At 65.0% G+C, this 56,545-nt stretch carries 52 protein-coding genes and 1 pseudogene (1 of these 53 cut by a window edge); 35 read left to right on the top strand and 18 right to left on the bottom strand.

What is annotated here, in order from left to right; genetic code table 11:
- On the bottom strand, positions 1 to 4,323 hold the 5' portion of the coding sequence (locus J7E83_RS17590) for an FtsK/SpoIIIE domain-containing protein (RefSeq protein WP_214964830.1). Its footprint begins 18 nt before the window's first position; the window shows 4,323 of its 4,341 coding nt (coding positions 1-4,323); it begins with the start codon at positions 4,321 to 4,323; its stop codon lies beyond the left edge, outside the window.
- Positions 4,324 to 5,150: 827 nt separating this feature from the next.
- Complete coding sequence (locus J7E83_RS17585) at positions 5,151 to 5,447, bottom strand: WXG100 family type VII secretion target (protein WP_214964828.1); 297 nt, start codon at positions 5,445 to 5,447, stop codon at positions 5,151 to 5,153.
- Between the two features lie 172 nt (positions 5,448 to 5,619).
- Here J7E83_RS17585 and J7E83_RS17580 point away from each other — a divergent pair, with 172 nt between their 5' ends.
- From J7E83_RS17580 to J7E83_RS17550, 7 genes are all read left to right on the top strand, one after another.
- The gene (locus J7E83_RS17580) at positions 5,620 to 7,437 is read left to right on the top strand and encodes an RDD family protein (RefSeq protein WP_214964826.1); all 1,818 of its coding nucleotides are present in this window, start codon (positions 5,620 to 5,622) and stop codon (positions 7,435 to 7,437) included.
- Positions 7,438 to 7,662: 225 nt separating this feature from the next.
- On the top strand, positions 7,663 to 9,072 hold the full coding sequence (locus tag J7E83_RS17575) for a hypothetical protein (RefSeq protein ID WP_214964824.1): 1,410 nt from the start codon (positions 7,663 to 7,665) through the stop codon (positions 9,070 to 9,072).
- Positions 9,073 to 9,184: 112 nt separating this feature from the next.
- Positions 9,185 to 9,556 (top strand): WXG100 family type VII secretion target, encoded by a 372-nt coding sequence (locus J7E83_RS17570; RefSeq protein WP_214964822.1) that lies wholly within the window; start codon positions 9,185 to 9,187, stop codon positions 9,554 to 9,556.
- On the top strand, positions 9,553 to 9,843 hold the full coding sequence (locus J7E83_RS17565; protein WP_214964820.1) for a WXG100 family type VII secretion target: 291 nt from the start codon (positions 9,553 to 9,555) through the stop codon (positions 9,841 to 9,843). The genes J7E83_RS17570 and J7E83_RS17565 overlap by 4 nt, the downstream gene beginning before the upstream one ends.
- A 4-nt stretch (positions 9,844 to 9,847) precedes the next feature.
- Positions 9,848 to 11,713, top strand: coding sequence for a TNT domain-containing protein (locus tag J7E83_RS17560; protein WP_214964818.1), 1,866 nt, complete (start codon positions 9,848 to 9,850; stop codon positions 11,711 to 11,713).
- A complete protein-coding gene (locus J7E83_RS17555) occupies positions 11,710 to 11,970 on the top strand; it encodes a hypothetical protein (RefSeq protein ID WP_214964812.1) in 261 nt (86 codons plus the stop codon). The genes J7E83_RS17560 and J7E83_RS17555 overlap by 4 nt, the downstream gene beginning before the upstream one ends.
- 182 nt (positions 11,971 to 12,152) lie before the next feature.
- Positions 12,153 to 12,386, top strand: a complete 234-nt coding sequence (locus J7E83_RS17550) for a hypothetical protein (protein ID WP_214964811.1) — start codon at positions 12,153 to 12,155, stop codon at positions 12,384 to 12,386.
- Positions 12,387 to 12,798: 412 nt separating this feature from the next.
- On the opposite strand, the gene J7E83_RS17545 is transcribed toward J7E83_RS17550, so the two are convergent.
- Entirely contained in the window at positions 12,799 to 13,143 is a 345-nt protein-coding gene (locus J7E83_RS17545) for a hypothetical protein (protein WP_214964809.1), read from the bottom strand.
- Positions 13,144 to 13,350: 207 nt separating this feature from the next.
- Between J7E83_RS17545 and J7E83_RS17540 the strand changes: the two genes are divergently transcribed.
- Positions 13,351 to 14,430 (top strand): nitronate monooxygenase family protein, encoded by a 1,080-nt coding sequence (locus tag J7E83_RS17540; protein ID WP_214964807.1) that lies wholly within the window; start codon positions 13,351 to 13,353, stop codon positions 14,428 to 14,430.
- A 150-nt stretch (positions 14,431 to 14,580) separates the two neighbouring features.
- Positions 14,581 to 15,222 (top strand): DUF4232 domain-containing protein, encoded by a 642-nt coding sequence (locus J7E83_RS17535; RefSeq protein ID WP_214964806.1) that lies wholly within the window; start codon positions 14,581 to 14,583, stop codon positions 15,220 to 15,222.
- A 71-nt stretch (positions 15,223 to 15,293) separates the two neighbouring features.
- Here J7E83_RS17535 and J7E83_RS17530 read toward each other — a convergent pair whose 3' ends face one another.
- On the bottom strand, positions 15,294 to 15,761 hold the full coding sequence (locus tag J7E83_RS17530) for a DUF4383 domain-containing protein (protein WP_214964804.1): 468 nt from the start codon (positions 15,759 to 15,761) through the stop codon (positions 15,294 to 15,296).
- A gap of 188 nt (positions 15,762 to 15,949) precedes the next feature.
- Between J7E83_RS17530 and J7E83_RS17525 the strand changes: the two genes are divergently transcribed.
- The 3 genes from J7E83_RS17525 to J7E83_RS17515 are packed head-to-tail and all read left to right on the top strand — an operon-like array spanning position 15,950 to position 23,482.
- Positions 15,950 to 17,515: an FAD-dependent oxidoreductase gene (locus J7E83_RS17525; RefSeq protein WP_214964803.1), complete on the top strand. Its 1,566-nt coding sequence runs from the start codon at positions 15,950 to 15,952 to the stop codon at positions 17,513 to 17,515.
- A 46-nt stretch (positions 17,516 to 17,561) separates the two neighbouring features.
- A complete protein-coding gene (locus J7E83_RS17520; RefSeq protein WP_251044048.1) occupies positions 17,562 to 22,625 on the top strand; it encodes a DNA glycosylase AlkZ-like family protein in 5,064 nt (1,687 codons plus the stop codon).
- 26 nt (positions 22,626 to 22,651) lie between these two features.
- Entirely contained in the window at positions 22,652 to 23,482 is an 831-nt protein-coding gene (locus J7E83_RS17515) for a DNA-formamidopyrimidine glycosylase family protein (RefSeq protein ID WP_214964801.1), read from the top strand.
- A 35-nt stretch (positions 23,483 to 23,517) separates the two neighbouring features.
- Here the strand turns inward: J7E83_RS17515 and J7E83_RS17510 are convergent, their stop codons facing one another.
- Positions 23,518 to 24,180, bottom strand: a complete 663-nt coding sequence (locus tag J7E83_RS17510; RefSeq protein ID WP_214964799.1) for a YitT family protein — start codon at positions 24,178 to 24,180, stop codon at positions 23,518 to 23,520.
- Positions 24,181 to 24,240: 60 nt separating this feature from the next.
- On the opposite strand from J7E83_RS17510, the gene J7E83_RS17505 reads away from it, so the two are divergent.
- A complete protein-coding gene (locus tag J7E83_RS17505; protein WP_214964797.1) occupies positions 24,241 to 25,797 on the top strand; it encodes a PLP-dependent aminotransferase family protein in 1,557 nt (518 codons plus the stop codon).
- Between the two features lie 107 nt (positions 25,798 to 25,904).
- Here J7E83_RS17505 and J7E83_RS17500 read toward each other — a convergent pair whose 3' ends face one another.
- Positions 25,905 to 26,411 (bottom strand): DUF4188 domain-containing protein, encoded by a 507-nt coding sequence (locus tag J7E83_RS17500; protein ID WP_214964795.1) that lies wholly within the window; start codon positions 26,409 to 26,411, stop codon positions 25,905 to 25,907.
- A gap of 77 nt (positions 26,412 to 26,488) precedes the next feature.
- Between J7E83_RS17500 and J7E83_RS17495 the strand changes: the two genes are divergently transcribed.
- Positions 26,489 to 27,064 (top strand): TetR-like C-terminal domain-containing protein, encoded by a 576-nt coding sequence (locus J7E83_RS17495; RefSeq protein ID WP_251044046.1) that lies wholly within the window; start codon positions 26,489 to 26,491, stop codon positions 27,062 to 27,064.
- A gap of 81 nt (positions 27,065 to 27,145) precedes the next feature.
- On the opposite strand, the gene J7E83_RS17490 is transcribed toward J7E83_RS17495, so the two are convergent.
- Positions 27,146 to 27,844 (bottom strand): SRPBCC domain-containing protein, encoded by a 699-nt coding sequence (locus J7E83_RS17490; protein ID WP_214964786.1) that lies wholly within the window; start codon positions 27,842 to 27,844, stop codon positions 27,146 to 27,148.
- A complete protein-coding gene (locus J7E83_RS17485) occupies positions 27,837 to 28,478 on the bottom strand; it encodes a helix-turn-helix domain-containing protein (RefSeq protein WP_214964785.1) in 642 nt (213 codons plus the stop codon). Before J7E83_RS17485 ends, J7E83_RS17490 begins: the two co-directional genes overlap by 8 nt.
- 213 nt (positions 28,479 to 28,691) lie before the next feature.
- Between J7E83_RS17485 and J7E83_RS17480 the strand changes: the two genes are divergently transcribed.
- A complete protein-coding gene (locus J7E83_RS17480; RefSeq protein ID WP_214964952.1) occupies positions 28,692 to 29,645 on the top strand; it encodes an RluA family pseudouridine synthase in 954 nt (317 codons plus the stop codon).
- Here J7E83_RS17480 and J7E83_RS17475 read toward each other — a convergent pair.
- Positions 29,617 to 30,147, bottom strand: a complete 531-nt coding sequence (locus J7E83_RS17475; RefSeq protein ID WP_214964783.1) for an O-acetyl-ADP-ribose deacetylase — start codon at positions 30,145 to 30,147, stop codon at positions 29,617 to 29,619. The genes J7E83_RS17480 and J7E83_RS17475 overlap by 29 nt on opposite strands.
- 126 nt (positions 30,148 to 30,273) lie before the next feature.
- Here J7E83_RS17475 and J7E83_RS17470 point away from each other — a divergent pair, with 126 nt between their 5' ends.
- A complete protein-coding gene (locus tag J7E83_RS17470; protein WP_214964781.1) occupies positions 30,274 to 30,930 on the top strand; it encodes a hypothetical protein in 657 nt (218 codons plus the stop codon).
- Positions 30,931 to 31,037: 107 nt separating this feature from the next.
- Positions 31,038 to 31,655: a DedA family protein gene (locus tag J7E83_RS17465; RefSeq protein ID WP_214964780.1), complete on the top strand. Its 618-nt coding sequence runs from the start codon at positions 31,038 to 31,040 to the stop codon at positions 31,653 to 31,655.
- 33 nt (positions 31,656 to 31,688) lie between these two features.
- Here J7E83_RS17465 and J7E83_RS17460 read toward each other — a convergent pair whose 3' ends face one another.
- Positions 31,689 to 31,994, bottom strand: a complete 306-nt coding sequence (locus J7E83_RS17460; protein WP_214964778.1) for a hypothetical protein — start codon at positions 31,992 to 31,994, stop codon at positions 31,689 to 31,691.
- A gap of 25 nt (positions 31,995 to 32,019) precedes the next feature.
- A complete protein-coding gene (locus J7E83_RS17455) occupies positions 32,020 to 33,171 on the bottom strand; it encodes a HoxN/HupN/NixA family nickel/cobalt transporter (RefSeq protein ID WP_251044044.1) in 1,152 nt (383 codons plus the stop codon).
- A 148-nt stretch (positions 33,172 to 33,319) separates the two neighbouring features.
- Between J7E83_RS17455 and J7E83_RS17450 the strand changes: the two genes are divergently transcribed.
- Genes J7E83_RS17450 through J7E83_RS17400 form a run of 12 tightly spaced genes read left to right on the top strand, consistent with a single transcriptional unit; the run spans position 33,320 to position 42,466 of the window.
- Positions 33,320 to 33,649 (top strand): hydrogenase maturation nickel metallochaperone HypA, encoded by a 330-nt coding sequence (locus tag J7E83_RS17450; RefSeq protein WP_214964776.1) that lies wholly within the window; start codon positions 33,320 to 33,322, stop codon positions 33,647 to 33,649.
- 3 nt (positions 33,650 to 33,652) lie between these two features.
- Positions 33,653 to 34,543 carry a hydrogenase nickel incorporation protein HypB gene (gene hypB / locus J7E83_RS17445; RefSeq protein WP_214964774.1) on the top strand — a complete coding sequence of 297 codons (891 nt, stop codon included), beginning with the start codon at positions 33,653 to 33,655 and terminating at the stop codon, positions 34,541 to 34,543.
- A 30-nt stretch (positions 34,544 to 34,573) separates the two neighbouring features.
- Positions 34,574 to 35,632 carry a hydrogenase expression protein HypE gene (locus J7E83_RS17440; RefSeq protein ID WP_214964773.1) on the top strand — a complete coding sequence of 353 codons (1,059 nt, stop codon included), beginning with the start codon at positions 34,574 to 34,576 and terminating at the stop codon, positions 35,630 to 35,632.
- A gap of 27 nt (positions 35,633 to 35,659) precedes the next feature.
- On the top strand, positions 35,660 to 37,453 hold the full coding sequence (locus tag J7E83_RS17435) for a nickel-dependent hydrogenase large subunit (protein ID WP_214964771.1): 1,794 nt from the start codon (positions 35,660 to 35,662) through the stop codon (positions 37,451 to 37,453).
- A gap of 6 nt (positions 37,454 to 37,459) precedes the next feature.
- A complete protein-coding gene (locus tag J7E83_RS17430; RefSeq protein WP_214964769.1) occupies positions 37,460 to 38,407 on the top strand; it encodes a NifU family protein in 948 nt (315 codons plus the stop codon).
- Position 38,408: 1 nt separating this feature from the next.
- Entirely contained in the window at positions 38,409 to 39,080 is a 672-nt protein-coding gene (locus tag J7E83_RS17425) for a DUF5947 family protein (protein WP_311379760.1), read from the top strand.
- On the top strand, positions 39,077 to 39,760 hold the full coding sequence (locus J7E83_RS17420) for a DUF6084 family protein (protein ID WP_311379759.1): 684 nt from the start codon (positions 39,077 to 39,079) through the stop codon (positions 39,758 to 39,760). The genes J7E83_RS17425 and J7E83_RS17420 overlap by 4 nt, the downstream gene beginning before the upstream one ends.
- Complete coding sequence (locus J7E83_RS17415) at positions 39,757 to 41,160, top strand: hypothetical protein (RefSeq protein ID WP_214964767.1); 1,404 nt, start codon at positions 39,757 to 39,759, stop codon at positions 41,158 to 41,160. Before J7E83_RS17420 ends, J7E83_RS17415 begins: the two co-directional genes overlap by 4 nt.
- Entirely contained in the window at positions 41,157 to 41,276 is a 120-nt protein-coding gene (locus tag J7E83_RS21630) for a DUF6893 family small protein (protein WP_396020570.1), read from the top strand. Before J7E83_RS17415 ends, J7E83_RS21630 begins: the two co-directional genes overlap by 4 nt.
- A gap of 7 nt (positions 41,277 to 41,283) precedes the next feature.
- Positions 41,284 to 41,784: a hydrogenase maturation protease gene (locus J7E83_RS17410; RefSeq protein ID WP_214964766.1), complete on the top strand. Its 501-nt coding sequence runs from the start codon at positions 41,284 to 41,286 to the stop codon at positions 41,782 to 41,784.
- Between the two features lie 11 nt (positions 41,785 to 41,795).
- The gene (locus tag J7E83_RS17405; protein ID WP_214964764.1) at positions 41,796 to 42,056 is read left to right on the top strand and encodes a HypC/HybG/HupF family hydrogenase formation chaperone; all 261 of its coding nucleotides are present in this window, start codon (positions 41,796 to 41,798) and stop codon (positions 42,054 to 42,056) included.
- A 41-nt stretch (positions 42,057 to 42,097) separates the two neighbouring features.
- Positions 42,098 to 42,466, top strand: coding sequence for a hypothetical protein (locus J7E83_RS17400; RefSeq protein WP_214964763.1), 369 nt, complete (start codon positions 42,098 to 42,100; stop codon positions 42,464 to 42,466).
- A 31-nt stretch (positions 42,467 to 42,497) separates the two neighbouring features.
- Here the strand turns inward: J7E83_RS17400 and J7E83_RS17395 are convergent, their stop codons facing one another.
- Positions 42,498 to 43,271, bottom strand: coding sequence for a DUF6390 family protein (locus tag J7E83_RS17395; protein WP_214964761.1), 774 nt, complete (start codon positions 43,269 to 43,271; stop codon positions 42,498 to 42,500).
- Positions 43,272 to 43,447: 176 nt separating this feature from the next.
- Between J7E83_RS17395 and J7E83_RS17390 the strand changes: the two genes are divergently transcribed.
- From J7E83_RS17390 to J7E83_RS17380, 3 genes are read left to right on the top strand one after another with little or no spacing between them, the layout of a single operon-like run.
- A complete protein-coding gene (locus J7E83_RS17390) occupies positions 43,448 to 44,602 on the top strand; it encodes an ABC transporter substrate-binding protein (RefSeq protein ID WP_214964759.1) in 1,155 nt (384 codons plus the stop codon).
- Positions 44,592 to 45,716 carry an iron ABC transporter permease gene (locus J7E83_RS17385; protein WP_251044042.1) on the top strand — a complete coding sequence of 375 codons (1,125 nt, stop codon included), beginning with the start codon at positions 44,592 to 44,594 and terminating at the stop codon, positions 45,714 to 45,716. The genes J7E83_RS17390 and J7E83_RS17385 overlap by 11 nt, the downstream gene beginning before the upstream one ends.
- Positions 45,709 to 46,452: an ABC transporter ATP-binding protein gene (locus tag J7E83_RS17380; RefSeq protein WP_214964758.1), complete on the top strand. Its 744-nt coding sequence runs from the start codon at positions 45,709 to 45,711 to the stop codon at positions 46,450 to 46,452. Before J7E83_RS17385 ends, J7E83_RS17380 begins: the two co-directional genes overlap by 8 nt.
- Before the next feature lie 39 nt (positions 46,453 to 46,491).
- Here J7E83_RS17380 and ppc read toward each other — a convergent pair whose 3' ends face one another.
- Both ppc and J7E83_RS17370 read right to left on the bottom strand, forming a co-directional pair.
- Positions 46,492 to 49,311 carry a phosphoenolpyruvate carboxylase gene (gene ppc, locus J7E83_RS17375; protein WP_214964757.1) on the bottom strand — a complete coding sequence of 940 codons (2,820 nt, stop codon included), beginning with the start codon at positions 49,309 to 49,311 and terminating at the stop codon, positions 46,492 to 46,494.
- A 143-nt stretch (positions 49,312 to 49,454) separates the two neighbouring features.
- Positions 49,455 to 50,135, bottom strand: a complete 681-nt coding sequence (locus J7E83_RS17370; protein WP_214964755.1) for an NADPH-dependent F420 reductase — start codon at positions 50,133 to 50,135, stop codon at positions 49,455 to 49,457.
- 218 nt (positions 50,136 to 50,353) lie between these two features.
- On the opposite strand from J7E83_RS17370, the gene J7E83_RS17365 reads away from it, so the two are divergent.
- Positions 50,354 to 51,199, top strand: a complete 846-nt coding sequence (locus tag J7E83_RS17365; RefSeq protein WP_214964753.1) for a DUF1684 domain-containing protein — start codon at positions 50,354 to 50,356, stop codon at positions 51,197 to 51,199.
- Between the two features lie 120 nt (positions 51,200 to 51,319).
- On the opposite strand, the gene J7E83_RS17360 is transcribed toward J7E83_RS17365, so the two are convergent.
- Both J7E83_RS17360 and J7E83_RS17355 read right to left on the bottom strand, forming a co-directional pair.
- On the bottom strand, positions 51,320 to 52,537 hold the full coding sequence (locus J7E83_RS17360) for an acyl-CoA dehydrogenase family protein (protein WP_214964751.1): 1,218 nt from the start codon (positions 52,535 to 52,537) through the stop codon (positions 51,320 to 51,322).
- Positions 52,534 to 53,346 (bottom strand): 3-hydroxyacyl-CoA dehydrogenase, encoded by an 813-nt coding sequence (locus tag J7E83_RS17355; protein ID WP_214964749.1) that lies wholly within the window; start codon positions 53,344 to 53,346, stop codon positions 52,534 to 52,536. The genes J7E83_RS17360 and J7E83_RS17355 overlap by 4 nt, the downstream gene beginning before the upstream one ends.
- Before the next feature lie 255 nt (positions 53,347 to 53,601).
- On the opposite strand from J7E83_RS17355, the pseudogene J7E83_RS17350 reads away from it, so the two are divergent.
- Positions 53,602 to 54,199: pseudogene (locus tag J7E83_RS17350) on the top strand (leucine zipper domain-containing protein); the annotation flags it as partial.
- Here the strand turns inward: J7E83_RS17350 and J7E83_RS17345 are convergent.
- Both J7E83_RS17345 and J7E83_RS17340 read right to left on the bottom strand, forming a co-directional pair.
- Positions 54,165 to 54,929, bottom strand: a complete 765-nt coding sequence (locus tag J7E83_RS17345) for an NUDIX domain-containing protein (protein WP_214964747.1) — start codon at positions 54,927 to 54,929, stop codon at positions 54,165 to 54,167. The pseudogene J7E83_RS17350 and the gene J7E83_RS17345 sit on opposite strands and share 35 nt — an antisense overlap.
- Positions 54,926 to 55,306 carry a DUF4406 domain-containing protein gene (locus tag J7E83_RS17340; protein WP_251044041.1) on the bottom strand — a complete coding sequence of 127 codons (381 nt, stop codon included), beginning with the start codon at positions 55,304 to 55,306 and terminating at the stop codon, positions 54,926 to 54,928. The genes J7E83_RS17345 and J7E83_RS17340 overlap by 4 nt, the downstream gene beginning before the upstream one ends.
- A gap of 59 nt (positions 55,307 to 55,365) precedes the next feature.
- Between J7E83_RS17340 and J7E83_RS17335 the strand changes: the two genes are divergently transcribed.
- On the top strand, positions 55,366 to 56,127 hold the full coding sequence (locus tag J7E83_RS17335; protein WP_214964746.1) for a DeoR/GlpR family DNA-binding transcription regulator: 762 nt from the start codon (positions 55,366 to 55,368) through the stop codon (positions 56,125 to 56,127).
- Positions 56,128 to 56,545 lie beyond the last annotated feature (418 nt).

The raw sequence follows: 56,545 nt of genomic DNA, 5'->3' as shown, positions 1-56,545 counted from the left end.
AATAGTTCGGATGGTGCCGTCGCCGAGGTTGACGAGTGCGCGTCCTGGTATGCCGCTTTGGGTGAGGTGGGTTCGGGTCAGTGATACGCCGATTTGTCCTCCTTGGAGGGTTGCCGTAGGGCTGAGGAGGGCTCCCCTGCGGTTGGTTTTCATGTCAATTTCCCAGCCGCTGAACACGCTGGTACCGAAGTCCTCGACGCTTCCGGCCGCGATGAGGGCACGTTGTGTCCCTCGGGCTGAGCGTAGATAAGTTTTGAGCCATTCGCGGGCACTTGGGTCTTGTATCAGCTCGGCGTCGTCAATGATCAACGCCAGGCATCCAGGGCCTGCGGTCGCGGTCGTAAGGCTTTCGACCTCGAGGTTGAGCGGATCGAATGCGGCACGTGTTCCCGGCTGATCTGTTTGTTGCCACAGGGGTGAGCTCTGCGGTGCAATGATGACAAGTTCTGTGCCGTTCCGGCGAAGAGACTCGGCTGCGGCGAGGGCCATGGTGCTTCTACCGCTTCTCGGTGCGCCGGCGATAAGGAAGCTGGGCGCGCCGGTTTGGAGATCCACGTGGATGGTGTCGAGATCGTCACCGCCGACACCGATCATGGCAGTCAGTGGAGAGCTCTGCCCGGCCCGGTTGTTCCATACTTCCTCGAAGGCGATCCGGGTCGGGAGGGTGCGCAGCGTCAGTGGCCGGTGACGGGCATTCCTGTTGGCCAGCAACGCTTGTGTTTCCAGGGCGATGGCTTGAAGCGCCTGGATCTGGGCTTGCCCTGCAGGGTCCGGTGTCAGTAGGGCGATCTGCGTTTCGGTTGCGGTTTCGGCCGCGAAGGCGCGCCCGGACGGTATGTTGTCCGGGAGTTTGCGTGGTTGGAGGCCGCCCATGGTGTAGTCGCTGCGGTCGGAGAACTTCAGCATGAGTTTCCAGTCGACCAGCGAGGACATCCGCGGGGTGAGGAGCTGCTTGTCGCCGGTAATGACGCAGTGAACTCCGGCAGAGGCTCCTTCACGCAGCATGGTCAGGACTTTCTCGGCCAGAGCGCTGGTTCCTCCCTCGCCCAGGCTGGTGAGGAATCCCTCCCATTGGTCAAAGAGCACGACGATGTGCGGCAGTTGTTCCGCGCTACCGGTGTGGGCCCGCTGTTCTGTGAGGTTGGCGAAGCCGGCAGCGGTAAAGTCCCGCTGCCGGGTCGAAATTTGTGCCAGAAGGTGATCCAGAAGCCGTTCGACACGTTCGGGCTGCGCCCGTGTGGCGACCGCCCCGCAATGTGGCAAATCAGTGAGTACCAGCAGGCTTCCGTTGCCGAAGTCCAGCCCATACACATGAACATCGTCCACCAGGGCCGATGTGGAGATTGATCCGGCGATCGTCCGCAGTGCCTGGGACCGGCCGCTGCGCGCCGATCCGGTGAGGTACAGGTGACCGAAATGTTGCAGGTCAAGTGCCAGCGGGAGTTGGCTTTGCTGGTTTGGCAGGTCTTCCAGGCCGAAGACGATCGGGGGGATCCATCCGGGCGGGGCATCATCGGGCCGGGATGGTGCGGTGACATCGGCCAACGTAAGGTTTTCCGGCAACGGTGGCAGCCAAGGTGTGCTCTGAGCTGCCATCTGCAGTTGCTGCGCGGCTTGGGCGATACCCTCGACCAGGACCATGAGGTCGGTGGTCTCCTCCTGTTCCTTTAGCTCTGTCGTTGCCGCGGGTCGCGGCTGACCCAGTTGCGACCATGGCATTGGTACCACCACGGGTTCGGGTGCAACGGGCGTGTTTTGGCCGGGGCGCCGTCCGCCGACTCTGGCTGCCTGTAACGGGCGCAATGCTTCAGCGCCGGATCGGAGGTATGCGCGCCCTGGTGTGGATTGGGATATCTTCGCAGCGTCCGGGGCGGCCAGAATGTCCAGGCTGTCCCCGACGTCGCTTACTCGCAGAGCAATCCGCAGATTCGTATTTGCACGGATGTCGGCCGTGATCGCGCCGCTGGGTCGTTGGGTCGCGAGCACAAGGTGGATCCCCAGGGACCGGCCCCGTTGGGCGATATTGACGATGCCGGTGATGAAGTCCGGCAGTTCCGTTTTCATGGCAGCGAATTCATCGACCACCAACACCAGCCGCGGCATTTTTGGCACGCCTGTGTCCCGGTCGGAAATGATCGTGTAGTCCTCGATGTCCTTCGCTCCAACAGCCGCGAGCATGTGCTCGCGGCGGCGAAGCTCGGCCCCCAACGATTCGATGGCCCGGCCCACCAAGTGTGTATCCAGGTCCGTGACGGAACCAACCGTGTGCGGCAGTGCTACGCAGTCTTTGAACGCGGCCCCGCCTTTATAGTCGATCAGCACGAAATTGAGCGAGTCAGGTGTGTTCACCAACGCCAGCGACGCCACCATGGTCTGCAGGAACTCGGATTTACCGGCCCCGGTCGTGCCACCAATCAAAACGTGTGGGCCGTCACGGCGCAGGTCAACGCTGAAAGGCCCTTCCGCGTCCACACCCAAAAGCGCTTCCGTGCTCCGCCCGGAACGAGACCAACCCTCCACGACAGCCTCGACAATATCCCGTTCGATCCCTGCCACCTCCAGGAACCTGGCTGAAGCGGGGATGGAACTCTCAGCATCATCGCCGGCATCACGAAGAGGAGCCAGCCGGCGTGCTGTCCAGTCCAGCCATGCGGCGCTGACACGGTCCGCGGCAACGGCGTCGCGGTCCGGCTCACGCTGCTGCCGCAATGCCCATCCTCCGTCCTGGTTTTTCCGGAAGACAGCGTTGCACTCCTGTGGCAGATGCTGTTCCTGGGTGTCCAGGCATACCGTGTACACCCCGACGGCAGGCCCGTCCTGCAGCAGCTGGGACAGTCCCGGCCGGCCCCGAAGATCCCACACGCCATCAATGAGGACCACCACGTCAGGGTCAGCGAATTCGATCCTGGAATCCGCGACGCGCACCCGCTTGCGTTCGGCAATCAACGCCGCCAACTCACCGAGGCGCTGGGAGATGCTCACAGGGTCCGAACCCACCAAGGCAAAAGAGCGCTCAGGAGTCGGTGACTGAACGTGCGGCAACCAACGAACCCAATCCCAGGCAGGCTGCGCATCCGATGCAGTCAACAGGTACAACCGCACATCCCGTGGGCTTTGGGTCACGGCCAATTGGGCCATGACCCACGCCCCTATTTGGCGGGCGCTCTCCTGATCAGCACTGATCCCCAGGATCCCATGCCGGGGCAAAGCTACTGTGACCGGCACATCCTTCGCCTCCCAGGTAACCTGCCGCTTGTGCTCAACCTGTTTGGGATCCTCCAGGACCACATCTGAAGGCATTGAGGCCACGCCCAGACGCACCGAGAGGTAATCCGGGTTGCTGCGCCTGCGCTCCCACAAACGTGTGCCGGGTGTCGCGGCAATCAATCCTGCCGTCGCGGGATCCGGACTGAGCAGACGGGCTTCCTGCTCAAAGGCGACCAGTGCTTTCCGGGCGTCGCCCTCAATCGTGCGTTTCTCCGTCCGGTACGCGTGCACCCGATCCCGGTAGCTTTCTTTTCCTGCCTTTTTGGACTGGAAGTAGCTGGTAAACATCAACACCGGTGACAACAACCCGAACAACAGGTACATCGGCCGGGCCATGACAATGGCAAGACCTGCTGAAACCGCCAACGGAGCCATCGCCATCAGGATCGGAAGCGAACGCTTACCGTCCTCCTGCGGCTCTGCCGGGAGGCGGAACTTCGTATTCCTGGACGGCGGGAATAACCGGGGAGGCCTGTTGAAGTCCAGTTTTCCGGGTTCATCGGAAACCTTCAACGAAGCAACCTCGACAGGGGCGAGGGCCAGGGCCAACAACACGGAGCCGACCCGAAGGAGTTCACCGTCCGCCCAGCGGACCTTCGCCCTGACCGGCTCGGAATTCAATGCCAACTCAACATCGCCATGAGCCCGCTCAACCCAGACACCGTCTGCCGCTATATCGAGAACGGCGGCCAAAGGCGGCAACCCCTCACCGTCAAGCACCACAGAACATTCAGCACCAGCGCCGATACTCAGCCGCCCGGTACCGGCCACGTGAACCGCCCCGGCCTCACCGCCAACCACGAGAATCCGCACAGTGCCAGTATCGGGCGATGAAGTCCCTGCCCGCACAGGCAAAGCGGCATCCGCACTGATCACCGCCCCGTCATGAACCCCGGCTTCAGCCCAGGCAACGGCACCGTCCCCGGTCCGGAAAGCAGCCCAATCCCCGGCGGCAGCGCTCAATACCCGGGAAGCATTGGCCTCAGGTTCGGCTTCCACGACCATATCGACTGCACGGGAACCTGAAACGTCAACGACGGTGAACTGCGTATACACAAGACCCCTAATAGAATAATGAACAAGCGAAGCGTCACCGCAAGCCTACCGAAATGACAATTGCGGGACTCCTTGCCCATACTGCGCTCCCCGGCCCAACGGCAAGTCATCGATGGTGTCGCGGGAGTCAATGAAGACAGCCTTCGCGGCCGGTGCCGTCGAAGGGGTTTCAGTGTTGTGGGTGTCATGTGTACCTTATGACTGTGCTGATGAAAGCACACTCTGCCAAGCGATTAAATCAAACTTTGCCCATCAGAACCTGGAACGTGGCTGCTACCGTCCTGCGAAGTACCAACTGCTGCAAACAACGGTCAGCCCCGACTAGGGCCGGACGAGTAATCCGCATCCGTGCTGTTCACGTCACGCGCCGCGACTGTCGACAGCTACTGCCTCGGTAACTGGACCCATCGCCCCGCGCTAGCGACTTCCTCGCCCCCTTGGCGACAAGCCGACTGTAGGCGGTATCCCGGAGCTGACGTGATGTACTTCGCTGGGGAACCCGCTGGCTTGCGCCAAGGCACCTCCGACTGCGTCCAACGCTGTTCAAGCATCATCTTGCCGAAAACCCTCTGACGCTTTTAGCGGGCCGCTGCATTGGCCCATTCCGCGGCAGGAGTCGATCCTGGCAGGACAGGAAGTCTTCCCTGCCGTGCGCTAAGCCGGAACCAACACCGTACGCTTCGGCGCATAGGCACTCCGCTGTCCCTATGCGTGGACCCGCCCCCGGTTACCGTCGTCCGGACGGAGCCCCCCGGCCCACGACGGCGGATCGGGGGGCTCCACGTGCCGGAGGCGCCGAGGCGTCCGGGCCCGTTTGTCAATGGATGCTACCTGCCGATCTGGCTGGCCAACTGCTCGTCGGTGCTGCGGAGTGTCTCGGCTGCGTGATGGAGGTAGTGGGAGAGCCCGTCGAGACCGCCGATGGTCTGCTGTGCACCCTGGGTGAACTGCTGGTACTCAGCCTCGTAGGCTTTGGAGGATTTATCAGTGACGTACCCGCTGGTGACAAGGGCCTGGATCTGCTTCTGAAGTTCGCCCAGTTTCGCTTCGAGGTCCGCTTTACCTGTTTCCAGACTTTTCGCAGCCGTATCGAGCTCATCAAAGGTGACATTGAGGTTCGCCATTAAGTGGTTCCTTGATTATGAGGGAAAAGCATGATTACACCATTGACTTTAGAAAACCCTTGCCGGCAATGCAACCCGACGCGGTGCCTCGCAACGGCGCTGGGCGTGCCCGGCCCTCCAGTGGTGAGTACGTCGCCTACACTCGAAGGGATTCCCACCCTCTTGTCCGCGAATGGAAAGTGCTGTTGTGCCTGAAGGCGTCGTTTCCGCGTCATTGCCCCGCCGTGCCGCCTGCTACCTCATTGACCTTGCCGTTTTCGTTATACCAGCGTGCCCGGCTGTTCTGCTCCTGATCCCCAAGGGCTTCATCCCGGTACCGGGACCGGGAATCCTCGGGCTCCTGACCATCGCAGTAATCGGTGCTGTGTACGGCCTGGTTCTTGCGGCGATGCTCTCCAAAACGGGTCAGTCGGCCGGTGGGCGGCTTCTGGGACTGCGGGTCCTTGCGGAGGACGCCAAGGCGCCGGCGCCCTTCGGCCAGACGGTTAAGCGTGGCATCGCTTCGCTGGGTGGTTTGTTGCTGGCTGGCGTCGGGCCGCTGATCTTCGTGGTGGAGTTCCGGAAAAGGGGCAACGATCAGGACACCTGGTTGCATAGGCTGGGCGAGTCAACGGTCATCGACATCAACGCGGGTGTCGATCCCCTCAATCCCGCGCCTTCGTATTACTCGCCAGTGATCGAGGACTGGGTCCGACCCGGGACAGCCGCGATGGTGAAGGTTTTCCCGCCCAAGCTTCCGGTCTGGTCGGATCATTCACGACCCGCGGTAACCGCCGCACCGCAGCCTTCCGTGCCACAGGTTGCAACCCCGTCAGCGCCCGCGCGTCCACGCCTGCCGCGGTGGGTGGTGCCGGCTGTTCAGGGCGTCGTCGCGGTGGTCGTCATCGGTGCACTCTCTATCACCTCTGCCTGGGGTGTCGGGTTCCTGCAACCTTTGGAGCGTCCGACCCGGCCCAACCAAATCAGCGCCGCTAATCTTGCCCTCCTTAAGCCTCCGCTCACAGCAGGGGCGGGCACGGGTTTCCCCGGATACGAGGTGGGGCCCGTTTGGCGGAAACCGCTCAGCGCCACAGCGCAGGCCACCGCGGCGCAGGCCGGCACGTTCATTTTCGATAACCGTGCCCTGACGATTCTGGACAATGCCACCGGAACAGTCCTTAGTGAGCAGGCAATCGACGGTGACGTGTTGTTTGCCCAGGAAACACAAATCAGCGGTGAGCCCGGCATGGTCTGGCGCATCGGCGACACGCTTCACGGCTGGGTGCCTAGCTTGGGCAAGGCAGCTGCAGTCACGGCGAAGATACCCGCTGATGCGGCGATATCCACTGCCGGGACTGATTTGTTGATCACCGCGCGTGACGGGAAACTCTCGACGCTGACCAAAACAGGGCTCACCGAGCTGACAGCCATCGAGGGAAAGATCGCTCTTGGGGTGGACGGGGACAAACTCCTCAGCGCCAAATACTCAGGGTCCCTGACCCTGAGCAGTCCTGACGCGAAAACGCGCCAAGACGTCCCGCTGAACGCTCCGGAGGAGAACCAGCAGGTCATGAAATGGGTGACCGCCGGGCATGGACTGGCCGTGATTTTGTGGTCAGCCTTCCCTGACAGCCATGACCCGCAGAACCCGGTGACAGTGGCCGTATACCGGGAATCCACGGGTGAATTGCTTTCCAGCATGGATATCAGCTACTCGCGGGTTGAGGAAGATCCCGCATGGGTGCGGGGAAACGGCTTCGTTTGGGCCGCTTTCGCGGGGTATGCATATAATCAATCGATTGGATTACCAGTATTGGACCTCAAGGCCCAAGGCATCAAACGTTCCGGCATTCTCGCCGACGGGGTCCTTGGTGCTAATGATGAGGGCCCTGTGTTTATCCAGTCCAACAAAGTGACGCCCTACAACGGGGTGACACCCTTGGCGATCAGCCCCAGCGGGGCGATCGTCAAAACCAAAGACAACGAAATATTAGTATTCGCTGCCAAGTGACAGGGCTGCGGCGCACAGGAAACTAGAGGGGACTAGATCATCGTGGGACAAGCCGCGCCAAAAAAAGTCACAGCACTGCGCATTGGTCTGGCAGCCTTGACCGTCAGCAGCCTCTTGGGCTTGCCGGTCGTCGCCTCGCAGGCAGCGACATCTGCCACTGTGGCGGGAACAACTACCCCGACCCCCAGCGCACCGGTGAATGGAAACCTCCCGGACCAAGCATCCGTGACGCCAAGCCCAGTTGCTTCCACAGCAACCGCGGCACCCTCGACGGCCCAGCCGTCACGTTCCCAGACCCAGACCCAGACGCCGCCGGCCGTCTCAGGTCCGATCACGGTCACGGTTGATCAGGTATCGGCCCAGCCGGGCGGCACGTTCACCGGCAGCGTGATGGGCCTTGATCCCCTGTTCCCGGCACAGGCAACATTGACCAGGACCTACCCGTCAAGGCCTGCGGTCACATCCACATGCGTCCTCACCCCGCAACCGGCGAACCAGGATCTTTCCTGCGCGCTGCCCGGCGACCAAGCCCAGGGTGCCTACGACGTCGTCGTAGCCCAGGCTGACGCCGGGGGCAAAACCCGAACGGGCACTTCAACCACTGTCTACGTCGTGCAGACCCCTGTTTACGACCCGCACGTCACAGGCCCGAACCTGCCGATCGCTCCGGGAACATCCGCCAGCATCAAGGGCACCGCATTCGTCCCCGGCGGCACTGTGACTCTCACCACGAGCAGCTTGCTGCTTCCCGGCGGAACAGCAACTGTGGACGCCGGCGGTAATTTCGATTTCGTCCTGACTCCGAGCCCTTTCACCCCCGAGGCCCAGTATGTGGTGAACGTCGTTGATGACACCACAGGTGTCAATGCCCAGCTTTCGGTTTACGTGCTGCGCGCCAACGCCTCGCTCGCATCCACCGTCAACACCGGCGTCGTGGGCGGGTACAACACCACGATCAGCGGTACCGGCTTCGCTGCCGGGTCCTATGCGCTCGACCTGACCCTTTACAACTCCGACGGAACCACCATCGTCACGCAGCTGGCGAAGAACGTTGCCGTCAAGGACGGTGCCTTGGCCAGCACATCAGTGACCATCCCGGCGAACACTCCTGCCGGGTTGTACCAGGTCGCAGCTACATCGGGCCAGGCCCGGCTGGCCGCGACGTGGATCGCCGTGTTCCCGGAGCCCACCGTGGTGACTCCTGATAAACCGGGGCTCCCTGTGGTCACCCCGGTGGTCCCCATCGTTCCGGTCGCTCCGTTGCCCAGCGACCCCACGGTGCAAGCACCGGCACCCGCTCCGGTCCCCCTGATCCACCAAATCATCGCAGCACCCACCACAGACCCCTTCACGCGGCTGCTCACGGACAAGGTCCCGGACCTGAATTCCTCAACCCCGAACGCCGCCAACAGTGGCCTTCTCAGCCAAGACCCCACCCCTGAGGTCTTCGGGCAAACACCTGGATCACAGACCACCCCAACCACTCCGGAAGGGCCCACTGCAGCCGCCACAACCCAGGTAAGTGCAACCTCGGACTTCCCATGGTGGGTTCTGATTCTCGTCGGCGTCCTCGCAGCCGGACTTGGCCTGGGCGGCGGTTACGGCATAGCCGCAACCGGTCGCAAACGACGCTAAAACCCAGTCATCAGGCGGTCGGACACGGTCGTGCCGTGACCAGACCGAATATGACTATCATCTAGCTAAATTAAGAGTCGATTGATTTTCGAGAACATAGGTGGTGATCTGCATGGCGGATGTGCGTGTCGATGGCGCGGCCCTGGAGGGCTTTTCCGGGTCGTTGTCCGCCCACGCGGGAGAACTGGAGCGCCGTGTTCTGGCATTGCAGGCCCGCGCAGGCCAGGTATTGGGCAGTTCATGGCAGGGAACCACAGCCGATGAACTCAACAGCACCTTCAGCAGATGGGTCCACGGATCCAGAGGGGTTTGGGAAGCACTGACCGCCCTGTCAACGTTCGCTGGCGTGAGTGCCTCGACCTTCACCATCACCGACGAAAGCCTGGCGAAAATCGCCGCCGCAGCGACGGGGGCCGCAGGTGTGGCAGCAACACCACCGGCAGCGTCCTCAGTCCCCTCGCGTGAACGCGCCGGTGCCCAATGAGCTCCACATTCGAGGCCGACGAATCCCAGATTGCCGTGCTCCTGGAAGAGCTCGCGGCCGTGACAACATACGCCCGGGAACTGCTGGACCAGGTCACGTCCGGCTCGGCCACCGTCACCGCGGGGTGGGACGGGGCCGCGGCCCGGAGCTTCGAAGCCCAGATGGCCCGGTGGCAGAACGAATCAAACGCAATGGTCACTGAGGTAGACAACTTCATCAGCCAGGTCTCCCACGCCAAGGGACAGTACGACCAGGCTGGAAATGCCCTGAAGCAAGGCTGGATCTGAGAATATGCGCATTGTTGTCAATACCTCGGCCTACGAACAGGCATCAGCCGAATTGTCTTCCGCGCAAGTGTTCGTGCGCCAGGCGCTTGACGGTTTGAGCAGTGGCCTGGCCGGTGCGCACCAAATGGCCGGAAACGATGACGCCGGCGCGAAGTTCGCCAACGATTACGACGAAGCGGCCCAGAACCTTGTCAGCGGAATCACCGATGCCGTGACCGGTGCCGGGGTGCTGGCCAAACTCCTGGCGGACACGGCGAATGTCTGGTCAGATGCTGAGCATTATGCGTCGGGCGGGATCGCACCGCTGGGGCTTGCCGCGTGTACTGCCGATACTTCGGACTTGTCCGGGACGTGCTCGCTGGTATCCCCGACCGCGCTGGGCGGACGGAGTGATTTCGTTCCCGAGGGCTGGGAATGGGTCCAGTCGGTGGTCGGGGCCGTCTGGCCCAACGGGGACGCGGGCAAGCTCAGGTCCGCCCGGACCGCATGGCAGCGTGCCGGGGATGACCTGTCCAGCGCTGCAGGGAAAGTTGACGCCGCCAGCACCGCACTGGGCGGGCTGGTAACCCCCGAGCTCAGCCTGGTGCAGGCCAAACTGGAGCAATACCGGGGCTACCTGAACGACCTGTCGACCAGCTCGCACGCGCTGGGACAGGGTTGCACCGAGTACGCAGACGGTATCGAAGAGGCCCATGCTGCGATCATTCGGGAACTCCAGGAACTCCTGATCACCACAGTGGCAGTGGAAGTCGGGGCAGCAGTTCTCGCGGCGTTCACTTTCGGCGCGTCCGAAGTCGTGGGCAACGCCGCGCTCATGGCGAGGATAGGTCTCACCGGCACCCGGGTCGCGGCGATGATTGCCCGGCTCGTGGAAGTCGCAGCCACCGTCGGTGCCAGAATGGCCGGAATCACCGGGACCATTACCCGGACCGTCGGGATGCTACGCGAGATCAAAGTCGTCAAAGCCCTCACCTACCTCGGCACTAAAGCCCCGGCCCCTATCAGGGCCATGACCGGGATCGCGTTCAACTCCGGAGTCAGCGTCGGCATGGACGCCGCCATGCACGGCGGCGTCCCAACGAACATTGCCCACGACATCCTCCTCGGCGGCATCTCAACAGTCGGTGTCGGGGCAGCAGTGAACAGTTTCAAAGCCGGAACGAGAGCGGGGCTCGCCCGCGACGTGGTAGCCGGGACCAGCAAGATGAGCAAGACGATCGCGGGCCAGCGAGTCGCGAATGCAGCAGCTAAGGTGGAAGAACTCGACTCAATCGGGATCGTCCACTACGGTCCAAGCGGTGCCACTATGTCAACGAGAGACCTTGTCCACCCGCGCGCTGACCTTGCAAACAATAACTATCCCGGACAGAGACCCAAGCCTGGTCTGACAGCCGACAGTCCGCTAGTTCAGCGACAGATACCGGAGGACTTCAGGATGTGGGACGGGAAAACCAGGCAAGAGTACACCCAAAAGTACGCTGACGGAACCTACCCGAATGGCGCTCCGCGCATCAGGAGCGATGCTTGGCCCGACGATCAGCAACACCCTGAAGGATTCCTCACGCCGGAATCCAGAGTACCTGTCGTCCTTCAACCGGGCCATCTCATCGACCGCTACGGTTTGCCAGATGGGAGGTTCAGCTCTCCAGTAGGAGAGAATTTCCCCGACCGCGGGCTGCCGGACTTCAGCCTGGAAAAATTCGATCCACAGGATGGATACCATCAATACGAAGTCCTTCACGACGTTCCTGCTTGGGGCGGCCCAGCCGGACCAGCCATCGACAAGCGCGGAGGCGCAGTGCAGTACTACACCAACCTCACCATCCGGGAGCTGTTGGCAAAAGGGTTCATTAGAGAGGTAACACCATGATTCCCAAGACTGTTTCCGAACTTCAGTATCAGATCGCGCAAACACGGATAAGCCCCGCGAGCTACTCAATAGGCGAATTCGGGGATGATCGATCGTGTATCGTTCAGGCCCCCGATGGCGACTGGGAAACGTTCAACGGTGAACGAGGGAAAAAACTTGACCTTCGCCGATGGGATGACGAAGGCGACGCCTGCGTCTTCTTCGTGGGCACGCTCTGGGCACAAACGATGCAACTCCTCCACAAAGACAACCTCTAGCGTGCCGTGGCTCACGGTTCACGTTGCGATGGAGGTCAATACAATCTTTTCAAAGCCGCTGCCCTGAATGCCACGGCATGCCCACCAATTGATGAGTGGACACCTCGTGACCTTCCTTTGCCTAGGCCGTGCAGTGTCTAAAACGATCTGCCGGAATTCGGACTCATAAGAGAGGTCACGCCATGATGCTGCCAATGAACGTCGGGCAATTGGAGTACGCGCTTCAGCAGGCTGGCATCGATCCGGAGGCTTACTGGATCGGCGAATTTAGAGATGAATACGCCTGCATCATGCAAGCCGAGGACGGGATGTGGGAAACCTTTGTTGGGCAACGCGGCCAAAAGACGATCTCCGCCGGTGGGACAACGAAGGGGACGCTTGCGTGTTCTTCATCGGCATGCTCTGGGCAGACATAGCGGCCTACACACAGGCATCAGCCGAATTGACTTCCGCGCAAGTCTTCGTACGCCAGGCGCTTGACGGTCAGGTCTTGCGCTTATGCGCCTGGCACCAGCCCGGCCGGGATATCGCGAAATCTAGCGACTTGACCCCTAGCGCATAATCCTGGCAGACAGCGCCAGGACCGCGGTCAAAGACCCCAGGATGATGGCTAGACGTGAGACATACTCAGTAACGGTCATCTCGGTGCACCTTCCATCTCGCCGATGCACCATAGCTAGCCATCCATGCTCAGCGTTGGCCATAGACGAGGGAGGTATTGGCTCAAGAACGGAGAACATCCCCTGAGGTTCAGAATTCGACTCCCGGGGGCTGTGCCATGAACGTTCTTCAAGCCCTCAGCTCAGTCAGAACATGGTCAGAACTGGGTCAAAGCTTGTCAGTCTTGTCATCACCTTTATGGCCGGTACCCCGGAGGTTTTCCTGGACCTTGCCGAAGAGATCCTTGATGGTGGATTCGGTATTGGTGAGCATATCCGGCTGGAGGTACACGTGCTGGCTGCCCGGAAGGCTGTAGCTGGACTGTAGGCCCCCACTGCCATCCACTCCCTGCAGCGCAATGGTCACCCCGCCCTCCTTGCGGGCAATGGCCGCGATTTTCCCGAACACCATGGTGAATTCGTCGGGCTCGAAACTCACGGTCTGTCCAACGTGGGTCCTATTGAGTTCGCTGGCCGGCGTCGCTTTCTCGTTGCCAGTCCCCGTGTAGTTCATGGTGTTCTCCCTGACGTAATTGGCGACTTATGCGAGCAGTCTAGCGCCGCCCGTGGCCCGGTACATAGCCCGTGGATGCCTGGACAAAGCCTTTGCGCCATGATCACTACTACTGCCCCGGCCCGGAAACGGACTGACTTTAGGCGCAGGCCCCCAACCCTGCCAGACTGGATTCGAATGCAGCCGCGACGGTAAAGGAGCCCCCAAATGGCGCAAGATCAGCGAACATCAGCCCGCCCCAACCGGGTCACTGAACTCTTCGGCATTGATCTTCCGGTTATTCTTGGGCCCTTTGGCGGCGTGTCCTCCGTGCAGCTCACGGCTGCCGTCAGCGACGGCGGCGGCCTGGGTTCCTACGGCCTGTACGGCTACGACGCCGAGGCCATTCACAAGACCGCCGGGCAGCTCAAGGCAGCGACGGCCAGGCCCTTCGCCCTGAACCTCTGGGTGCCGGACGGCAGCGAAAACACGCCCCTCGCACAGGCGGACTACGACCGCTACGTCGGTATTCTCCGCCCCTACCTTGACGAATTGGACCTCCCGCTTCCGGAGATGCCCGAGCGATATCTCCCGGATTTCGCCGAACAGGTGGCCGCTACCCTGGAGACGGGTCCCGCCGTCGTCAGTTTTGTGTTTGGCGTCCCCGCTCCTGAAATCATCGAGGAGGCGCACCGGCGTGGAATCGTGGTGGTGGCCACGGCCACTACCGTGACGGAAGCCTTGGCCTTGGAGGCCGGCGGCGTGGATGCCGTGGTGGCCACCGGGATGGAGGCAGGCGGACACCGGGTCTCCTTCCTGAAGCCCGCCGAGACATCCCTGATGGGTACCTTTGCGCTGGTTCCCCAAGTAGCCGACGCCGTCAAGATCCCGGTGATCGCCGCAGGCGGCATCGCGGACCGCCGCGGCTACCGGGCCGCTTTGGCCCTGGGCGCTGACGCCGTGCAGGTGGGCACCGCGTTCCTGGCCACCAGGGAGTCGGCTGCCGTTCCGGAGTACCGTGCCATCCTCCGCAGTCCGGCGGCCGGGGAAACCGTGCTCACCAGGGCCTTCAGTGGACGGCTGGCGCGCGGCATCCCCAACCGCGTCGTCGCCGATCTCGCGGACCCATCCAGGATCGCGCCCTTCCCTGCGCAGAACTGGTTGACGGGCCGGTTCCGCCCGCAGGCCGCGTCCCGGGGAAAGACGGAGCTCATGTCCCTGTGGGCAGGCCAGGCCGCGCCCCTGATACGGCACGACTCCGCTGCGGATGTCTTGTCCGAACTGCTGGCAGGTGCACCAGGATTGTAGGCTCGTTTCAGCCACGTCCCTGAAAGACTCCGGATCCGGCGGATGCTGACGTTTGTCCTCCTGCCTGGATGATCACGATCCGGGCATCAAATCTCCCCAGTTGCTCGTGGCATCGTTGACTCAGGCAACACCGGCGGCAATGGTTGTGCCATGACGTCTCAGCGATTCTCACAGGGGTTTGTTATCACGACGGCGGTAGCCGCGGCGGCGCTCATGCTCACCGCGTGCGGCCCCGCCCAGCCACAGGGCCAAGGGACGACACAGCCGGGCACCAGCTCCGCCAGCCCGTCCACGACGTCGGCGTCCCCGAGCGCGTCGTCGAGCGCGTCCTCGCAATCGTCGTCGCCGTCCACACCTGCCGCTACCGCAGGGCCGGCGCTCTGCAAAGCGGTCAGCCTTTCAGCCTCAACGGATGCAACGGGCGGCGGGGCGGCGGGCAGCATCTACATGAAGCTGCTCCTCACCAACACCGGCGCCGAGCCGTGCCTGCTCAGTGGCTTCCCCGGCGTTTCACTGGCCGCGGACGCGTCGGGTGCACCCATCGGCGCCCCGGCCAAGCGCGACGAATCGGCTCCTGCCGCGGACGTCCTGCTCGCGCCGGGCCAGTCGGGGTCTGCCGTGCTCCGGTACACCCACGCCGAGAACTACCCTGACTGCACCGGCGTGGATGCCGGCGGCTATCGGATCTACCCTCCAGAGGACACCGCCTCCATATTCCTGCCACAGCCCACAAAGGCTTGCAGCAACGCGGAAATCGAACTGCTCACCATCGGGACCTTCCAGCCGGCCTAACGGTGCGGCTGGTCGGGCCCGGCTGGGAGAGGCGCGGCTGGTCGGGCCCGGCGTGCTTTGAGCGTCCTGCGTCAGTGCGCCGTCGTGGTGCGTCCTGCCCGTGAAGTGCCGCGTGAGAGCGCCACGCCCAGGCCAATCATGCCGAGGCCGAGGACCAGGTGCAGCCAGTTGTCAGCTGTGTTGAGTGGCACGAAATTCGCCGCGCTGTCCTGTCCCACCAGAAGGCCGTACACCCAGAGGACAAGATAGATGGCCCCGCCCACCAGCAAGTAATTTCGGGACTGGGCTGCACTGCGCGCCATCGCGATGCCCGCTGCGCCGAACAGGAGGTGGACGATGTTGTGCAGGACAGACACCTGGAAAACTCCCAGCAGCATGGCCCCGGACTCGTGGCCTGCCATGCCCAGCGACCCATAGTTGCTGGTGATGCCCGGGATGAAGCCCAGGATACCGACCAGCGCGAAGACCACGCCCACGGCAAGCGCTGCTTTCTGGATGGTGGTCCGGCCTAAAGTGCGTCCGTCTGAGTTCGTTGTCATGATCACTCCTGGATTTATTCGTCGTTGAACGTGCACATTGCCTGCCGGCGGAGCCACAATCATCGACTTAAGCACCGACATCGTAAGTATACTTATCAAATCATTGAGTGATCAGTCAGGTTCATAACGGACCCATCACAAATGGCCGCTTTGAGGGGCCGCACAGACCAGAGGCAGGTTGAGCGTGCATGAAGTCACTTTGGTTGGACCGCGAGGAAACATTCACTCCTGACGCCTTCGAGCCGGGCAGCAGCTACGACGCGGTAGTGGCAGGCGCCGGGCTTACCGGACTGGTGACCGCGCTGTTGCTCGCCAGGTCTGGACAGAAAGTCCTGGTCCTCGAAGCCCGGTACCCCGGCGCCGTCACCACCGGCAACACGACGGCGAAAGTCACCCTGCTTCAGGGCACCGCACTGTCGGCCTTATCCAGGCAATACTCACAGAAGCAGGTAGGCGCCTACGTGGAGGCAAACCGGGAGGGGCAGGCGTGGCTGCTCCGCTACCTCGACGAGCACAACGTTCCTTACCAGCGACGGGATGCCTACACGTACGCCGCGAGCGCGCAAGGCGCTGAAACCCTCCGCGAAGAGCTGAGTGCGGCGGCCACCGCGGGCCTTGATGTGGACTTCGTGCGGGACGCCGGGCTGCCCTTCGCGGTGCATGGCGCCGTGCGGCTGCCTGACCAGGCGCAGATCAACCCCATGCATGTCCTGGACACGCTTCTGGGCGACGTCAGGGACCGGGGCGGAAGCATTGTCTGCGGAGTGCGGCTCCGGGACGTCACGGGAAGTGGCCCCGCCACCGTGCACACAGACCAGGGAAGCGTGACGGCCAACGAGGTTGTGCTCGCCACGGGGACCCCAGTCCTTAACCGCGGCCTCTACTTTGCCAAGCTGAAGCCGAACCGCTCCTACGCGGCCGCGCTGGAACTGCCTGCAGGTCAAGTGCCACCGCCCGGGATGTACATCTCGGTGGAACAGCCCACGCATTCTCTCCGCGATTACGAGACCGGCGGCCGGAGACTTTTGCTGGTGGGCGGGCACGGGCATCCGGTGGGACAGGCGACGTCGGAAAAGGAACACCTTTCCGGACTGCTGGCGTGGGCCGCGGAGCATTTTCCGGGTGCGGTACCCACGCACACCTGGTCGGCGCAGGACTACCAGGCCACCAACCTCATGCCGTTCTTCGGCAAAATGCCGCGGGGCCACGGGCACGTGTTCATCGGCACGGGCTACAACAAGTGGGGCATGACCAACGCCGTGGCCGCGGCCCTGGGCATCTCCGCGGATATTCTCGGCGGCCAACTGCCCTGGGCGGACACCATCCACCACCGGGTCACTTCACCTGCAGGCGTCCTCTCCGCCGTCGGGCTGAACGGAGGGGTCGCAGCCAAGTTGGCCAAAGACTACGGACGGGTGGCCGCGGGCGGCAGCACGCAAGGGACGACGGCGGACGACCTCGAGCCCGGGACGGTAAATGAGCCTGCCGACGGCGCCCGGCCGGATCCCGCTGTCCGGCCTGCCGACGGCGAAGGCAGGGTTTTCCGCGAGGGATCCCGGCCGATAGCGGCCTCCACGGTCAACGGAACAACATGCCGGCTCTCCGCCGTCTGCACCCATCTGGGCGGAATCGTCCATTGGAACGACAGCGAGCTGACCTGGGACTGCCCCCTTCATGGATCCCGTTTCAGCAGCGACGGGCGGTTGCTCGAAGGCCCTGCTACCAAGGATCTCCCCCGGACAGACTCCGCTTGACCGCAGGGCAGGCATTCCTGTCGGCGGGTTAGGGCATGATGGAGGCATGCAGGAGGAGCAGCCAGCGGAAGCAAAATCGGGGGCGGGATCAACAGCCCGCCCGGGAACGCCACTGGGCCGTTTCAGCCGGCCCACCCGTGACTGGTTCCTCGGCGCCTTCTCCGAACCCACGCCGGCCCAGGAGGGAGCATGGAACGCTATTTCCTCCGGCTCGCACGCCCTGGTGGTGGCACCGACTGGCTCCGGAAAGACGCTTGCGGCCTTCCTGTGGGCACTGGACAGGCTGCTGGCCTCGGCGCCGCCACCGGATCCGGAACTGCCCGGGATCGATGCCCCCTCCACGAAGAAGGGCGGGCGTAAGCGCACGCCCCAGACCAAGACGCGTGTGCTGTATATCTCGCCTCTGAAAGCCCTCGGTGTGGACGTGGAAAGGAACCTCCGCTCGCCCCTGATCGGCATTACCCAGACCGCCAAGCGCCTCGGGCTTCCGGCACCGCTGATCACCGTGGGGGTGAGGTCGGGAGACACGACGACGGCGGACCGCCGCGCGCTGCTCAGCCATCCGCCGGATATCCTCATCACCACCCCCGAGTCCCTGTTCCTGATGCTCACTTCCAGGGCGCGGGAGACCCTCGCCGAGGTGGACACCATCATCGTGGACGAGGTTCACGCGGTGGCTGGCAGCAAGCGGGGCGCCCACTTGGCAGTCTCCCTGGAGCGGCTGGATGCGTTGCTGCCCAAACCTGCCCAGCGGATCGGGCTCTCGGCCACAGTGGAGCCGCGGGAGCTTGTGGCGCAGTTCCTCGCCGGCTCGGCGCCGGTGGAAATCGTGGCACCCGCCTCCCGAAAAAACTGGGACCTCTCCGTCTCCGTGCCTGTAGAGGACATGTCCGATCTCCAAGGAGCAGCAGGCGCCTTTGACTCCGGACCGGCCTCGGGGCTTCAGCCGCAGGCCTCCATCTGGCCTCATGTGGAAGAGAAAATCGTTGACCTGGTGCTGGCCAACCAGTCCACCATCGTGTTCGCCAATTCCCGACGCCTGGCCGAGCGACTCACGGCCCGGCTCAACGAAATCTACGCCGAGCGCCAGCTGATAGCGGTCGGCGGAGGATGGGATGATCCGGCCTCACACATCCGGCGAGAGCCCTCTCCGGCCGCCGGGGCTCCGGCGTCGACGGCCACACCGGCGCACATGATGGCGCAGGCCGGCAGCACCTCGGGCGCCGATCCGGTGCTGGCCCGCGCCCATCACGGCTCTGTCTCCAAGGACCAGCGCGCACTGATTGAGGATGATCTCAAATCCGGGCGGCTGCGCTGTGTTGTGGCCACCTCATCCCTGGAACTTGGCATCGACATGGGCGCCGTGGACCTCGTGGTCCAGGTCGAGTCCCCACCCTCCGTGGCCAGCGGCCTGCAGCGCGTGGGCCGCGCCGGGCATCAGGTAGGCGAAATATCGCAGGGTGTGCTGTTTCCCAAGCACCGGGCAGATCTCGTGCACACCGCGATCACCGTGGAAAGGATGCTCGAAGGAAAGATCGAACGGCTCAGCGTCCCCGCCAACCCGCTGGATATCCTGGCGCAGCAGACCGTGGCGGCTACTGCCCTGGGCAGCATCGATGTGGAGGAATGGTTTGCCACCGTCCGGCGGTCAGCCCCGTTCGCGTCCCTCCCCCGTTCCGCGTTTGATGCGACCCTGGACCTGTTGGCCGGCCGCTACCCGTCAGACGAGTTCGCCGAGCTCCGCCCCAGGATTGTCTGGGACCGGAATGAAGGCACCATTGAGGGCAGGCCCGGGGCCCAACGGCTTGCGGTGACGTCGGGCGGCACCATTCCGGACCGCGGCCTCTTCGGCGTCTACATCATTGGCACCGAAGTTGAGGGCTCTGCTTCCTCCGGCGGTGACGGCAAAGCTGCCGCCCCGGCATCGCCTGCGAAAGGCGGCCGGCGCGTGGGTGAACTGGACGAGGAGATGGTGTACGAATCCAGGGTGGGAGACATCTTTGCCCTGGGCGCCACAAGCTGGAAAATCGAGGACATCACGCACGACCGCGTGCTGGTGTCCCCTGCGTTCGGGCAGCCGGGCAAGCTTCCCTTCTGGAAAGGGGACTCACTGGGGCGTCCCGTCGACCTGGGCCGCGCCCTGGGAGCCTTCGTGCGGGAACTGTCCGCCGCGGACCCAGGTCCGGCCGGGGAGCGTTGCAAGGCGAGCGGGCTGGACGAGTTCGCGGCGAACAACCTCATCCAATACCTGGCCGAACAGAAGCTTGCCACCGAGGTGGTCCCCAGTGACACCACCCTGGTGGTGGAGCGCTTCCATGACGAACTTGGCGACTGGCGCGTCATCCTGCACAGCCCGTTCGGCATGCCGGTGCACGCGCCGTGGGCGCTCGCAGTGGGGCAGCGGCTCCAGCAACGGTACGGACTGGACGGCTCCGCGATGGCCGCCGACGACGGCATAGTGCTGCGTGTCCCCATGATGGAGGATGAGCCGCCGGGAGCCGAACTTTTCCTCTTCGACCCCGAAGAGCTGGAGCAGATCGTCACCACTGAAGTCGGCGGCAGCGCGCTCTTCGCCTCCCGCTTCAGGGAGTGTGCCGCACGCGCTTTGCTCCTCCCCCGCCAGACCCCTGGTAAACGGCAGCCGCTATGGCAGCAGCGCCAGCGGTCCGCCCAACTGCTTGACGTCGCCCGGAAATATCCCACGTTCCCCATCGTCCTGGAAACAGTCCGGGAATGCCTCCAGGATGTTTACGACCTTCCGGCGCTCAAGGACATTGCCGCGTCCATAGAACGCCGCGAGCTGCGGATCGTGCAGACCACCACCCAGCAGCCCTCGCCTTTCGCCAAGTCGCTGCTGTTCGGGTACGTTGCCCAATTCCTGTACGAGGGCGACTCTCCGCTGGCCGAGCGCCGCGCCGCCGCCCTTGCCCTGGACTCGACGCTCCTGAACGAACTCCTCGGCCGGGTTGAACTCCGGGAACTCCTGGACGCCAGGGTCATCGAAGCCACGGAACGCGAGCTCCAACGCCTCGCGCCGGACCGCCGCGCCCGCGGCATGGAGGGCGTGGCGGATCTGCTCCGCCTCCTCGGTCCGCTCGCACCGGAGGAAGTCGCTGCCCGGCTCATGGGGGAGACGGCTGCCGACGGCGGGGCCGAAGCCGACGACGCCAATGGCACGGATGATGACGCGGCAGAACCTGATCCTCCCGCTGCCAGCACAGGGGTGGCCACTTCCCACCTGGTCGCGCTGCAGCGTGCCAACCGCGCCATCAGGGTGAACATCGGCGGAGTGGAGCGCTTTGCCGCGGTGGAGGACTCGGCCCGGCTTCGCGATGCCATCGGTGTTCCGCTGCCGCTGGGCGTTCCACTTGCTTTCATCGAACCCGTGGCCGACCCGTTGGGCGACCTCGTCTCTCGGTATGCCCGCACGCATGGGCCCTTCACCGCCATGGAAGCCGCGGCCCGGCTGGGACTGGGAGTGGCTGTCGTCGGCACCGCCCTGAAACGTCTCGCCACCGACGGCCGCGTGGTGGAGGGTGAATTCCGTCCCCACGGAGCCCAGCCTCAAAAAGGGCCGGAACGTACAGCGGAGGACCAGCAGGAAGAGGCCCTCCACGAAGAACCGCCACGTCCGCCAACCACCAGCGAGTGGTGCGATGCAGAGGTCCTCCGGAAGCTCCGCCGTCGTTCCCTGGCTGCGCTGCGTGCCGAAGTGGAGCCGGTGGATGCCACCGCGTACGGTCGCTTCCTGCCCGCCTGGCAGCATGTCCGGACGCCGGGTGCCGGACGCGGCCAGCCAGCCCTGCGCGGACTGGATGGCATTGTCACTGCCATTGATCAGCTCTCCGGGGTACCAGTGCCGGCTTCGGCATGGGAGCCGCTGGTCCTGGCCAGCAGGGTCTCCAACTACCAGCCCGCCATGCTGGACGAACTCATGGCTGCTGGCGAGGTCCTGTGGTCCGGGGCCGGGGCGCTACCTGGAAACGACGGCTGGGTAAGCCTCCATCTGGCAGATTCCGCCGAGCTGACGCTGAACCCCGCCATCGAATACGAACCGGGCGACGCTCAGCAGCGGCTGCTCGACCACCTCCGGAACAACGGCGGCGGGTACTTCTTCCGCCAGCTGACGGAGGTGGCCGGCGGCATGGACACTGTGCTGAGCGACCAGGATGCGGTGTCCGTAATCTGGGACCTCGCCTGGGCCGGACGGATCACCGGGGACACATTCGCGCCGGTGCGCGCCCTCATTGCCGGAGGCCACACGGCCCACCGCCAGGTTGCCCGCGCGCCCCGGGCACGGGCTCCGCGGATGAGCCGGCTGGGCCGCTCGCACGGCACCGGTCTGCTCGGCTCGGCCGGGCTGAGCGCGGGGCTGGGCGGCGGACTGGGCGGTGGGAGGTACGGCTCGGCCTCCGGAGTTTCGGCCACTCCCCCGCTGGCGGCAGGCCGCTGGGCGGCACTTCCGCTGCCCGAACTTGATCCGACTATCCACGCCCGCGCCACCGCAGAGCTGCTGCTGGACCGGTATGGCGTCGTGACGCGGGGCTCTGTGATGGCAGAGCAGATCCTGGGCGGCTTCGGACTGATGTACAAGGTGCTGGCCCGGCTGGAAGAGGCAGGCCGCTGCCGGCGAGGGTACTTCATCGAACACCTGGGGGCAGCGCAATTCGCCGTCCCGGCAACAGTGGACCGGCTTCGCTCCTACTCGGAGGACACCCAGCTGGCCAAGCCTGAACCGGTGGCGCTGGCCCTGGCGGCGACGGATCCGGCCAACCCCTATGGTGCGGCGCTCCCCTGGCCCGCCCTCAATGAGGAGGCGGGAACCGGGCACCGGCCAGGGCGGAAGGCCGGGGCCCTGGTGGTTCTCGTGGACGGCGCCCTGGTCCTGTACGTGGAGCGCGGCGGGAAGACACTCCTGGCTTTCAGTGATGACGGAGCCGTACTATCGGCCGCGGGCACAGCCCTGGTGGGCGTCGTAACCCGTGGAGCTGTGGACAAGCTGATCATGGAGAAGGTTAACGGCCACGGCATCCTGGACACCCCGGTGGCCACAGCACTGGCGGCCGCAGGGGCCTACTCCACCCCCAAGGGGCTGAGGATCCGTGCGTGACGTGAGCATCCTCAAGGTGGAAATCCGTGCCTGAAGGCGACTCCGTCTGGCGCGTCGCCAGCCAGCTGCACAAAGCCTTGTCCGGGCAGAAGCTCACCGGCACCGACTTCCGCGTGCCTCGGTTCGCCACCCTCAACCTGGCGGGCTGGACAGTGGAAGAAGTGGTCCCACGCGGTAAGCACCTGCTCATGCGCGTACAAGGGCCGGACGATCAGAAGCTCACCATCCACTCGCACCTGAAGATGGAGGGCGCGTGGCAGGTCTACCCGCCCGGGGGACGCTGGCGGAAACCCGGGTTTACTGCCCGGTGCGTGCTCCGCACGGCCGCGGCAGACGCCGTCGGCTTCTCCCTGGGCATCGTGGAGGTGGTCCGCACCGCTGACGAGGATTCGATCGTAGGCCACCTGGGACCCGATCTGCTGGGCGCTGGCTGGGACCCGGCTGAAGCCGAACGGCGGATCCGGGCCGCACCGGACGTCCCCATCGGTGTCGCGCTGCTGGACCAGCGCAACCTTGCGGGCATCGGCAACATCTACCGCTGCGAGGCCTGCTTCCTTTCTGGCGTCCACCCGGCGTCGCCCATTTCGGCCGTTCCGGACCTCAGGACCCTGATGACTGACGCCAAACAGCTCCTCGAAGCCAACCTGGGCCCGGGCCGCCGAGTGACCGTCCTCAATCCCCGCGGAATGCCCGTGGGAAGGATGGCGGGCCGCGCCGGCCACTGGGTCTACGGGCGAGAGCACCAGCCCTGCCTGAAATGCCGGACGCCCATCCGACGGGGCGTCCTGGGCAAACCCGGCGGCGAGGAAGAGCGGAATATCTATTTCTGCCCACAGTGCCAGCCGTTGCTGTCTTAGCGTTGCGCCGATGGCGGCCCGGGCTGGGCCACCTTTCAACTATGCGGAGCGGCGTCCCGTCTGTCGGAATCCACGGCACGTGACTCCACAGCACTCTCGCCATGCTCCTGGCCGGGAAGTGCCGCGGGGACCATAAAACGCGGCAGCAGCAACTGGACCAGGGGCCCGATGGCCAGGGCGTACACCACAGTGCCCACACCCACCGAACCGCCCAGCAGCCACCCAACGCCCAGCACCACTACCTCGATCAGGGTGCGGGACACCCGGACGGACCAGCCGGTGCGGCGGGCGAGGCCGGTCATCAGGCCATCACGCGCGCCGGGGCCGAACCGTGCACCGATATAGCACGCTGAGGCGATTGCATTCAGTAGCACGGCGCCGGCCAGCATCGCGATCTGGCCGCCGAGGTGCGAAACACCGGGGATCAGGGCCAGGCCGATATCAGCGAACACGCCCACCAGAACTGCGTTGCACAGCGTGCCGAATCCAGGCCACTGGCGTAGCGGAATCCAGAGGAGCAGCACCAGGAAGCTCACGGCGATGACAACCACTCCGATGCTCAGGCCGGTCTTGCTGGCCAGTCCCTGATGGAATACATCCCAGGGGTCCAGGCCCAGGCCGGCGCGGATGAAGACGGCCAAGGAGATGCCGTACATGGCAAGGCCGGTGAAGAGCTGGAGGAGTCTGCGGATCATCATTCATTCACTCTGGCAGGTAACTGGCATTGATTTACATAGCCAGTTTGAGATACTGGCTTTATGTCCGGCTCTTTGAACCCCTCCGCCCTGGCCCGCCTCCTGGGGAGTTGGCAGGCTGGTGCCGCGCCCGCCTACCGGGAGCTCGCCGACGTCGTACGCCTGCTGGTCCTGGATGGCAGGGTGCCCCTCGATACCGCCTTGCCCAGCGAGCGGGCACTGTCCGAGACCCTCGGCATCAGTCGGACCACCGTTACGGCCGCCTATAGGCACCTGCGGGAGCAGGGGTTCCTCAGCAGCGGTCAGGGCAGCCGGGGACGTACCCGGATCCCCCGCCTCACGCCTCCGGGGACCAGCCTGGTGATGGGCCAGGGGCTCATCACTCCTGGACGGGCGTCCCCGAGACTTGCAGCGCCGGGGCTGGAAGCACCGGAAGGGCTGATAGACCTCGCCTATGCCTCGATGCCAGCCAGCGGCGAAGTGGTCCACCGCGCATTCGCCGCCGCCCTGACCGAGCTTCCTGCATTGTTGCCGGGATTCGGGTACGACGCCATCGGCCTGCTGCCCCTGCGCGAGGCCATAGCGGAGCGATACACTTCGGCCGGGGTCCAGACTACGGCCGCGCAGATCCTGGTGACCTCGGGCGCCCAGCACGCCCTCAATATCGTGATCCGCGCCCTGGCCGGACGCCAGGACAAAGTGCTGGTGGAACACCCCAGCTACCCCAACGCCCTGGATGCCATCCGCGCAGCGGGCTGCCGCCCGGTCCCTGTCGCCTTCACCACAGCCACCCACGGGGCCGGGCATGATCCGGCGGGGAATCACGAAGCGGGCAGCCATCAGGTACATGCGTGGAACATGCACGCGCTGCAGGCCGCGATGCTGCAGCAGCGCCCCAAGCTTGCGTATGTGGTGCCGGACTTCCACAATCCCACCGGACTGGTCATGAAGGATGCCCAGCGGCGGCAGCTGGTCCGCGCGGCGGCGGCCGCAGGCACGGTGCTGGTGGTGGATGAGACGCTCCGCGAGCTGGACCTCGACGGCGCCGCCACCACTCCGGTGGCCGCATTCAGCTCCGCGGTGGTCGCTATCGGCTCACTCAGCAAATCGCATTGGGGCGGACTCCGCACCGGTTGGATCCGCGCCTCCGAACCCATGATCCAGCGCTTCGCAGCGGCACGGACCTCGCTGGACCTGGGCGGCCCAGTCATGGAGCAGTTGGCGGCGGCACACCTGGTCCGAGCCATGGACGAGCCCCTGCCGAGCCGGCTTGAGGTGCTCCGGAACAACCGCTCGGCACTGCTGGAGCTGCTCCACGGACATCTGCCGGAGTGGGAAACTGCCTGGCCCTCCGGGGGGCTGTCCGCATGGTGCAGGCTGCCGGCCCCGGTCAGCACGGCCCTGACCGTCATCGCCCCGGACTTCGGCATCCGGCTGGCTGCCGGGCCGCGTTTCGGAATTGGCGGTGCGTTCGAACGCTATCTCCGGGTGCCGTTCACCTTGCCGCCGCAGCAGCTGGAAACGGCGGTCCGTGCCCTGAAATCTGCCCAGGACAGGCTCGACGCCGCCCCGCAGCTCCGCCGGACGCTCAAGACTGCGCCCGCCGTGGCGATCGCCTGAGCGGTGGTGGCTTACCGACCAGCGGACCAGGAAACCCGAAAGTTCCCCGGGCCACGCGCCCCCTGACGGGCCCCGCACCCCCGGCGGCATCACCCGTCGTCGAACCTTTAGGAGCTGCTCCGCGCGCCGGGCTCTGCGGTGCGGCCCATGCGCTGCTTTGCCGTGTTGCTTCCGGGACCGATGGGAATGTGCGATGTTGCTTTCGCCAGGCCAAAGCTCGGCATTCCGTTGTACACAACCTCGATTCCCCCGGCGGGCACCTTGTAGGTTTCGTGCCAGACACCCACATCCCCCGTTCCGGAAAGCTCTTTCATGAAGCGCCGCCAGGGTTCGAGGTGCGGGGATTCCCTGTCGGCAGCGAATTTCCGGAGGTGTTCGGGACTCTTCCAGTAGCTGAGCAGCACCGTTGTACGCCCGAACCACTGCTCGTGGCCCAGCATGCCCGACGCCGGATCGCTGGCGAGATGCTGGAGCATCCTGGGCATCGCCGCAGCTACCTTCGCGACGGTTCCGACCTTCCACCACCGGTTCGCGCGCATGCCGATCAGGAAGACGGTCACGGACTCACCGTCGATGTCAGCGGTGTAGCGGCCCGGAAATACCTGCTGCGCCATGAGAGCTCCTTGGGTTGGGTTTCATAACCTTGTTCCATAACACTGTTACGAAACAAGGTTATGGAACAATGGACCCCATGGCAAGACCCGTAGTACATACCGACTCTGTCAGGCAGGAACTCCTCGCCGCCGCGGCAGACCTCGTAGACCGGGAGGGCCCCGCACGGGTCACGCTGCGTGACGTCGCCACCGCCGCCCAGACATCCACCACAGCGGTGTACTCCCTGTTCGGCGGAAAGTCCCAGCTGTTGACAGCAGTGGTGGATGACGGGTTCCGCTCCTTCCGCGACTCCCAGGTCGCCGCAGCCCCGGACGGGCTGCGCGCACTGGGCCTGGCCTACCGGACGTGGGCACTGGAACACCAGGCCCTGTACCGGCTGATGTTCGGCGGCGCGCTGGCAGCGTATGCCGATTGCCGGCCCAGCCCCGACGCAGCCGCGGACGCCATGGAACCACTGCTTGAAGCCGTCGCTGCGGCCCAGTCAGCCGGGACCCTTCTGGTGGCGCCGGTGGAGAGCGTTGCCACTGCGATCTGGGGCCAGGTCCACGGCCTTGTGGGGCTGGAACTGGCCCAGGTCGGCTCGCCCGATACCGATTGGGAGGCCGTGTTTGCGTCAGCCTTGGACGCGGTCGCCCGGGGCTGGGGCGTCTGAAAACGGGCCAACTCGGCTCAGCGTGGACTAGTGGCCAGCGGCACCGGCCGGGTGCCGCTGGCCTACTCCTATGAGTGTGGCCTACGCGTACACTTTCTCCAGCAAGCCAGCCCACGCCTGGGCGGTGGCCTCCGGGGCGCCGCTGCCGTTGCCGCTGAAATCGTGCACCGTCATTCCCACCGGCGCACCGAACGCATTTCGACCAAAGAACCTGTACATCGCATCGGACGTCCGCAAGCCAAGGAAGTGCTCGCTGGAGAAGTCCACTTCCCCGGAAACCCGGCCCACGCTGTCGAGCTCCAACTCCACTGCCGACCCCTGGGCCGCCGATGCCACGCCGAGGGCGTTCTTCAGCTGCACGAATCCGTCCGGCACCTGTGACGCCGCGGGCCCCTGGATGTCCGTGAACACCACCGGCTTGCCGTCGAAGTGCTTCAGATACTGGCCCAGGGTGTGGAGGTAGAACCCGGTGTGCTTGCTGGCGCCGTCGTACTGTTCGTCCCAGTTATCTGCGAAGATCCCGCTGTGGACATAGTGCAAGCGGGCGCGGCCGCCGTCGAGCGGTTCCAGAACGTGCTCCAACTGGTTGAACCAGCCGTCCGGGCCATCCATCCGGGACACAAGGTGAGTGGGGTATTCCTTGACGGTCTTGACGTCCGGCCACTGATCCGTGGGAAACATCCAGGCCGGCGTGCCATTCGTGACAGCCTCCCAGACGCGCTCCGGTGTGCCGGGGAGTTCGGTGTCGTAGACGATCTCAAATTCACAGTTTTCAGTCATTGTCCTGTTCCTTGGTAGAAGTGGGTTTGTTTGGGGTCTTGAGCACGGGATGAAGCGCCACAACCAGCCGGTGACGGCGACCGATGCCAGACGGGGTGCCACTTGGGGAGGTGGCGCCGTCGTGGTACTTGTCCACCAGGCGGGTCACCGCCACCCCGAGTTCCTCGGCGAATGCCGCCCGGTCAGCAGCGGTCCGAAAGGTGATTTCGCCGTCGATGGCAAAAGTGGCGAGCTTCTGCCGCGCGGCAGCGGCACCGGCAATCAGCTTGCCCATTTCCTGCACCGTCCGGCCTGCGAGAGCCAGCAGCCAGAAGGCCGAGAAGCGGTCCGAGAATCTATGGGGATCCGGGGCCACAGAGGCAAGGGCAACGGGCGAGATCAGGTAGGAGGCCGCCGTGGCCTGCAGGACCCTTTCCGTGACGTTCCCTTTCCGCCGCTCCTCCACCAGCTGCACCAGACCGTGCCGCTCCAGGGCCTTGAGGTGGTAGTTGACCTTTTGCCTGGGCAGTCCCACTTTTGCGGCGAGCTGCGTGGCGGACCCTGGTTCGGCCAGCTCCTGGAGGATGCGTGTGCGGATCGGGTCCAGCGAAGCCTCCGCCGCGGCCGGGTCCTCGATCACTTCAATGTCCAACATGCGTCGAGTATGGCATCCGACAATTTTATTTGTCAAGAACTTTTTTATCGTCGGTGATGAAATCGTGGGAACGCTGCCAGTTCGCCGGAAGCTTCCGGCGAACTGGCAGGCTTCCGGCGAGTTCGCCATGACGCAGCGAAGTCGGCATCACGGGCGGGGCCGGAAAAAGGCGGCATCCCGGCCCAGCCTGGCAGAAAGTAGAATGGACCAGTGATGCAATCCCCCCTCCCCGTGCGCGACGGCGTCAACGCCACCCGTCTGCGCCTGCCGGAGGAGGGCCCTTGGACCACCGCTATGGACTACATGATGCACCGCTGGGGCCACATTGACCCGCAGGGCATCGAGGACAGGTTCGACGCCGGCGAGATAGTGGGCGAGGGCGGCGTCCCCCTCAACCGGGCCACGAAACTCGAGGACCACACCTTCATCTGGTATTACCGCAGCTTGCCGCCCGAAACGCGGATCCCCGTTGAGCTGAACATCCTGCACCAGGACGAGCACCTCCTGGTGGTGGACAAGCCACACTTCCTGCCCACCACTCCCGGCGGCACCTACATCCAGGAGTCTGCCCTGGTCCGGCTGCGGAACCAGCTGGACCTGCCCGATCTGATCCCCATGCACCGCCTGGACCGCATGACGGCGGGAATCCTGCTGCTCTCCACCAACCCTGAAACGCGCGGCAAGTACCAAGTGCTCTTCGAGAAGCGCCAGGTGCAGAAGGAATACGAATGCGTGGCCGCCGCGGAGCCGGCCGTCGGGTATCCCGGCGTCGACTTCCCCGTGGTGGTGCGGAACCGGATGACCAAGTCCCGCAGCTACCTGCTGGCCGAGGTCATCGAGGGCGAACCGAACGCGGAGACCCGGATCGAACGGTTGGGAACGTTCGACGGCGGCGCTTCCGCCGCTGGGCCCGTCCGCCGCGCGCTGTACCGCCTTGAACCTCACTCGGGGAAGACTCACCAGCTGCGGGTGCACATGGCTTCACTCGGTTTAGGCATAGTGAACGACGCGTTCTATCCCGACCTGTTGGACAAGGCTCCGGACGACTACGCACGGCCGCTGCAGCTCCTGGCCCGCGGAATCCGCTTTGTTGACCCCGTCTCGGGCAGGCCTGTGGAGTACCGCAGCCGCCTGCAACTCAGCGAGGCTGTACCCACACGGCGTTGAAGTCGTCCTCCATCTCCGGGCTGAACAGCACAAATTCCACCAGCTCCAGTGCGCTTCCTGGACGGGAGGCAGCAAACCCGGTGACGGCGTCGGGGGCTGCTTCCGCCACCTTGCGCCCGGCCCATCCGTAGACCCCACCTCCCACGGCCGGAAAAGCAAGAGAACGGGCCCCCAGCGCATCCGCCAGGCGCAAGCTTTCGCTGAAACAGGAAACCAGGAGCGCCTTGTTGGTCTGCCCGGCGTGGCGGTTTGGGCCTACAGTATGGATGACCCATCGCGCCGGGAGCCGGAAGCCCGGGGTGGCGACGGCGGCACCGGCCGCCAGCCCGTGCTGCAGGTCCGTAGCTCGGAGTTCCCGGCAGGCGGCCAGCAGTTCTGGTCCGGCTGCCCGGTGGATGGCCCCGTCCACTCCGCCGCCGCCCAGCAAGCCGGAGTTGGCCGCGTTCACGATCGCGTCCACGGCACGGGTGGTGATATCGCCCTGGATAATCCGGGTCCGCATGCCGCCAGTCTCCCACCGGTGGCCTCTGGATGACAGGCCGGAGCAGGAATATCCTTGGGGGTCCGGGGCCTGATTTGCATGATTTCCGAACGGTCCGCGGCAGTAGGCACAAGGTGAGGAAACATCATGGACCAGCTCATCGAAATCCCCGGGGACCGCACAGCCTCCAAATTCGCCTACGCCGCAGCGGGCCTGGGCACCCTCGGCGTGGCCACGCTCGGCGCAATGTACGCCGTTGAGGTGCCTCGAAACGGACCCTACATCTTCGGCACCATTAACGACGCAACCGGTGGTGTCTTCAGCGTGGTCATCATCCCCGTGATAGTCCAGGTCCATCGCCGCCTACCCCGCACACCGGGCTCCGAGGCTGGGAAATGGCTGGTGGTAACGGCTTGTGCCTCAGGATCCGCCAGTTCGTTCCTGCTCGTCTTCAAGCAGCTCGATTTCAAGACATCCACAGCCATCTCGGTCGGAGCAATGATCGTCCAGGCGGCCTGGTTCCTGCTGGCCCACCGGGCGCTGTCGAAGGCCAGCGGCTATCCACGTGGGCTTGCAAAGCTAGGGAAGACCATCGGCGGAGCCCTGGTGGTCGCCCTCCCTTTGGTCGGTCTGGCCGTCGCTGAGCAGGCACCGGCATGGATCCGCTGGGGTGTTGGCGGAGCCGGGGTGGCCTTGGGGGCCGCTGCCTGGGTCGCCTGGCCTTACTGGTACTTCCTCGCAGGCCGGCACCTTAGCCATGTTCCTGAAGAAGCGACGGCGCCCGGAGGGTTCCTCGAAGCCTGACACGGCCACAGGCACGGCCTGCCGCCGACTCGCCTACCGCGAACCGCCCGCCCGCCAACCCGCCGGGCGCCTCCGCCTGCCGGCCGGAAGTGCGGTACTTTGTGGCCATGGACTTTGGCAATGCCGACAGCTGGGGAGCCGCGATCTATTTCTGGATCATCCCCCTGGTGCTCGGCGACGCCATTTTCCCGCCCATCCCGTCCGAAATGGTAGTGATCACCGGAGGGGCGCTCTCCGCGGACGGCCGGGCCAATGTGTTCGTGGTGGCGGCCCTGTCCGCGGTGGCTTCCTGGATCGGAGATATGGTGGTGTTCCAGCTGTTCAAGCGCCGGCTGAGCCATGTCCTGGACCGCTGGCGCTGGGGCCGGAAGGTCCACAGCGGCATCCATCAGGCCATCGCCAAGGCCGGACGCTCCTCCACGTACGGGACCATCATCGGCGCAAGATTCCTCCCCGGCGGCCGGCTGGCGACATCAGCCGCGGCAGGGATCGCAGACGTTTCCGTCCGTGGATACAGCCTGTGTGCCGGCCTGGGCGCGTTGTTGTGGGCCAGCTGGCTGGTAGGCCTGGGCTACTTCACCGGGTCCGCCACCAAGCTACCTTTCTGGGCCAGCTCCCTGATCGGTGTGGCGCTGGGCCTGGTGATCGGCGTCGTCGTCGGAATAATTGTGACGCGCAAGCGCGGCACCCGCTCGCCCGTCGACGAGCCCGGCGGTCCGGCCTGAATTCCTGGCCCACCGGGGCCTGAGTTGCCGGGTCTAAACGGGCGCCCAGCGGCCGCGCTTGCGGCGTAGCACCATGAGTGAGCCGGTCAGCGCAACCCGTTCGACGGCGTCGCGCATCATCGCCGCAGACTCACGCGCCTGCTGGTTCTCGACGTTGTATCCGGTGGGCTCTACCAGGAACCGGAGGTTCAGTTGCGGGACCCCGCCGGCAATGCCCAACTGGTTGGACTCCACGTGGTGGCGGGTCTCAAGTGCCTCGACGGCGGCGGCCATCACCGCTTCCGGCGGGTTCCCGGGCTTGAGGCCGGTGATCTTCAGGCGGGTCTGGAACGACGGCATGCCGTCAACCCTATCCCGGCCGCACCTAGTCCTGCTGTGCGCCGCTGTCCCGGACGGGCACGGACCAGCGTTCCTCGATGTGGCCGAAGCGCCATATGCCCAAGGCAACGAGCCATGTGAAGATGAAGAGCGCCACCGTGGTGTATCCGATGGCGGTCAGGTCGAGTCGGCCGATCACAGCCAGCGGCCCGGAGCGGATACCGGTGCTGTCCACCAGGAGGGATATCAGCTGGACGGATCCGATTCCGAGCGCAACTGCCACGGACAGCCCGGTCACCACCACGTTGTAATAGATCCTGCGGACCGGTTTGGACAGCGCCCAGCGGTACGCGAGGGTCATGAAGCAGCCGTCGAGCGAATCCAGCAGGCTCATGCCCGCTGCGAAGAGCACGGGCAGCGTGAGGATCGCGTACCAGGGCAGGGCGGACGCCGCTGCCCCCGCGGCCAGGATCAGCAGGCTCACCTCCGTGGCGGTGTCAAACCCCAGCCCGAACAGCAGACCCACGCCATACATCTGCCACGGCCTGGTGATCAGCCGGGTCAGACGGCCGAAGATCCTTGTCAGCAAACCTCCGGTGGCCGGCTGGTTTTCCAGGCTGGCGCCGTTGTCCTCGCAGGCCCTCGGGCGCCGTGCCGATCTGAGCACATCGACGAGGATGGCAAGGTTCAGGACGCCAATGAGGTAGAGAAAGACCCCAGAGACCGCCGTCCCGAAAAGCTGGAGGCTCACCTGGGTTTCGCCCACCACCACCGCCCCCTGGTCCGATAGGCTCCTGATTCCGGCTGCCAGCAACGCGCACAGTCCAAACACGATGCTCGAGTGGCCCAACGAAAACCAGAAGCCCACAGACATGGGCCTGTCTCCCTCATGCCCGTCACCGGAGAGCTTGCGGGTCGTGTTGTCGATGGCTGCGATATGGTCGGCGTCGAAAGCGTGACGGAGCCCCAACGTGTAGGCGGCAACCCCGAGGCCAACACCGAATACCCCGGACGACGACGCCGGAAGATTCTCCGGCGCCCCCACCATCAGCAGCACTCCCCAGCCAGCGACATGCAGGAGCAGCACAACGGATGCCATTCCACCGATTGATGCCCGTTCCCGGCCGGTCAGGGAGGATCGGGACGGCCTGGACCGGGCTTCGGGCTGCCTGAAGTTTTCAGCCTCCGGCTGCTTCATTTCCGGGCCTCCGGCTTCCGCGACTTCCGCGACACTGCAGAATATGGGACGACTATACGCCCGTATCCGATACATCCACAGCTGTCAAATAATGAGGTTGCGTTAAACCCGGGACGAGCCTATCTTGGCAAGAGAGGGGGCACTCCCGATGCACGAACTCTCGATCGTACAAAGCCTCATAGACGCGGTTCTGGACAGGACCGGCGGCCAGGCAGTCACGGGTGTCAACCTTCGGATCGGGCCGTTGTCCGGAGTCCTCCCTGATGCCCTCCGTTTCTGTTTTGATGTTGTATCCGCGGGCACCACCTTGGCTGGTGCACGGCTGGAGATCGATGAGCCGCAGGGTCGGGGGCGTTGCCGCACGTGCGGCAACGCCTTCCTGCTCCCGGACATGTTCCTGCTCTGCCCGTGCGGCAGCGCGGACGTCGAAGTAGTCAGCGGGCGCGAACTTATGCTGATGTCGGTGGAGGTGGCGTAGGCAATGTGTACCACGTGCGGCTGCGGCGACGAGGCCGCCCCCAGGGTGTACTCGCTCGAAGTCCCGGGCGCGCAGGCGCATGTGCATACCCACGAACAGGGGCAGGCACATACCCATGACGGGCACACCCACAGCCACGAACACATCCACTCCCGCGAACACGATCATCCGCACACTGCCGGTAACAACCACGCACCCGAGCTCATCCCCCTGGAGCAGAACCTGCTGGCCAAGAATGACCTGCTCGCGGAGAGGAACCGCGGCTGGCTTGCTGGACGGAGGGTCCGGGCCTTGAACATGATGAGTTCCCCCGGCGCCGGAAAGACCACGCTGCTGGTGCGCACCCTCACGGAGCTCGGCGACCGGCTGCGGGCCGGAGTCATCGAGGGGGACCAGGAAACCTCTCTCGACGCAGACCGCATCCGCACCGCCGGACGGCCCGTGGTGCAGATCAACACCGGGGCGGGCTGCCACCTCGACGCCGATATGCTCCGCCGCGGGCTCGACGCTCTCGATCCGCCGATGGGTTCAACCGTGTTCATTGAGAATGTGGGAAATCTCGTCTGCCCGGCCCTTTTCGACCTGGGCGAAGCAGCCAAAGTAGTAGTCGTCTCAGTGACGGAAGGTGATGACAAACCGCAGAAGTACCCGCACATGTTCATCGCAGCTGACTTGGTGATCATCAACAAGTCTGACCTGCTCCCCTACGTCGATTTCGACGTCGACGAGTGCCTACACCGCATTCGTCACCTCAACGCGCACGCGCAATTCCTGGTCCTCTCGGCCACTACCGGCGACGGCCTTGCCGCCTGGTATGACTGGCTGGACGGCCGCACCGCCCGGACAGAGACCGGGACAGGGTCTCTGGAAGAGTCCCTGACAGAATCACACTGAGCCCCTCACGGGCCGCGGAAAGAGGCAACGATGCCTACGGAGACTTCCCTCAAGGCCGAAGAAACCCTGATTCACGTGCTGTGGATCAACGCAGGATTGAGCTGCGACGGCGATTCCGTCGCCCTGACCGCGGCTACCCAGCCCAGCGTGGAGGAGATCGCCCTCGGAGCACTGCCGGGCCTGCCCCGCATCGCCATGCACTGGCCCCTGATCGACTTCGAATGCGGCCCCCAGGAAGGGGCGGACGACTTCCTGGAGTGGTTCCGCAAGGCGGACCGCGGAGAGCTGGAGCCGTTTGTCCTGGTGGTTGAAGGGTCCATCCCCAACGAAAAGCTGCACGACGCTGGCGGCTACTGGTGCGGGTTCGGCAACGATCTTGCCACCGGACAGCCGATCACCACGAGCGAGTGGCTGGACCGGCTGGCGCCCAAGGCAACCGCCATCATCGCCGCGGGTACCTGCGCTACATACGGCGGCATCCATGCCATGGCGGGAAACCCCACCGGCGCCATGGGCGTCCCGGACTACCTGGGCTACGACTGGAAATCCAAGGCCGGCATTCCCATCGTTTGCGTGCCCGGCTGCCCCATCCAGCCGGACAACCTCTCCGAAACGATGACCTACCTCCTGTACCAGGCCACCGGACAGGCCCCGATGATCCCCCTGGACGACGCCCTGCGACCCACCTGGCTGTTTGGGAAAACAGTCCATGAAGGCTGCGACCGGGCGGGCTACTACGAGCAGGGCGACTTCGCCACCGAGTACGGCTCCCCCAAGTGCATCGTCAAGCTAGGCTGCTGGGGTCCGGTGGTCAAGTGCAACGTTCCCAAGCGTGGATGGATGAACGGGATCGGCGGCTGCCCGAACGTTGGCGGCATCTGCATCGGCTGCACCATGCCGGGCTTCCCGGACAAGTTCATGCCGTTTATGGACGAACCCCCCGGAGGCAAGCTCTCAACCAGCACTATCCGCCCCTACGGAGCCGCCATCAGGGCGTTGCGCGGCATCACCACCCACACGCTGGACCAGGAGCCCAAGTGGCGCCGGCCCGGGCGTGAACTCCTGACCGGCGCACAGCGCACTTGGTGACCACCCCTTTCCAGACAGGTGAAGAACATGACCTCAACGATTCCAATGCCGTCCGGGAGCGGGACAGACAACAGCAACCTTGTGGAGATGGCCTGGGATCCCATCACCAGGATTGTCGGCAGCCTGGGCATCTACACGAAGATCGACTTTGCGAACAAGCAGGTGGTGGAGTGCAAGAGCACGTCCTCGATCTTCCGCGGATACTCCATCTTCATGAAGGGCAAGGACCCCCGGGACGCCCACTTCATCACCAGCCGCATCTGCGGGATCTGCGGCGACAACCACGCAACCTGCTCCTGCTACGCGCAGAACATGGCCTACGGCGTGAAGCCTCCAAACCTGGGTGAGTGGATCGTCAACCTGGGCGAGGCGGCGGAGTACATGTTCGACCACAACATCTTCCAGGAAAACCTGGTGGGCGTGGACTACTGCGAAAGAATGGTTTCCGAAACCAACCCCGGAGTCCTGGCCAAGGCTGAAAATACGCGCGCCCCGCACGAGGCCGACCACGGTTACCGGACCATCGCGGACATCATGCGCTCCCTGAATCCGTTCACCGGGGAGTTCTATCGCGAGGCGCTGCAGGTCAGCCGGGCCACCCGCGAGATGTTCTGCCTCATGGAAGGCCGCCACGTGCATCCGTCCACGCTCTACCCGGGCGGGGTGGGAACCGTGGCCACCATCCAGCTCATGACGGACTACATCACCCGGCTCATGCGGTACGTGGAATTCATGAAAAAGGTAGTCCCCATGCACGACGACCTTTTCGATTTCTTCTACGAGGCGCTGCCGGGCTACGAACAGGTAGGCCTGCGCCGGACGCTGCTGGGATGCTGGGGCTCCCTCCAGGACCCCGACTACTGCAACTTCGAGTACAAGGACATGACCCAGTGGGGCCGCAAGATGTTCGTCACTCCGGGCGTGGTGGTGGACGGCAAGCTGGTCACCACGGACCTGGTCCGCATCAACCTGGGCATCCGCATCATGCTGGGGTCCTCCTACTACGAGGACTGGGAAGACCAGGAAATGTTTGTGACCCACGATCCGCTGGGTAATCCAGTGGACCGCCGCCACCCCTGGAACCAGCACACCAACCCCAGGCCGCAGAAAAGGGACCTCAAGGAAAAGTACAGCTGGGTTATGTCCCCTCGCTGGTTCGACGGCCAGGACAACCTTGCCCTGGACACCGGCGGCGGCCCCCTGGCACGGCTCTGGGCCACGGCGCTCGCCGGCCTGGTGGACATCGGCTACATCAAGGCAACCGGCACGAGCGTGCAAATCAACCTCCCCAAAACTGCGCTCAAGGGTCCTGTTTCTTTCGAATGGAACATCCCCCAGTGGAGCAACACCCTGGAACGCAACCGGGCCCGCACCTACTTCCAGGCCTACGCGGCCGCAGCGGCACTGCACTTCGCCGAGAAGGCGCTGGAGGAAATCCGGGCCGGCCGGACCAAGACGTGGGAGACCTTCACGGTTCCGGACGAGGCCATCAGCTGCGGCTTTACCGAAGCGGTCCGCGGCGTCCTCTCGCACCACATGGTGATCCGCGACGGCAAGATCGCCAACTACCATCCGTACCCGCCCACCCCCTGGAACGCCAGCCCCACGGACTCGGCCGGGGTTTCCGGCCCCTACGAGGACGCGGTGCAGGGCCAGCCGATCTTCGAGGAGAACGACCGCGAGCACTTCAAAGGCATCGACATCATGCGGACCGTCCGCAGCTTTGACCCGTGCCTGCCTTGTGGTGTCCACATGTACCTGGGCAACGGCCAGACCCTGGAAAAGCTCCACTCGCCCACTCAAGCGCTCACCGGAGAGTAACCTGCCATGCCCGGCGGGGACCGGCCGCTACAGACCGGCGAACGGATAGGCACCCTCCTCGACGCCCTCGGAGCCGGCGGGGCGGTTGCCCGCGGGCGCGCCGAAGACCTGGTCCGCCAGGTCACCGCCATGTACGGCTCGGGGCTGGAACGCATGCTGGAAATCCTCGACGAGCAAGGAAAGCTCGACGACGGCACGCTGGCGGCGCTCGCCTCCGACGAACTGGTGTCCGGCCTGCTGATCATCCACGGGCTGCATCCCGAGTCGATGGAGACAAGGGTAGCCGGGGCTCTGGACAGCGTCCGGCCCTACCTGGGCTCCCATGGCGGGGACGTCGAACTGCTGGACATCAGCCCGGAGGGTGTAGTGCGGTTGAAGCTGCTCGGCACCTGCCAAGGCTGCCCGTCGTCGTCCGTCACCCTGAAGTTCGCCGTCGAGGAGGCGATTGAAACGGCGGCCCCGGAGGTAACGGCCATCGAAGTGATGGAAGCGGAAAAGCACGCCGCCACGCCTGCCTTGATCCCGGTTGACGCCCTGCTGGTCCGGATGAACCACGCTGACCCAAGCGCCGCGGGCAACGGCTGGCATGACCAGCCGGAAGGATCCTGGGAGCCCGTCCCCGGAGTCGCCGATCTGGAACCCGGCGACGTGGCCGGGTTCCTGGTGGGTGGCTATTCGCTCCTGGCCTGCCGGACCGGGCAGGACGTCTATGCATACCGGGACTACTGTCCGCGATGCGCCGGGTCCATGGCTGGCGCAGCCCTGCAGCGCGCCCTCGCAGCCCCGGCCGGCGCAGGACTCCTGCGCTGCCCCACCTGCCGCGCACACTTCGACGTCCGCCAGGCCGGCTCCTGCCTTGAAGACCGGAGCCTGCACCTGGACCCGCTCCCGCTGCTTGTGCGGAGCGGTGTGATGTCCGTAGCCGTGCCGGTTGCGGCAGGGAAGGGCGGCTGACGTGGAGACGCCCGGGCTGCCCGTTGCGCTGTTGCGCCGGATCGCTGCCGCGCCGCCGGCAGCACCCGCTGGCGAGCGCTGCGAAATGTGCGGGGAGCCCATCGCCGCCGAACATCAGCACGTCGTGGACCTGGACAGCCACGCCATGATGTGCACCTGCCGGCCGTGCTACCTGCTTTTCACGGACAGCAACGCCCACCTCCGGTACAGGTCGGTGCCGGACCGGTACCTGTCCTTCCCCGATTTTGAGCTTGGCCCGGGCCAGTGGGACGAGCTGGAGATCCCCGTGGGACTGGCGTTCTTCTTCCGCAGTTCCAGAATGGAGCGGACGGTTGCGTTCTATCCTGGCCCTGCCGGCGCCACCGAATCCGAGCTGCCCCTCGACGCGTGGGATGCCGTGATGGCGCGGAATCCCGCCCTGTCCATAGCGGCCCCGGACACTGAGGCGCTCCTGATCCGGGGACCCGGCAACGACCACCCCGAGGCCGATTGCCATCTGGTCCCCGTAGACGCCTGTTACGAGCTGGTGGGCCACCTGCGGCGCCTGTGGCGGGGGTTCGACGGCGGCCAGGAGGCCCGCGACCAGCTCACCGCTTTCTTCGACCGGGTCAGCAGCCGCAGCAAGCCGGTCCACGAAACCATCAGGGAATCAACGTCGGGAGGGCCCCAGTGATTGCACTGGCGTTCGAGGTCCTGGACATCCAGCCCGAACCGTACGCGGCCGCACCCCAGTTCACCGCGACGCTGCGCGTGACCGAATCCACCGGTGCCGCGGTACACGCCATCGCCCTGCGGTCCCAGGTCCGGATCCTGCCCCAGCGCCGCGGCTACGCGCCCGAGGAAGAAGCAGGCCTGCTTGACCTATTCGGCGAGCGCAGCCGCTGGCCCACCACCCTCAAGTCTTTCCTCTGGCTGCAGTGCAGCACCATGGTCCAGGGCTTCACCGGGGAAACCGAGGTGCGGCTCCCACTGCCCTGCACCTTTGACTTCGAGGTTTCCGCCGCCAAATACCTGCAGTCCCTGCACGGCGGCTTGATTCCGCTGGAGCTGCTGTTCTCCGGCACGGTTTTCACCAAGGGCCAGGCCGGCTTCGGCGTGGAACAGGTGCCGTGGGACCTGGAGGCCTCCTACCGGCTTCCCGTGGACGCCTGGCGCCGGCTCATGGACCACTACTTCCCCAACACCGGCTGGCTCCGCCTGGACCGGGATGTGCTGGCTGCGCTGTCGCACTACAAGGCGGCCCGGGGCCTGACCTCCTGGGATGCCACCATGGAAAGCCTGCTGGAAAATGCCGCCGTGGTATCCCCTGCCGCGGTAGCCCCGGCGGCATGGTCAGGAGACCCGGTGCCATGAACATGAGCCTGGGCCTTGCCCGAGCCGTGGCCGATGCCGTCCTGTACGAGGGCTACCTGCTCTACCCGTACCGCGCGTCCTCGCAGAAGAACCAGGCCCGGTGGCAGTTCGGCATTCTCGGCCCGCCCGGCGCCTCCGCAGCCGGCACGGGCGAGGAGCCGGACATGTTCGCCGACTGCCTGCTCACCCCTGGACTGCAGGCCGCCGCTGAAGTCCACCTGCGCTTTTTGCAGCTTCAGAGCCGGTCGGTCGAGGAAACGGACGACGACGGCGGGTTCACGGCGGTGGATGAGCTCGCGGTCGGCGCCGCCCGCTGGCTGAGCTGGGACGAAGCCGTGGAACGGGAAGTCACGCTCGGGCCGTTGGCTGTGGAGGGGCTCAGGTGGGAGTCGGTTCTGCCTGTGAAGGTTTCCGGCGGCGAGGACACCGAGGAACTCCGCGACGCTTCGGGGCGGCTGGCAGGGAGGCTGGTCCGCCGTCGTCGTCCGCTTCACGCTCAGGTGAGGCTTTCAGCGGCGCCCGCCGGCGGGGGGCTGGTCAGGCTGCGCGTCAGGGTGGAAAATGTCGGGGTTGATGATGCGGCGGCGAACGTTTCGGCGGCCGGGCCGACTGGCTGGACCAGGCAGGATGCCATCGCCGAATCCTTCATCGGCACGCACCTGCTCCTGAGCCTTCAGGACGCCGACTTCGTCTCCCTGCTGGAGCCACCGCCCAAAGCGGTGGCCGCGGCGGCCGCCAGCGAGCAGTACCGGTGCTGGCCCGTTCTGGCCGGTCCGGAAGGACAATCGGACGTGCTGCTAGTGTCCCCGATCATTCTGTACGACCACCCCGCCGTGGCCCCCGAAAGCTCAGTGGCCCTGTACGACTCCACCGAAATCGACGAGATCCTCACCCTGCGCGTGCTGACCCTCACCGAAGAGGAAAAGGCCGAGGCCCGCGCAACGGATCCGCGGGCGGCAGCCATCATCGACCGGTGCGAGGCCATGTCCCCCGAAGAGCTGCAGCAGCTCCACGGCATCCTGCGCAGTCCCCATGCCATGGACATTCCGCAACTCCGGCCAGCACCCGGGGACTCAGGAGCTGCGTGGTGGACACCCGAAGCCGAAGCGCTGGTCCAGCCGCACCTGGACGCCGTCCTCATCAACGGGGTTCCGGTGGCCCGGGGCAGCAGGGTCCGGGTGAACCCGAGCAGGCGCGCGGACGCCCAAGACCTGTTCTTCGCCGGGCAGACAGGCCGCGTCACCAACGTCCACTTCGATGTTGACGGCAGCACGCATGTTGGCCTTGTCCTCGACCAGGATCCCGCCGCTGACCTCCACGAGGGTTACGGCAGATCCTTCTACTACTCACCCGAAGAGCTCGAACCCCTGGGTCCCGACGGAAAGGAAAGCCCGCCATGAGAATCATAGGAATGGCCACCGTAGCGTTGCTGGCAGGGTTGGCACTCGGCGCCGTCTATGTGGGGATCCGGTCGGTTCCGGACATCCAGCGATATTTGAACGCACGGCGGATGTGATCCCGGAATGACTGTGCTGGTTGCAGGCGTTGGCAACATGTTCCTGCGTGACGACGGCTTCGGACCGGAAGTTGCCCGCCGCCTGGCCTCGGGCGGAACCCTTCCGCCCGGCGTCGAAGTGGTGGACTACGGCATCCGCGGTATGCACCTTGCGTATGACCTCCTGGCCGGCGTTGACATGCTGGTACTGGTGGACGCGGTGCCGCCAGCCTCTGGGCCAGAGCCTGACGGGTCCCGGCCGTCATCTCCGGGAAGCCTCCGGGTGCTCCGGATCCGCAGCGAGGATCTCGACGGCGGTGCCTCCCTGGACCCCCACGGCATGGACCCTGCCAGCGTCCTGGGCAAGCTCCGTACGCTGGGCGGTGAGGTTCCCGTGACCTACGTGGTGGGCTGCGTTCCGGCCGATGTCACCGAGGGCGTGGGACTGACGCCACCGGTGGCCGCAGCACTGCCGTGGGCGGTCGCCGCCGTCGTCGATCTCCTCAGCCACTACACCTCCAAGACCTAAGGCGGACCATCATGTGCCTCGGAATCCCCGGCCGGGTCATCGGCCCGATTGATGGCTACGGCCATCAGCTCGCCCTAGTGGACGTGGCCGGGGTGCAGCGGAAGATCAACATCGGCCTACTGGACGACGGTCCGCTGCCACCGGGCAGCTGGGTCCTGATCCATATGGGCTTTGCGCTCGAGCGGGTGGATCCAGCGGGTGCGGAACGGGCCTTGAACGGCCTGGAACTGATGGGCCAGCCACAGCAACCCAACGACGAACCTGCCGGCTGACTACCACCACCATCAAGCATTACAGGAGCAAGGAGAACGCCATGACACCGATGAATCCGTCCCAACCAACCGGCCCTGAGCCAGGCGGTACCGGACCAGGCAGCGGGGAGCAGGGAACCTCTCCGGGCACCGCCCGTGCCTGGGGCAGCGAGCCGCCCCAGAAGGAGCCCGCACAGCCGGGTTCCGATGAAACTCCAGAGGACGCCGCCCCGGCTCCGGAAGGGGTGGGCGAGAGCACCACCCGGCGCGGTGAAGATGTAATCAAGGAGGAAGGCAAAGAGGCAGGCCGGAAAAGCACCGGTACCGACGCGGGCCCGGTGGAGCGTCCCACCGGTGAATCCACTCCCCGCGACGCGACCGGCATTCAACCGCCGGAAGATCCCGATTCCGCGGCACCGCAGTCGCCCTAGCCGGAGGGATCCAAGGTTCGGTGTTCCAGGCTCAGCGCTCCAGGGCGATGGCTGCGCCGCGATGCTCGACGCCGCTGTTGGCGATTTTAAGGTGCCGGCCGGTGAAGTACTTCAGTTGCTGCAGCTGATGGGAAGTCAGCCGGTCACAGACCCAGTCCCAGTGGAGCGAGACCACATCGCCCGCCGCGAGCCCGGCAACGAAACCGGTACCGTTCACGGCATACTTGGCGGACTCCACCACGGGTTCCCCCACGGCCAAGGACGTTCCGTCCCAAGTCAGGGGACGCGACTTCACCACGGCTTCATCGCCGGTGATGGCCAGGACCTCGCCCCACCGGATCCGGCAGCGGTCCAGGACATTTAGAGCAGTGGCGTACCGACGGTCATCGCGCAACAGGCCCAGCCACGGATAGATTTCGAATACGTGGAAGCTGTGGTGCGGAACGCCGCCGGCCAGCACGCCTTCCACGAGGTGTGGAAACTGCCGACCAGTGCGGGCACGGAACCGGTCTTCCATCGAGTTGCCCATGCTGCTGATGCCCACCGTATCCAGCAAGCTGTTTCCCACCCAGTAGGCCTCCACCACGCGGGCGTCGAGCGGATCGGCGATGCCGTGGGCACCGGCAATCAGTTCCAGGTACGGCCATGCTCCGGCAAAGCCCTTCGCGAGTTCCCGGAGACCTTGGTCCGTGACCCCGGACTGGCCGTAGTGCAGCAGGGCGTCACTGTCCGGAGGCCCGCAGCTCCCCCGCGAATTGGGCGGGTAGCCATAGCGGACAAACAACTGGGCACCATCGATAACCATCTCGTGGCCACCTTCTCCAGGGGTATCTTGAACGTAGCACCGCGGCGCGTCCCGGACAAGGCCGCGGAGAAAGTGCGGAAGAAGGCGCCGGCTATCCGCCGGGGATGGCAAGAACCGTTGACAGCTTGCGCCGGCGAGCGGATGCTGTGAAGACCGAGGCATAGGGGTCACACACCATGGCAACTACTGATCTGAACCGCCGCACAGTCCTTCAACTGCTTGCCGCAGGAGGCTCGGCTGGCTTGTTGTCCGGGTGTGCCGGCACCCCCGGTGTCCCGCCGTCGTCGGGCCTTTCTTCGGACAGCGGGACCGCCAGGACCGGCGGGATCAGCATCACCGACCAGCGCGGCAAAACCATCACCTTCACCCGGCCCGCGACCCGCGTGGTGACCATCCCCATGCCGGCTGCGTCGCTGCTCGTGGCGGTGGACCGCACCGCTGACCATCTCGCTGCCATGCACAACGCATCTTGGGTGGCCATGCGCGACGGCATCATGGGCACCATCTTTCCCAAGGCCCTGGAACTGCCGCACGAGATCGCCACGCAGGACTTCACCGCCAATGTGGAGAGCGTGCGTGCCTTGGACCCTGACGTAGTGATCCAGTGGTCCGACGCCCAGCTCATCGACCCGCTGGAAAAGGCCGGCCTGAACGTCATCGGGCTGACCAACACCGGCAAGCAGGAGGATGTGGACGCGTGGGTAGCCATGTTCGCCGCGATGCTGGGCAAGCCCGAACGCGCCGTGGATATCAAGGCCCGGAGCGATTTGGAACTGGCCACCATCAAGGATCTGGCGGCCAACAGGCACTCCGCCGGGCCCAGCATCCTGTACTTCAACCGGTTCACCGGTGGCCTGAAGGTGGCCGCGGCCAACAGCTACAACGATTTCTACATCAAGCTGGTGGGTGGCACCAATCCGGCAACCGGGGACGATCCGCTGAAAGGCTCGGGGATGGTGGGCCTGGACGTGGAACAGGTGCTGCGCTGGGATCCGGAGATCATCCTGCTGGGGAATTTCGACAACGCCATGCCGCAGGATCTCTACTCTGACCCCGTCTGGCAGACCGTCTCCGCGGTCAAGAACCGGCGCGTCTACAAGGTGCCGCTGGGTGGTTACCGCTGGGATCCGCCCGGGCAGGAATCGCCGCTGATGTGGCACTGGCTCACCGACATCGTGTTCCCTCAGGAGCAGTCCAGGCTCCGGAACAAAGTCATCGAGTACTTCGATTTCCTGTACAGTCACAAGCCCACCGCGGCCGAACTGGACAAGATCCTGTGGACCGCGGCGAACGGGCAATCGGACCACTATCAGCAGTTCAATGCTGCATGACGCCCGCGACCAGAGGTTTGGTACCGGGAGTGCCGGCAGTTCCCGGGAGTCCATGGGCTCCGGCCGGGTCTCCGGCCGGGATCGGGAGAGGCGGCACGGGCTATCGGCCCTGAGGCCGGTTGCCATCAGCACTATCTTCTTGGTCGCTGTGGCCTTGGTGGCCTTGGCCGTGGGCCGGTACAACGTTCCCCTCTGGCACGTGGTGCAGATCCTCGTGGGGCAGGTCGTCCCGGTCCCAACCGAGGCGACTGCCACGGAGCAGAATGTGGTTCTGCTGGTCAGGCTACCCCGCGTGCTGCTGGCGCTGTTAGTGGGCGGCGGCCTGGCCATCGGAGGTGCCGCGCTGCAGGCCATCTTCCACAATCCGCTGGTCAGCCCGGACATCATCGGCGTGTCCGCGGGTGCGTCCTTCGGCGGGGCGCTGGCGCTGCTCCTGGGTCTGGGGACGTTTGCGCTCATCACGAGTTCTTTCGCATTCGGTCTGGTTGCTCTGGCCACGCTGTTCCTGATCACGTCCGGGCGCGGCGGGACTCCCCTGCTGATGATCGTGCTGGGCGGCGTAGTCACCGGATCCTTCTTTTCCGCGCTGGTTGCACTGGTCACGTACCTCGCTGACCCAAACACCACGTTGCCGGCCATCGTGTTCTGGCTCCTGGGCAGCGTGGCCACTGCCACTTTCGGCAAGGTGGCAGTGGCGCTGATCCCCGTAGTCGGTGGCGCACTGGTGCTCCTGGCGCTGCGCTGGCGCATCAACGTGCTCTCCCTGGGTGACGACGACGGCGCTGCTCTCGGGATCCGGCCCCGCCCGCTTCGCTGGGCGGTGCTGGTTTCGGTGGCACTGATCGTGGCCGGAGCCGTGGCGGTCAGCGGCGCCGTCAGCTGGGTGGGCCTGGTGATCCCGCACCTGGCGAGGATGTGGGTGGGTCCGGACCACCGGGTGCTTCTGCCGGTGTCCTTCCTCCTGGGTGGCGCCTACATCATGCTGGTGGACACTGTGGCGCGTACCGCGACGGCGGGCGAGATCCCGCTCGGCGTCCTGACAGCGCTGATCGGTGCGCCTGTCTTTTTTGTCCTGCTGCGCCGGAATCGGGACAGGATCTGGGAAAGTGCTTGAGCTGGACGGGGTGGGGTTTGGTTACCCGAGGACGGCTTGGGTGTTCCGGGGTGTCAGCTTCCAGGTCCTCCCGGGAACCGCCACCGCCGTCCTGGGACCCAACGGCAGCGGCAAGACAACACTGGTGCGCTGCGCCGCCGGGCTGCTCGCCCCGGTCGAGGGAAACGTCACGCGGGGGGCCAGGGCCGGCTATGTCCCGCAAGCCCATGGCAGTACGTTCGCGTACCGGGCCCTGGACATGGTGCTGATGGGACGGGCCCGGCAGATCGACCTCTTCCGTTCGCCGGGCGCGGCGGACCGGGCCGCTTCGCTCGAGGCAATGGACCGGGTGGGCATCGTCGGCCTCCGCAACAGGTTCTTTCCCACGCTCAGCGGTGGCGAGCAGCAGCTGGTCCTGATCGCCCGGGCCATCGCGGCCGGCTGTCCGGTCCTGGTGCTGGACGAACCCGCCACCGGCCTGGACCTGAAAAACCAGGTCCGCGTCCTGCGTCTGCTGCGCGAACTGATGACGGACGGAATGGCAGTACTCCTCAGCACCCACCACCCGGACCACGCCCTGTACCTCGCCGACCAAGCGGTGCTTCTCACCCCCAACGGCCCCCGAACCGGCGACGCCCAGAAACTCCTCTGCGAGAAGGAGCTCACGGCGCTGTACGGCGTCGGTGTCAGCACCATGCAGTTTGTCGATGGGCACAGCACCCGCCGGGCCGTGGTGGTGCACTACGGCGACGGGTGAGAGAGGGTTTAGGAAATCTGTGCAGGAAGTGAGAGAGGGTTACCCGGTGTTGCGCAGGCCGGCGGCCACCCCGTTGACGGTGATCAGCATGGCGCGCTGGAGCCGTTCGTCGATCTCGGCACCGCTGATGCTGCCGTCCTGGGCTCCCTCGGTCCGGATGCGGCGCAGGAGCTCCACCTGGAGGTAACTGATGGGGTCCAGGTACTGATCGCGGATCTCGAGGGAGCGCTTAAGCGTGGGCTGGGCATCCAGGAGCAGGTTTTCACCGGTGAGGTTCTGGATCTCGGTGACGGTGAGCTCATATTCCTCGCGGATGGTCCGGAAGATGTGGTGCAGCTCCTCCGGGACCAGGGTGGCCACGTAGTATCCGGCGATGTCCAAATCCGTCTTGGCCAGCGTCATCTCCACGTTGGAGAGTACCGAGCGGAAGAAGTGCCAGTTCTCCATCATCTCCACCAGCTGAGCGGAGTGTCCGGCTTCGCGGGCAGCCTTCAAGCCCGAGCCCACGCCGAACCAGCCGGGCACGATCTGCCGGGACTGGGTCCAGCCAAAGACCCACGGGATGGCCCGCAGCCCTTCCAGGCCCGCCCCCGAGTCAGGGCGTTTGGACGGGCGGGATCCGATATTCAGCGATCCCAGCTGCTCCACCGGAGTGGACGCCACGAAGTACGCCGGCAGGTCCGGGTCATCGATCAGCTTGCGGTAACGGTCAAAGGCGCCGTCGGAGATAGTCTCCATGACGTGCCCGTAGCGTTCGCGCTGGTCCTCCGAAGTCCTGGGGCTGCGGTGCAGGGCCGATCCCTTGAGCACGGCCGCCAGGGAAAGCTCCAGGTTTTCCCGGGCGAGCTCCGGCAGCGAATACTTGTCCGAGATGACCTCGCCCTGTTCAGTGAACTTGATTTCACCCTCAAGCACGCCGTTGGGCTGGGCCATGATGGCGTCATATGTCGGTCCGCCGCCACGGCCCACAGACCCGCCACGACCATGGAACAGCCGCACTCGGACACCGTGCTTGGCCGCCACATCGCGAAGCTTCCGCTGGGTCTTGTGGATTTCCCACTGGCTGGTCATCACGCCGGATTCCTTGTTGGAGTCCGAGTAGCCCAGCATGACCTCCTGGACGTCGCCGCGAAGGCGCACCAGCTCGCGGTAAGACGGATCAGACAGCAGTTGGTCAACAATTTCCGCCGAGGCACGCAGTTCCTCCACGGTCTCCAGCAGCGGCGCGAACCCGATCTTGGCGTAGGGGGTCTCACCGAACAGGTTCACGAGCCCGGCCTCCCGCGCCAGGACCGCGGCGGCCAGGACGTCATCGGCGCCCCGGGTCATGGAAATAATGTAGGTCTCGATGACGTCAGGGCCGTAGGTGCGCAGGGCGCGCCGGATCTCGCGGAAGACGTCGTAGGTACCGTCCGCGACGCCGTCGAGCTTGATGGGGTGGCCGGACAACGGGCGACGCGAGGCGAGCTCGGACCCCAGCACCTCAAAGCGCTCCGCGCGGCTCAGTTCGGCGTACCGGAGGCCCGGGCCGCCCAGCCTGTCCATGAGCTGTCCGACGGCGTCGTGGTGGTGGTCGGCGTGTTCCCGGATGTCCAGGGTGGCCAGGTGCAGGCCGAAGGAGGCCACGGCCCGGCGGACTCGTGCCAGGGCGCCATCGGCAACGAGCGACGCCGAGTGGTTCCGGAGGGACAGTTCCAGCAGTTCGATGTCGGCCAGGAGCTCGTCGGTGGCGCTGTAGTCGCGGCCGTGGTCGTGGGAGGAACCCGAGGCCACCCGCTTTCCAGTGTTAATGAGCTTGGCCTTGATGCACGTCAGTTTGAGGCGGTAGGGCTCCTGGGCATTGAGCTCCAGCACCCTGCGCTCCAGGCCCGGCAGCTTCTTCAGGTCGGCGTCGATCGAATCCAGCAGTTCCTTGTCCGCACCGGCCAATGCCGTGGAGTTGGACAGGATGGAGATCAGCTCGTCGATCATGCCGATGCTGATCCGTACCGCGTTCTGGTTCTGGATCTGGAGGATTTCCCGGGTGACGGCAGCCGTGACATTGGGGTTGCCGTCACGGTCCCCGCCGATCCAGGAACCGAACCGGATCGGGGCGTTCTGGGAGGCCAAGCTCACGCCGTGCTCCCCCAGCAGCTCGGACAGTTCGGCGAGCATCTCCGGCATGGCGTCCGTCAGGATGCTGCCCAGGTAGTAGATGGCGTTCCGGGCTTCGTCGATAGGCGTGGGCCGGACTTGGCGAAGCTCGTCGGTCTGCCACATCTGGTCGATGATTTCTGAGAGCTGGCGGTCCTGCCGGCGGCGCGCGGTGGTGCCTTCCTTGGTGGGCTGGGCCAGCACGTCGGAGAGCTTGCGGATCTTGTCCAGCACGGAACGCCGCGAGGCTTCGGTGGGGTGGGCGGTGAAGATGGGGCGGACATCCAGGCGGTTGACCACTTCCTGAAGAACTGCAGGCCCTGCCTGCCCGGCGATGTCGGTGACCGCTTTGGCCAGCCAGCCGTCCTTCTCCTGCCTGGTCCGCAGCCCGCGGACGCGATGTACCTGCTCCGCCGCATTGGCAAGATGGAAGTAGAAGGCAAAGGCGCGGACCAGGTCGGTTGCCTGCTCAATGGGCAGGGAGCCGAGCAACTCACGGACCTGGGCGACGACGTCGTGCGCGCTCCAAGGTCCCGTGGCATGCGCGCCGCCGCGCGCCGCTTCCTTGGATTCCTTGGTGAGGAGGCGCACCTGTTCCACAAGCTCCAGGAGCTCCGGCCCGTGCTGGCGCACGAGGGATTCACCCAGCAGGGTGGAGACGCGCCGAACGTCCGCCCTCAACTCGGAGGCGAGGTCGGTTCCGGAATTTATTGCAGTGTCAGCCATGGAAACTATCTTTCGAGGGTTCGGACTCGGCTCGTACACTGCGCTGGATACTGTGAGCCACGTTACTAGCTAAAGATGCTACCCGCAGGGGGCCGCCGCCGCGGAATCGTCTCAGATAGTGTGACGATGCCCTGCCGCCAGCCTCAGCGCACGATCTTGAAATTGAAGTCAAGTGTTCCAAGTACACCCCACAGCCGCAGCCAGGCCGGCATCATCATCTCCGCGCCGCGGGCGGAGGTGATGTCACCCAGGTCAATAACGTCGCGATGGCCCAGGGCCTGAAGGAGTTCGGTTACTGCCTTCTTCGCGTCGGCGTCATCCCCGGACACAAACACCGAATGGTCCCCTCCCGCAAGCCGGCCCGGATCCACCATCAGCCCCGCATTCATGGTGTTGAGCGTCTTGACCACCCGCGCATCTGGGAACGCACTCTGGATCCGTTCGCCGAGGCTGTCCGTGTTGACCGGGTTCAGCACGGGCGGCATGCCCTGGGAATAATCCAGCGCATTGGACACGTCCATCACCACCTTCCCGGCCAGGTTGGCGGATCCCGCCGAGCTCAGGGCAGCGAGCGCACCCGTCCCGCTGGTCGCGTTCACGACGAGCTCAGCCTCGGAAGCAGCATCAGCGAACGTTTCCAGGAGGATGTGCTGGTTTGCGGCGTGCCACTCGCTGAACGGCGGGGCGCCCGTGGCTTCGGGGCCGCTGCGGGCCAACGTGGCCTGGGGATCCCGGGTGCCAACGACCACGCCGTGCCCCAGTCCGGACAGGGCGCCCGCCAGGGTCCGGCCTACCATTCCCGTGCCAAGGACCGCGATTTTCATGGCTACTCTTTTCAGCTGGTGAAGTGGGTCAGGTCTATCCCGGTTCCGACGTTACTCCCCGCATGCGTCCAGGCAAGCGGGGAGTCACCACAGCGTCCCCGGGCCCGGCGGTGGGCCCCCGCCGAAATGGACCGCGCTGGTGGAATGGACCGCGCTGGTGGAATGAACCGGGCGCGCGCACGGTTGTAGCCGGGGCACCGCAGACCTTTGGAGGAACCATGAGTACACCAGCCGCCCAGCTAGAGCGCTGGCAGCGATTCCGAACCAACCGGAACAAGGCTCTCGCGGCCCGCCACGGCTGGCTCACGCTGACGTCCTTCCAGTGGCTGGATACCCAGCCATCCGCCGTCGAACTCGCCCCCGGCCTGTGGTCGACGGACGGCACGACGGCGGCGCTCACCGCCGCAGGGCGCGACGGGCTGACGCTGGTGGAAACCGGGGAGACCGTGGATGGCACCATCACGGCGTCCCTCACAGACGAGGAGTCTCTGATGTGGGTTCAGTTCGGCGGTTCGGACGGCCAGCAGGTGGTGGTGGAGCTTGCCATGCGGGCGGGACGTTACGCGATCCGAACCCGGGATTCCGGCTCGCCCGTCCTGACGGAGTTCGACGGCGTGCCCACATTTGACTACAACCCGGACCTGGTGATCGAGGCGGCTTATGAGGCCTACCCTGAGCCGGTGGCTATTCCCATCGGAACCGCCAACCCGCTGGTGGACGGCATGCACGACTCAGTGGGGGAAGTTGTTTTCCGGCTCCCGGGGATTCCGCATGAATACCGACTCCATGCCGAGGAAGAAAAGCTCGGAGCCCTGACCATCACGTTCCACGACGGCACCAACGGGGACACAACAGATGAATGGCGCAAAGTCTCCACGGCCAGGCCACGAATTGATCCGTCGGGAAAGGCCACGGTCATCCTGGACTTCAACCGCGCTATCAACTACCCCAGCGCCTTCACCCCGTATGGAACCTGCCCCATGCCCGTCAAGAACAACAGCCTGGACGCGAAGATCGAAGCCGGCGAAAAGCAGCCCCTCCTTCCGGCGCGAACTGGCACGTAACGCCCCAAACCGGGGGTTTTGAAGGCATGTACTGCCAGTTCGCTGGGAAGGGCGGACCACACGTGCCAGTTCGCGCAGGGCTGGGGATCGCGTCTGGGCATCGCGTCTGGGGTGACAGGCTCAGGCGATGGCGGAGACCCCGGTGACGGCCCGGCCGACGATGAGCGTGTTGATTTCGAACGAACCCTCGTAGGTGAAGATGGCCTCGGCGTCGGCGAAGATCTTGGCCATCCGGTAGTCGGTCACAATCCCATTGCCGCCCAGGATGGAGCGGCCCATCGCCACCGTCTCGCGCATGCGGGCGCTGATATACGACTTTGCCAGCGCAACCTGCGGCATGTCGGCCACGCCTTCCTCCTGCAATTGGGCGAGCCGCACCATCATGCCCATGCTGGCCACGGCGTTGCCCAGCATGGTCACCAGCTGCTGCTGGATGAGCTGGAATTTCGCCAGGGGGCGCCCGAACTGCCGGCGTTCGACGGCGTACCGCCGGGCGACGTCGAACGCCGCCAGCTGCTGCCCGACCGCCTGCCAGGCCACCATGATCCGGGATCCGCGCAGGAGAAGGTTGGTGTCGTCAAAACTGCCGATCCCGGCAAAACGGTCGGCCTCGGCGACGCGCACGTCCTGGAATTCAATGTCCGCGTTCTGGACGGTCCGGAGCGCGATCTTGTTCTCGATCCGGCGCCGGCTCACCCCCGGCAACGAAGCATCGACAATGAAACCCCGGACGGTGCCGTCGGCCTCATCCCGGGCCCACACCAGCATGTAGTCGCAGAACGTCCCGTTGCCAATCCACCGCTTGGCGCCGTTCAGCACCCAGCAGTCGCCGCCGGCGTCGGCCTCTCCGGTCAGTCCTGAGATCCGCTGCGCGCGGGTTTCCATGCCACCCGCGACGTCGGAACCGTGGCCGGGTTCGGTGAGGGCGAAGGACCCGGTGATGCGAAGGTTCGAGGCGTCCGCGAGCAGCCGCTCCTTCTGGTCCTCGGAACCGAAGGCGTAGAGGGACTCCACAAACAAGTCGTGATGGACCAGAAAAAAGGTGGCGATGGAGGTGTCCACCCGTGTCATCTCCGCGATGACCAGCCCAGCGAACAGGTGGCTGTAGCCGCGCTGCGCGGGCGTGCTGAGCCCCAGGGCGGCCAGCTTCGGGAGGATGTGCGCGGGAAATTCCGCCTTGTTCCACCACTCCGACGCGTCCGGTGCGATCTCGGCGGCCAGGAAGTCCCGCAGTTCGTCCAGCTTGTGCCGCTCCTGCGGGCTGAGCAGTGCTTCGAAGGCAAAAAAGTCGGCGGTGGGCAGCTCTCCGGGGGCCGGATCCACGCCTGCCTGGCTCATTTGGGCCCCATTCGAATGGCGCCGTCCAGTCGAATCGTTTCTCCGTTGAGCATGGCGTTTTCCACAATATGGGCCACGAGGCTGGCGTACTCGGCGGGCCTGCCGAGCCGGGAGGGGTGGGGCACCTGCCGGCCCAGGGACTCCTGGGCTTCCTGCGGGAGGCCGGCCATCATGGGCGTCTCGAAGATTCCAGGCGCGATGGTCACCACGCGCACCAGCGAGCGCGCGAGCTCGCGGGCCAACGGCAGCGTCATCGCGGCAACGGCGCCTTTGGAGGCTGCGTACGCCGGCTGGCCGATCTGCCCTTCGAAAGCGGCCACGGAAGCCGTGTTGATGATTACGCCACGCTCAGGACCGCCGACGCCGGTAGTCACCGGTTCCGTGGCGACCATGGCCGCTGCTGCGAGGCGCAGCACGTTGAAGGTCCCGATGAGGTTCACCTGGATCACACGGCTGAACGAGTCCAGCGGCAGCACGCCGTCGCGCCCCAGTACCTTGCCGGGCGTGGCAATACCGGCGCAGTTCACGACGATCCGCAGCGGACCCAGGGCAACGGCGGTGTCGACGGCGGCCTGCACCTCCACTTCGTTCGTCACGTCCGCGGGGACGAAGGTGGCCGTCCTGCCGGCATCGTCACCGGAGGTACCGCCGGCAGAAGTGCTCAGCTCCTCCGCGAAGGCTGCGCCGGCGGAAGAGGGCAGATCGATCAGCACAACGGAAGCTCCGGCGTCGACCAGGCGCCTGGCTGTGGCGGCCCCCAGTCCGGAAGCCCCGCCCGTAATCAGCGCGACACTGCCTTTGATGTCCATACATCCTCCTTGATGCGAACCGGCCGCAAAGGCCCGGCAGCCCGGCGATACCAGTTCTGGCGTGGAACATTAGTTAGTGAATGTTAACTGAAATGATGGCCGCCCGCACCATCGTCCGAGGTCTCCGCGCCCGCCCCTCTGCCTACTAGGTGTAATTCCCACGGACGTTGTGAACAGCATGTCTTGATGTAAAAGGCGAGGGCCTCCGGTATCGATTTGGGGTTACCACACTCCTATCGACGCCAGGAGGCCCTCCTGTCCTACGTTACCCAGGCCAACGCCGACCTGACGCCCAAAGCCAGAGGGAAGCTAGCCTGCTTGGTCATCGAGCAGGGCTGGACGCTGCGCCGGGCCGCGGAGCGGTTCCAATGCACGCCGGCAACGGCCAAGAAATGGGTGGACCGGTACCGGACCCTGGGCGAGGACGGCATGCTGATGCCTCGTCCCGGCCGAGACGGAGTCCCAACCGCACGCCCGTGCGCACCGAAAGGCGGATTGTGGCGCTGCGTTTTAGCCGTCGGTGGGGACCGCACCGGATTGCGGCCCACCTTCACCTGGCCCGCTCCACCGGCGGCAAGGTTCTGGCCAGGTACCGGATGCCGCGGGCTGTCCTGTTTGGACCAGAGCACCGGACTGCCCGTCCGAAAGCCCGCACCGCAACGCTATGAACACGAAAACGCCGGGGCCTGGTCCACGTGGACATCAAGAAAACTCGGACGGATCCCCCGATGGCGGCGGACACCGCGCCCTGGGACGTGCCAACGGACGGCGGAACCGCCGTGCCGGGACGGGGTACGCGTATCTGCACCACTTGGACGTTAATACTGGGGCACCGGATTACGCACGCTTCGCATTGCGGGCTGCGGGACATTGCCGTCAAGGCGGACGGTAATGTCGCGAGATGGGCAGAGGAGGTGGGCCGTGGCAGCCCATTGGAGGAGAATGACCGTCTTGCCATCTACGATCCTGCCATCGGACGTCATGGCAAGTGCTTCATCGAAGGGGATCTCTAACACTTCGATGTCTTCACCTTCTTCCTGCACGCCGCCGCCACTCGTTGTCCGGTCATTCGGGCCGTAGGGGGCGGCATAGAAGTGGAGACGTTCGGTGACAGACCCGGGGCTCATGTAGAGGTCGAAGACATGCTGCAGTTCCCCTACGGTGACACCGAGTTCTTCGCTGGCTTCCCGACGGATGGCCACGTCGGGAGCGTCATCGTCGAGAAGGCCGGCGGCCGTTTCGATGAGCATCCCGTCAACGTGTTCGTTGACGTAGGCGGGCATCCGAAACTGCCGGGTGAGCAGGACGGTTCCCCTGACAGCATCGTAGAGAAGAATCGTGGCGCCATTGCCCCGGTCGTAGGTTTCCCGCTGCTGGACAACCTGTCGCCCATCGCGCCGGCGATACATGAAGGTTGTTCGGCGCAGGACATGCCATCCATCGGATGTCACCTCGACCCGGGTGATACCCACATTCGGGTTGCGGTCCAGACCAATGCCGATCCTGTCCAGGCCGGTTCGGCCCCTGCTATCCGGGACGTCCGTCCCAGGCCGGGAAAGAAGATCCTTTCGGCTAACTCTCACGAGGACACTTCCGTGGGTGCCGTGTCGACGCCGGGGACCTCATCGAGACGGTAGTAGACAGGCAGACCCTTTGCGCGGGCGATCGCGACGTCCTGGTCCGCGCCGCGGGACTCCCCGCCCAACCGCAAGACGGCATCGCATCGCTCCAGCAGGAGTTCGGCCGTCGGGTACATCACTTCAGCTGCCAGCGGGGCAGAAAGGTCGCTCACGCCGGCGCTCTTGAGGACCGGCAGCGCAACCCACTCGCCGATCATTGGCAAGTGGCCTGCCCGGAAAATGGGCCACGCTGCCTGCTCGAGCCTGGCGAGATTGCGGCGCAGCAATTCCGGTTCATCCCCCGTACCGGAACGGTAGGGGCCGGCTATCAGAATCATCATAGAAGTCCTCATGACCACTACAATAGTGTAGAAACGTGAAAAACTCGGAAGGAATGCGAATGCTCGCTGCTGAACGCCATACTCTTCTCCTCGCGCGCCTGGCACAGGAAGGCAAGCTGGTCGCCAAAGAGATTGCCGCTGAGCTGGGCCTGTCCGGCGACAGTGTGCGCCGGGATCTACGGGAACTCGCCTCCGCAGGATTGTGCCAACGCGTGTACGGCGGTGCCCTGCCGGTCTCGCCGGCAATCGCCGACTACGCCGCCCGGGCCGCCGTTCAGCCTGAAAGCAAGAATCTGGTGGCCCGCTGCGCCGCCCGCCTCATCGATCCGGGAAGCACAGTCATCCTAGATGGCGGCACCACAACCCTGGCCGTTGTCCGGGCTCTCGCACCTTCCCTGTCTTGCACGGTCGTTACGCACAGCGCCACGATCGCTGCCGAGCTCGTCTCGCATGCAGGCATAGACGTTTTTCTCCTAGGAGGGCGCTTGTTCAAGCATTCGGCCGTCACCTGCGGTGCTGCCGCTGTCGAGGCCGCGCAGACGATCTCGGCTGACCTGTTCCTCCTCGGGGTGACCGGCGTACACGCCACAGAGGGGCTGACCACTGGAGACGTGGACGAGGCCGCCATGAAGCGAGCACTGGCCAGCCGGGCTGCCGACACCTACGTCCTTGCCAGCGCGGAAAAGATCGGCGTTGCCTCCCGCTACCGGGTCCTGCCCACGAGCGAGATCGCAGGAATCATCACGGACCAACCGCACGAGGACCCAACCCTCAGCGAGCTCCAAAGGAACGGCACCACCCTCATAGACGCAAAAGCTTGAGCCCCTGCCCGGAATCCCAATCTTTGTTGATCTATTCCAGTGGCATATATCGAACTACCCCATTAGCGGTCTCGTAGGCCTGGTCTTCTAGTTCCAGGACGCATGCTCGTCTACGGCGTTTTACTGCCAGGCTCGGGTAGAACAGGTCTATGAACCGAAATGACCGAAGACACATGGGGTCACCTCACGGCCACCGCAGTCCCGGTAGCTTGTCGCTGAGGTGGGTACCGACAAAGTTGACACAATCACTCGCCCCTGCGGGCCTGTCGGTGTCGGTCGAAAACTGAGCCATTGTGACGGTTGAAAACTGAGCCACTCATTCCAAACGATTGGGTGGGTGATCACAGTGGAGGATTGGGCGCTTATTCGGCGGTTGCATCTTGCCGAGGGTGAATCGATGAGGTCTATAGCGGCGCGG

The organism is Arthrobacter sp. ISL-48, assembly GCF_018613805.1.
GTDB lineage: Bacteria > Actinomycetota > Actinomycetes > Actinomycetales > Micrococcaceae > Arthrobacter.
This window is presented reverse-complemented; position numbering and strand designations above follow the sequence as displayed.

Coding starts and splice junctions, on each gene's coding strand:
- J7E83_RS17585 (WP_214964828.1), bottom strand. CDS start 5,447: ATGGCGAACCTCAATGTCACCTTTGATGAGCTCGATACGGCTGCGAAA.
- J7E83_RS17580 (WP_214964826.1), top strand. CDS start 5,620: ATGGAAAGTGCTGTTGTGCCTGAAGGCGTCGTTTCCGCGTCATTGCCC.
- J7E83_RS17570 (WP_214964822.1), top strand. CDS start 9,185: ATGGCGGATGTGCGTGTCGATGGCGCGGCCCTGGAGGGCTTTTCCGGG.
- J7E83_RS17565 (WP_214964820.1), top strand. CDS start 9,553: ATGAGCTCCACATTCGAGGCCGACGAATCCCAGATTGCCGTGCTCCTG.
- J7E83_RS17560 (WP_214964818.1), top strand. CDS start 9,848: ATGCGCATTGTTGTCAATACCTCGGCCTACGAACAGGCATCAGCCGAA.
- J7E83_RS17555 (WP_214964812.1), top strand. CDS start 11,710: ATGATTCCCAAGACTGTTTCCGAACTTCAGTATCAGATCGCGCAAACA.
- J7E83_RS17550 (WP_214964811.1), top strand. CDS start 12,153: ATGATGCTGCCAATGAACGTCGGGCAATTGGAGTACGCGCTTCAGCAG.
- J7E83_RS17545 (WP_214964809.1), bottom strand. CDS start 13,143: ATGAACTACACGGGGACTGGCAACGAGAAAGCGACGCCGGCCAGCGAA.
- J7E83_RS17540 (WP_214964807.1), top strand. CDS start 13,351: ATGGCGCAAGATCAGCGAACATCAGCCCGCCCCAACCGGGTCACTGAA.
- J7E83_RS17535 (WP_214964806.1), top strand. CDS start 14,581: ATGACGTCTCAGCGATTCTCACAGGGGTTTGTTATCACGACGGCGGTA.
- J7E83_RS17530 (WP_214964804.1), bottom strand. CDS start 15,761: ATGACAACGAACTCAGACGGACGCACTTTAGGCCGGACCACCATCCAG.
- J7E83_RS17525 (WP_214964803.1), top strand. CDS start 15,950: ATGAAGTCACTTTGGTTGGACCGCGAGGAAACATTCACTCCTGACGCC.
- J7E83_RS17520 (WP_251044048.1), top strand. CDS start 17,562: ATGCAGGAGGAGCAGCCAGCGGAAGCAAAATCGGGGGCGGGATCAACA.
- J7E83_RS17510 (WP_214964799.1), bottom strand. CDS start 24,180: ATGATGATCCGCAGACTCCTCCAGCTCTTCACCGGCCTTGCCATGTAC.
- J7E83_RS17505 (WP_214964797.1), top strand. CDS start 24,241: ATGTCCGGCTCTTTGAACCCCTCCGCCCTGGCCCGCCTCCTGGGGAGT.
- J7E83_RS17500 (WP_214964795.1), bottom strand. CDS start 26,411: ATGGCGCAGCAGGTATTTCCGGGCCGCTACACCGCTGACATCGACGGT.
- J7E83_RS17495 (WP_251044046.1), top strand. CDS start 26,489: ATGGCAAGACCCGTAGTACATACCGACTCTGTCAGGCAGGAACTCCTC.
- J7E83_RS17490 (WP_214964786.1), bottom strand. CDS start 27,844: ATGACTGAAAACTGTGAATTTGAGATCGTCTACGACACCGAACTCCCC.
- J7E83_RS17485 (WP_214964785.1), bottom strand. CDS start 28,478: ATGTTGGACATTGAAGTGATCGAGGACCCGGCCGCGGCGGAGGCTTCG.
- J7E83_RS17480 (WP_214964952.1), top strand. CDS start 28,692: ATGCAATCCCCCCTCCCCGTGCGCGACGGCGTCAACGCCACCCGTCTG.
- J7E83_RS17475 (WP_214964783.1), bottom strand. CDS start 30,147: ATGCGGACCCGGATTATCCAGGGCGATATCACCACCCGTGCCGTGGAC.
- J7E83_RS17470 (WP_214964781.1), top strand. CDS start 30,274: ATGGACCAGCTCATCGAAATCCCCGGGGACCGCACAGCCTCCAAATTC.
- J7E83_RS17465 (WP_214964780.1), top strand. CDS start 31,038: ATGGACTTTGGCAATGCCGACAGCTGGGGAGCCGCGATCTATTTCTGG.
- J7E83_RS17460 (WP_214964778.1), bottom strand. CDS start 31,994: ATGCCGTCGTTCCAGACCCGCCTGAAGATCACCGGCCTCAAGCCCGGG.
- J7E83_RS17455 (WP_251044044.1), bottom strand. CDS start 33,171: ATGAAGCAGCCGGAGGCTGAAAACTTCAGGCAGCCCGAAGCCCGGTCC.
- J7E83_RS17450 (WP_214964776.1), top strand. CDS start 33,320: ATGCACGAACTCTCGATCGTACAAAGCCTCATAGACGCGGTTCTGGAC.
- hypB (WP_214964774.1), top strand. CDS start 33,653: ATGTGTACCACGTGCGGCTGCGGCGACGAGGCCGCCCCCAGGGTGTAC.
- J7E83_RS17440 (WP_214964773.1), top strand. CDS start 34,574: ATGCCTACGGAGACTTCCCTCAAGGCCGAAGAAACCCTGATTCACGTG.
- J7E83_RS17435 (WP_214964771.1), top strand. CDS start 35,660: ATGACCTCAACGATTCCAATGCCGTCCGGGAGCGGGACAGACAACAGC.
- J7E83_RS17430 (WP_214964769.1), top strand. CDS start 37,460: ATGCCCGGCGGGGACCGGCCGCTACAGACCGGCGAACGGATAGGCACC.
- J7E83_RS17415 (WP_214964767.1), top strand. CDS start 39,757: ATGAACATGAGCCTGGGCCTTGCCCGAGCCGTGGCCGATGCCGTCCTG.
- J7E83_RS21630 (WP_396020570.1), top strand. CDS start 41,157: ATGAGAATCATAGGAATGGCCACCGTAGCGTTGCTGGCAGGGTTGGCA.
- J7E83_RS17410 (WP_214964766.1), top strand. CDS start 41,284: ATGACTGTGCTGGTTGCAGGCGTTGGCAACATGTTCCTGCGTGACGAC.
- J7E83_RS17405 (WP_214964764.1), top strand. CDS start 41,796: ATGTGCCTCGGAATCCCCGGCCGGGTCATCGGCCCGATTGATGGCTAC.
- J7E83_RS17400 (WP_214964763.1), top strand. CDS start 42,098: ATGACACCGATGAATCCGTCCCAACCAACCGGCCCTGAGCCAGGCGGT.
- J7E83_RS17395 (WP_214964761.1), bottom strand. CDS start 43,271: ATGGTTATCGATGGTGCCCAGTTGTTTGTCCGCTATGGCTACCCGCCC.
- J7E83_RS17390 (WP_214964759.1), top strand. CDS start 43,448: ATGGCAACTACTGATCTGAACCGCCGCACAGTCCTTCAACTGCTTGCC.
- J7E83_RS17385 (WP_251044042.1), top strand. CDS start 44,592: ATGCTGCATGACGCCCGCGACCAGAGGTTTGGTACCGGGAGTGCCGGC.
- ppc (WP_214964757.1), bottom strand. CDS start 49,311: ATGGCTGACACTGCAATAAATTCCGGAACCGACCTCGCCTCCGAGTTG.
- J7E83_RS17370 (WP_214964755.1), bottom strand. CDS start 50,135: ATGAAAATCGCGGTCCTTGGCACGGGAATGGTAGGCCGGACCCTGGCG.
- J7E83_RS17365 (WP_214964753.1), top strand. CDS start 50,354: ATGAGTACACCAGCCGCCCAGCTAGAGCGCTGGCAGCGATTCCGAACC.
- J7E83_RS17360 (WP_214964751.1), bottom strand. CDS start 52,537: ATGAGCCAGGCAGGCGTGGATCCGGCCCCCGGAGAGCTGCCCACCGCC.
- J7E83_RS17355 (WP_214964749.1), bottom strand. CDS start 53,346: ATGGACATCAAAGGCAGTGTCGCGCTGATTACGGGCGGGGCTTCCGGA.
- J7E83_RS17340 (WP_251044041.1), bottom strand. CDS start 55,306: ATGATGATTCTGATAGCCGGCCCCTACCGTTCCGGTACGGGGGATGAA.
- J7E83_RS17335 (WP_214964746.1), top strand. CDS start 55,366: ATGCTCGCTGCTGAACGCCATACTCTTCTCCTCGCGCGCCTGGCACAG.